General features: G+C 63.2%; 61 protein-coding genes and 2 riboswitches (2 of these 63 cut by a window edge). Of the genes, 26 read left to right on the forward strand and 35 right to left on the reverse strand.

Translation table 11 applies throughout. From position 1 onward, the window contains the following. The 10 genes from MCB86_RS11950 to mpl all read right to left on the reverse strand — a co-directional run. Positions 1 to 106: the 5' portion of a 2-dehydro-3-deoxygalactonokinase gene (locus MCB86_RS11950; RefSeq protein ID WP_239611080.1), read on the reverse strand. The gene continues 869 nt to the left of window position 1, outside the view; the window shows 106 of its 975 coding nt (coding positions 1-106); its start codon is at positions 104 to 106; the stop codon falls past the left edge of the window. A 39-nt stretch (positions 107 to 145) separates the two neighbouring features. Beyond that, positions 146 to 1,114, reverse strand: coding sequence for an L-arabinose ABC transporter permease AraH (gene araH / locus MCB86_RS11955; RefSeq protein ID WP_045160731.1), 969 nt, complete (start codon positions 1,112 to 1,114; stop codon positions 146 to 148). Between the two features lie 21 nt (positions 1,115 to 1,135). Further along, positions 1,136 to 2,650: an L-arabinose ABC transporter ATP-binding protein AraG gene (araG, locus tag MCB86_RS11960; RefSeq protein WP_045160730.1), complete on the reverse strand. Its 1,515-nt coding sequence runs from the start codon at positions 2,648 to 2,650 to the stop codon at positions 1,136 to 1,138. An 85-nt stretch (positions 2,651 to 2,735) separates the two neighbouring features. After that, positions 2,736 to 3,740: a substrate-binding domain-containing protein gene (locus MCB86_RS11965; RefSeq protein ID WP_045160729.1), complete on the reverse strand. Its 1,005-nt coding sequence runs from the start codon at positions 3,738 to 3,740 to the stop codon at positions 2,736 to 2,738. Between the two features lie 135 nt (positions 3,741 to 3,875). Next, positions 3,876 to 4,694 carry an SDR family oxidoreductase gene (locus tag MCB86_RS11970; protein ID WP_045160728.1) on the reverse strand — a complete coding sequence of 273 codons (819 nt, stop codon included), beginning with the start codon at positions 4,692 to 4,694 and terminating at the stop codon, positions 3,876 to 3,878. A 51-nt stretch (positions 4,695 to 4,745) separates the two neighbouring features. Further along, a complete protein-coding gene (locus tag MCB86_RS11975) occupies positions 4,746 to 5,624 on the reverse strand; it encodes an SMP-30/gluconolactonase/LRE family protein (protein ID WP_239611081.1) in 879 nt (292 codons plus the stop codon). Positions 5,625 to 5,648: 24 nt separating this feature from the next. Further along, on the reverse strand, positions 5,649 to 6,374 hold the full coding sequence (locus MCB86_RS11980) for a FadR/GntR family transcriptional regulator (RefSeq protein WP_239611082.1): 726 nt from the start codon (positions 6,372 to 6,374) through the stop codon (positions 5,649 to 5,651). A gap of 471 nt (positions 6,375 to 6,845) precedes the next feature. Continuing rightward, complete coding sequence (locus tag MCB86_RS11985) at positions 6,846 to 7,145, reverse strand: YceK/YidQ family lipoprotein (protein ID WP_045160725.1); 300 nt, start codon at positions 7,143 to 7,145, stop codon at positions 6,846 to 6,848. A 42-nt stretch (positions 7,146 to 7,187) separates the two neighbouring features. Further along, entirely contained in the window at positions 7,188 to 7,817 is a 630-nt protein-coding gene (gene ubiX, locus MCB86_RS11990) for a flavin prenyltransferase UbiX (RefSeq protein WP_045160724.1), read from the reverse strand. A gap of 148 nt (positions 7,818 to 7,965) precedes the next feature. Further along, positions 7,966 to 9,315: a UDP-N-acetylmuramate:L-alanyl-gamma-D-glutamyl-meso-diaminopimelate ligase gene (gene mpl / locus MCB86_RS11995; protein ID WP_168425102.1), complete on the reverse strand. Its 1,350-nt coding sequence runs from the start codon at positions 9,313 to 9,315 to the stop codon at positions 7,966 to 7,968. 206 nt (positions 9,316 to 9,521) lie between these two features. On the opposite strand from mpl, the gene MCB86_RS12000 reads away from it, so the two are divergent. The 4 genes from MCB86_RS12000 (at position 9,522) to eutC (ending at position 14,957) form a co-directional block, all read left to right on the forward strand. Then, positions 9,522 to 11,042 (forward strand): aldehyde dehydrogenase family protein, encoded by a 1,521-nt coding sequence (locus MCB86_RS12000; protein WP_045160722.1) that lies wholly within the window; start codon positions 9,522 to 9,524, stop codon positions 11,040 to 11,042. A gap of 163 nt (positions 11,043 to 11,205) precedes the next feature. Next, positions 11,206 to 12,657 (forward strand): ethanolamine permease, encoded by a 1,452-nt coding sequence (gene eat, locus MCB86_RS12005; protein WP_239611083.1) that lies wholly within the window; start codon positions 11,206 to 11,208, stop codon positions 12,655 to 12,657. Positions 12,658 to 12,682: 25 nt separating this feature from the next. Next, positions 12,683 to 14,077: an ethanolamine ammonia-lyase subunit EutB gene (locus tag MCB86_RS12010; RefSeq protein WP_239611084.1), complete on the forward strand. Its 1,395-nt coding sequence runs from the start codon at positions 12,683 to 12,685 to the stop codon at positions 14,075 to 14,077. A gap of 64 nt (positions 14,078 to 14,141) precedes the next feature. Then, positions 14,142 to 14,957 (forward strand): ethanolamine ammonia-lyase subunit EutC, encoded by an 816-nt coding sequence (eutC, locus tag MCB86_RS12015; RefSeq protein ID WP_239611085.1) that lies wholly within the window; start codon positions 14,142 to 14,144, stop codon positions 14,955 to 14,957. 110 nt (positions 14,958 to 15,067) lie between these two features. Here the strand turns inward: eutC and MCB86_RS12020 are convergent, their stop codons facing one another. Both MCB86_RS12020 and MCB86_RS12025 read right to left on the reverse strand, forming a co-directional pair. Further along, a complete protein-coding gene (locus MCB86_RS12020) occupies positions 15,068 to 15,490 on the reverse strand; it encodes a RidA family protein (RefSeq protein ID WP_239611086.1) in 423 nt (140 codons plus the stop codon). A gap of 18 nt (positions 15,491 to 15,508) precedes the next feature. Next, positions 15,509 to 16,030, reverse strand: coding sequence for a carboxymuconolactone decarboxylase family protein (locus tag MCB86_RS12025; RefSeq protein WP_045163727.1), 522 nt, complete (start codon positions 16,028 to 16,030; stop codon positions 15,509 to 15,511). 150 nt (positions 16,031 to 16,180) lie between these two features. Here MCB86_RS12025 and sigJ point away from each other — a divergent pair, with 150 nt between their 5' ends. The 3 genes from sigJ to ppa all read left to right on the forward strand — a co-directional run bounded on the left by sigJ (position 16,181) and on the right by ppa (position 18,612). Then, complete coding sequence (gene sigJ / locus MCB86_RS12030) at positions 16,181 to 17,071, forward strand: RNA polymerase sigma factor SigJ (RefSeq protein WP_239611087.1); 891 nt, start codon at positions 16,181 to 16,183, stop codon at positions 17,069 to 17,071. Between the two features lie 60 nt (positions 17,072 to 17,131). Then, positions 17,132 to 17,944: a M90 family metallopeptidase gene (locus MCB86_RS12035; protein ID WP_239611088.1), complete on the forward strand. Its 813-nt coding sequence runs from the start codon at positions 17,132 to 17,134 to the stop codon at positions 17,942 to 17,944. Between the two features lie 140 nt (positions 17,945 to 18,084). Continuing rightward, positions 18,085 to 18,612 (forward strand): inorganic diphosphatase, encoded by a 528-nt coding sequence (gene ppa, locus MCB86_RS12040; protein ID WP_045163730.1) that lies wholly within the window; start codon positions 18,085 to 18,087, stop codon positions 18,610 to 18,612. A gap of 215 nt (positions 18,613 to 18,827) precedes the next feature. Here ppa and MCB86_RS12045 read toward each other — a convergent pair whose 3' ends face one another. Together MCB86_RS12045 and MCB86_RS12050 are read right to left on the reverse strand one after the other, a co-directional pair. Beyond that, positions 18,828 to 19,346: a carboxymuconolactone decarboxylase family protein gene (locus MCB86_RS12045; protein ID WP_239611089.1), complete on the reverse strand. Its 519-nt coding sequence runs from the start codon at positions 19,344 to 19,346 to the stop codon at positions 18,828 to 18,830. Positions 19,347 to 19,636: 290 nt separating this feature from the next. Then, on the reverse strand, positions 19,637 to 20,524 hold the full coding sequence (locus MCB86_RS12050; protein WP_045163732.1) for a manganese catalase family protein: 888 nt from the start codon (positions 20,522 to 20,524) through the stop codon (positions 19,637 to 19,639). Between the two features lie 283 nt (positions 20,525 to 20,807). Here MCB86_RS12050 and MCB86_RS12055 point away from each other — a divergent pair, with 283 nt between their 5' ends. The 3 genes from MCB86_RS12055 (at position 20,808) to MCB86_RS12065 (ending at position 24,043) form a co-directional block, all read left to right on the forward strand. Next, entirely contained in the window at positions 20,808 to 21,329 is a 522-nt protein-coding gene (locus MCB86_RS12055) for an ATP-dependent zinc protease (protein ID WP_052679344.1), read from the forward strand. Between the two features lie 221 nt (positions 21,330 to 21,550). Beyond that, the gene (locus MCB86_RS12060) at positions 21,551 to 23,011 is read left to right on the forward strand and encodes a vitamin K epoxide reductase family protein (protein ID WP_239611090.1); all 1,461 of its coding nucleotides are present in this window, start codon (positions 21,551 to 21,553) and stop codon (positions 23,009 to 23,011) included. A 33-nt stretch (positions 23,012 to 23,044) separates the two neighbouring features. Then, the gene (locus MCB86_RS12065; protein ID WP_045163733.1) at positions 23,045 to 24,043 is read left to right on the forward strand and encodes an SDR family oxidoreductase; all 999 of its coding nucleotides are present in this window, start codon (positions 23,045 to 23,047) and stop codon (positions 24,041 to 24,043) included. 6 nt (positions 24,044 to 24,049) lie between these two features. Here the strand turns inward: MCB86_RS12065 and MCB86_RS12070 are convergent, their stop codons facing one another. Then, positions 24,050 to 24,679, reverse strand: a complete 630-nt coding sequence (locus tag MCB86_RS12070; RefSeq protein ID WP_239611091.1) for a cation diffusion facilitator family transporter — start codon at positions 24,677 to 24,679, stop codon at positions 24,050 to 24,052. An 82-nt stretch (positions 24,680 to 24,761) separates the two neighbouring features. On the opposite strand from MCB86_RS12070, the gene MCB86_RS12075 reads away from it, so the two are divergent. From MCB86_RS12075 to MCB86_RS12100, 6 genes are all read left to right on the forward strand, one after another. Then, complete coding sequence (locus MCB86_RS12075; RefSeq protein WP_239611092.1) at positions 24,762 to 25,187, forward strand: Cd(II)/Pb(II)-responsive transcriptional regulator; 426 nt, start codon at positions 24,762 to 24,764, stop codon at positions 25,185 to 25,187. Between the two features lie 141 nt (positions 25,188 to 25,328). Beyond that, entirely contained in the window at positions 25,329 to 26,099 is a 771-nt protein-coding gene (locus tag MCB86_RS12080; protein WP_239611093.1) for a sulfite exporter TauE/SafE family protein, read from the forward strand. A 92-nt stretch (positions 26,100 to 26,191) separates the two neighbouring features. Beyond that, complete coding sequence (locus MCB86_RS12085; RefSeq protein ID WP_021206714.1) at positions 26,192 to 26,434, forward strand: exodeoxyribonuclease VII small subunit; 243 nt, start codon at positions 26,192 to 26,194, stop codon at positions 26,432 to 26,434. Continuing rightward, positions 26,431 to 27,318: a farnesyl diphosphate synthase gene (locus MCB86_RS12090; RefSeq protein WP_239611094.1), complete on the forward strand. Its 888-nt coding sequence runs from the start codon at positions 26,431 to 26,433 to the stop codon at positions 27,316 to 27,318. Before MCB86_RS12085 ends, MCB86_RS12090 begins: the two co-directional genes overlap by 4 nt. A gap of 123 nt (positions 27,319 to 27,441) precedes the next feature. After that, positions 27,442 to 29,346 carry a 1-deoxy-D-xylulose-5-phosphate synthase gene (gene dxs / locus MCB86_RS12095; RefSeq protein ID WP_045163738.1) on the forward strand — a complete coding sequence of 635 codons (1,905 nt, stop codon included), beginning with the start codon at positions 27,442 to 27,444 and terminating at the stop codon, positions 29,344 to 29,346. A gap of 227 nt (positions 29,347 to 29,573) precedes the next feature. Next, positions 29,574 to 29,789, forward strand: a riboswitch (cobalamin riboswitch). A gap of 92 nt (positions 29,790 to 29,881) precedes the next feature. Beyond that, positions 29,882 to 31,747 (forward strand): TonB-dependent receptor, encoded by a 1,866-nt coding sequence (locus MCB86_RS12100; protein WP_239611095.1) that lies wholly within the window; start codon positions 29,882 to 29,884, stop codon positions 31,745 to 31,747. Positions 31,748 to 31,766: 19 nt separating this feature from the next. On the opposite strand, the gene MCB86_RS12105 is transcribed toward MCB86_RS12100, so the two are convergent. The 10 genes from MCB86_RS12105 to MCB86_RS12150 form a co-directional block, all read right to left on the reverse strand. Continuing rightward, positions 31,767 to 32,567: a cobalamin-binding protein gene (locus tag MCB86_RS12105; protein WP_045164352.1), complete on the reverse strand. Its 801-nt coding sequence runs from the start codon at positions 32,565 to 32,567 to the stop codon at positions 31,767 to 31,769. After that, entirely contained in the window at positions 32,567 to 32,926 is a 360-nt protein-coding gene (locus MCB86_RS12110) for a hypothetical protein (RefSeq protein WP_239611585.1), read from the reverse strand. Before MCB86_RS12110 ends, MCB86_RS12105 begins: the two co-directional genes overlap by 1 nt. 56 nt (positions 32,927 to 32,982) lie before the next feature. After that, entirely contained in the window at positions 32,983 to 33,600 is a 618-nt protein-coding gene (gene ribA, locus MCB86_RS12115) for a GTP cyclohydrolase II (protein ID WP_045163742.1), read from the reverse strand. Between the two features lie 119 nt (positions 33,601 to 33,719). Further along, complete coding sequence (locus MCB86_RS12120; RefSeq protein ID WP_239611096.1) at positions 33,720 to 34,367, reverse strand: TIGR02281 family clan AA aspartic protease; 648 nt, start codon at positions 34,365 to 34,367, stop codon at positions 33,720 to 33,722. An 87-nt stretch (positions 34,368 to 34,454) separates the two neighbouring features. Beyond that, positions 34,455 to 34,955, reverse strand: a complete 501-nt coding sequence (locus MCB86_RS12125) for a phosphatidylglycerophosphatase A (protein WP_196298700.1) — start codon at positions 34,953 to 34,955, stop codon at positions 34,455 to 34,457. 41 nt (positions 34,956 to 34,996) lie between these two features. Continuing rightward, entirely contained in the window at positions 34,997 to 35,959 is a 963-nt protein-coding gene (thiL, locus tag MCB86_RS12130; protein WP_239611097.1) for a thiamine-phosphate kinase, read from the reverse strand. Between the two features lie 9 nt (positions 35,960 to 35,968). Next, positions 35,969 to 36,454, reverse strand: coding sequence for a transcription antitermination factor NusB (gene nusB, locus MCB86_RS12135; protein ID WP_122163749.1), 486 nt, complete (start codon positions 36,452 to 36,454; stop codon positions 35,969 to 35,971). After that, positions 36,451 to 36,927: a 6,7-dimethyl-8-ribityllumazine synthase gene (gene ribE / locus MCB86_RS12140; protein WP_019340068.1), complete on the reverse strand. Its 477-nt coding sequence runs from the start codon at positions 36,925 to 36,927 to the stop codon at positions 36,451 to 36,453. Before ribE ends, nusB begins: the two co-directional genes overlap by 4 nt. Positions 36,928 to 37,123: 196 nt before the next feature. After that, a complete protein-coding gene (gene ribBA, locus MCB86_RS12145; RefSeq protein WP_045163746.1) occupies positions 37,124 to 38,203 on the reverse strand; it encodes a bifunctional 3,4-dihydroxy-2-butanone-4-phosphate synthase/GTP cyclohydrolase II in 1,080 nt (359 codons plus the stop codon). An 11-nt stretch (positions 38,204 to 38,214) separates the two neighbouring features. Then, on the reverse strand, positions 38,215 to 38,877 hold the full coding sequence (locus tag MCB86_RS12150) for a riboflavin synthase (protein WP_045163747.1): 663 nt from the start codon (positions 38,875 to 38,877) through the stop codon (positions 38,215 to 38,217). 117 nt (positions 38,878 to 38,994) lie between these two features. Further along, positions 38,995 to 39,154, reverse strand: a riboswitch (FMN riboswitch). Between the two features lie 353 nt (positions 39,155 to 39,507). Here MCB86_RS12150 and MCB86_RS12155 point away from each other — a divergent pair. Further along, positions 39,508 to 40,281 (forward strand): hypothetical protein, encoded by a 774-nt coding sequence (locus tag MCB86_RS12155; protein ID WP_239611098.1) that lies wholly within the window; start codon positions 39,508 to 39,510, stop codon positions 40,279 to 40,281. Between the two features lie 39 nt (positions 40,282 to 40,320). Here MCB86_RS12155 and ribD read toward each other — a convergent pair whose 3' ends face one another. Together ribD and nrdR are read right to left on the reverse strand one after the other, a co-directional pair. Then, the gene (gene ribD / locus MCB86_RS12160) at positions 40,321 to 41,430 is read right to left on the reverse strand and encodes a bifunctional diaminohydroxyphosphoribosylaminopyrimidine deaminase/5-amino-6-(5-phosphoribosylamino)uracil reductase RibD (RefSeq protein WP_239611099.1); all 1,110 of its coding nucleotides are present in this window, start codon (positions 41,428 to 41,430) and stop codon (positions 40,321 to 40,323) included. After that, entirely contained in the window at positions 41,427 to 41,891 is a 465-nt protein-coding gene (gene nrdR, locus MCB86_RS12165; protein ID WP_025243143.1) for a transcriptional regulator NrdR, read from the reverse strand. Before nrdR ends, ribD begins: the two co-directional genes overlap by 4 nt. 115 nt (positions 41,892 to 42,006) lie before the next feature. On the opposite strand from nrdR, the gene MCB86_RS12170 reads away from it, so the two are divergent. From MCB86_RS12170 to trxA, 4 genes are all read left to right on the forward strand, one after another. Continuing rightward, positions 42,007 to 42,435 (forward strand): YbaY family lipoprotein, encoded by a 429-nt coding sequence (locus MCB86_RS12170; protein ID WP_045163750.1) that lies wholly within the window; start codon positions 42,007 to 42,009, stop codon positions 42,433 to 42,435. Next, a complete protein-coding gene (locus MCB86_RS12175; protein WP_045163751.1) occupies positions 42,432 to 43,115 on the forward strand; it encodes a 50S ribosomal protein L11 methyltransferase in 684 nt (227 codons plus the stop codon). The genes MCB86_RS12170 and MCB86_RS12175 overlap by 4 nt, the downstream gene beginning before the upstream one ends. A gap of 64 nt (positions 43,116 to 43,179) precedes the next feature. Further along, complete coding sequence (gene thpR / locus MCB86_RS12180) at positions 43,180 to 43,710, forward strand: RNA 2',3'-cyclic phosphodiesterase (RefSeq protein WP_045163752.1); 531 nt, start codon at positions 43,180 to 43,182, stop codon at positions 43,708 to 43,710. Between the two features lie 91 nt (positions 43,711 to 43,801). Next, the gene (gene trxA / locus MCB86_RS12185) at positions 43,802 to 44,671 is read left to right on the forward strand and encodes a thioredoxin (RefSeq protein WP_239611100.1); all 870 of its coding nucleotides are present in this window, start codon (positions 43,802 to 43,804) and stop codon (positions 44,669 to 44,671) included. Positions 44,672 to 44,735: 64 nt separating this feature from the next. On the opposite strand, the gene MCB86_RS12190 is transcribed toward trxA, so the two are convergent. The 3 genes from MCB86_RS12190 to MCB86_RS12200 form a co-directional block, all read right to left on the reverse strand. Then, positions 44,736 to 45,329: an HAD family hydrolase gene (locus MCB86_RS12190; protein WP_045163754.1), complete on the reverse strand. Its 594-nt coding sequence runs from the start codon at positions 45,327 to 45,329 to the stop codon at positions 44,736 to 44,738. Further along, complete coding sequence (tesB, locus tag MCB86_RS12195; protein WP_045163755.1) at positions 45,326 to 46,195, reverse strand: acyl-CoA thioesterase II; 870 nt, start codon at positions 46,193 to 46,195, stop codon at positions 45,326 to 45,328. The genes MCB86_RS12190 and tesB overlap by 4 nt, the downstream gene beginning before the upstream one ends. Before the next feature lie 81 nt (positions 46,196 to 46,276). Beyond that, positions 46,277 to 46,840, reverse strand: coding sequence for a GNAT family N-acetyltransferase (locus MCB86_RS12200; RefSeq protein ID WP_239611101.1), 564 nt, complete (start codon positions 46,838 to 46,840; stop codon positions 46,277 to 46,279). Between the two features lie 77 nt (positions 46,841 to 46,917). Here MCB86_RS12200 and MCB86_RS12205 point away from each other — a divergent pair, with 77 nt between their 5' ends. Further along, positions 46,918 to 47,838 (forward strand): histone deacetylase, encoded by a 921-nt coding sequence (locus MCB86_RS12205; RefSeq protein ID WP_045163757.1) that lies wholly within the window; start codon positions 46,918 to 46,920, stop codon positions 47,836 to 47,838. A gap of 54 nt (positions 47,839 to 47,892) precedes the next feature. Next, entirely contained in the window at positions 47,893 to 49,143 is a 1,251-nt protein-coding gene (locus MCB86_RS12210; protein ID WP_239611102.1) for a TIGR03862 family flavoprotein, read from the forward strand. A gap of 53 nt (positions 49,144 to 49,196) precedes the next feature. Here MCB86_RS12210 and MCB86_RS12215 read toward each other — a convergent pair whose 3' ends face one another. The 4 genes from MCB86_RS12215 to MCB86_RS12230 all read right to left on the reverse strand — a co-directional run bounded on the left by MCB86_RS12215 (position 49,197) and on the right by MCB86_RS12230 (position 52,443). Then, positions 49,197 to 49,505 carry an AzlD domain-containing protein gene (locus tag MCB86_RS12215; RefSeq protein ID WP_045163759.1) on the reverse strand — a complete coding sequence of 103 codons (309 nt, stop codon included), beginning with the start codon at positions 49,503 to 49,505 and terminating at the stop codon, positions 49,197 to 49,199. Next, positions 49,502 to 50,209 carry an AzlC family ABC transporter permease gene (locus tag MCB86_RS12220; RefSeq protein ID WP_045163760.1) on the reverse strand — a complete coding sequence of 236 codons (708 nt, stop codon included), beginning with the start codon at positions 50,207 to 50,209 and terminating at the stop codon, positions 49,502 to 49,504. The genes MCB86_RS12215 and MCB86_RS12220 overlap by 4 nt, the downstream gene beginning before the upstream one ends. Positions 50,210 to 50,355: 146 nt before the next feature. After that, entirely contained in the window at positions 50,356 to 51,681 is a 1,326-nt protein-coding gene (locus MCB86_RS12225; RefSeq protein ID WP_239611103.1) for a DEAD/DEAH box helicase, read from the reverse strand. A gap of 234 nt (positions 51,682 to 51,915) precedes the next feature. Continuing rightward, positions 51,916 to 52,443, reverse strand: coding sequence for an NYN domain-containing protein (locus MCB86_RS12230; protein WP_196298702.1), 528 nt, complete (start codon positions 52,441 to 52,443; stop codon positions 51,916 to 51,918). Between the two features lie 62 nt (positions 52,444 to 52,505). Between MCB86_RS12230 and MCB86_RS12235 the strand changes: the two genes are divergently transcribed. Next, positions 52,506 to 53,186 carry a YciC family protein gene (locus tag MCB86_RS12235; protein WP_239611104.1) on the forward strand — a complete coding sequence of 227 codons (681 nt, stop codon included), beginning with the start codon at positions 52,506 to 52,508 and terminating at the stop codon, positions 53,184 to 53,186. A 69-nt stretch (positions 53,187 to 53,255) separates the two neighbouring features. Continuing rightward, complete coding sequence (locus tag MCB86_RS12240; protein ID WP_045163763.1) at positions 53,256 to 53,663, forward strand: VOC family protein; 408 nt, start codon at positions 53,256 to 53,258, stop codon at positions 53,661 to 53,663. A 23-nt stretch (positions 53,664 to 53,686) separates the two neighbouring features. Here MCB86_RS12240 and MCB86_RS12245 read toward each other — a convergent pair whose 3' ends face one another. Further along, on the reverse strand, positions 53,687 to 54,529 hold the full coding sequence (locus MCB86_RS12245) for an SDR family oxidoreductase (RefSeq protein WP_045163764.1): 843 nt from the start codon (positions 54,527 to 54,529) through the stop codon (positions 53,687 to 53,689). 221 nt (positions 54,530 to 54,750) lie between these two features. Here MCB86_RS12245 and MCB86_RS12250 point away from each other — a divergent pair, with 221 nt between their 5' ends. Beyond that, on the forward strand, positions 54,751 to 55,096 hold the 5' end (the start) of the coding sequence (locus tag MCB86_RS12250) for a transporter substrate-binding domain-containing protein (protein WP_080890659.1). The gene runs 380 nt beyond the window's last position; 346 of the gene's 726 nt are visible here — the first part of the coding sequence; the start codon lies at positions 54,751 to 54,753; its stop codon lies off the right edge, out of view.

Genomic DNA, 55,096 nt, shown 5'->3' on the forward strand with positions numbered 1-55,096 from the left:
CACCCAGTGGCAAGCCGCGCACTTCCAGCGTTTCGCCGGCCGCACCGAGCCGATAAGCGCGCAGCGAACTGGTGCCCCAATCCAGGGCGATCAGGTGTGTATCCACGGGATTTCTCCAGCGCGCCGACACGCGGCGCGATTGGGATCAGCGCTGCTTCAGCCGATCGATGATCACCGCCAGCAACAGAATCGTGCCGCGGATGACGTACTGGTAGAAGGTGTCGATATTCTTCAGGTTCATCGCGTTCTCGATAATCGCCAGAATCAGCACCCCGGCGATCACGTGGCGGATCATGCCGATGCCGCCGCTGAGCGAGACGCCCCCGAGTACGCAGGCTGAAATCACCGTCAGCTCGAAGCCCTGGCCGATCATCGGTTGCCCCGAGGTCATCCGCGACGCCAATACCACACCGGCCAGCGCGCCGATCAGGCCATGCACGGCAAAGATGATGATCTTGGTACGATCGACATGGACCCCAGCCAGCAGCGCCGCTTCCTGATTGCCGCCGATGGCCATGGTGTTGCGACCATAGGTGGTGTAGTTGAGCAGCCAACCGAAGAAGGCGAAGCAGACGACAGTGATCAGGATGGGCACCGGTACGCCGAACAGACTGCCATTGCCGAACAGGAAAAAGTCCTCCTGCATCACCCCCACGGCCTTGCCGTTGGAGAAGATATAGGCCAGCCCGCGCACGATCTGCATCGTCGCCAGCGTGGCGATCAAGGCATTGATGCGCAGCTTGGCGATCACGATGCCGTTGATCAGCCCGACCGCCAACCCCATCGCCAGCGCCGCCGAGACACCGAGGAACACACTCTCGGTATCGCGCATCACCACAGCCGCCACAACGCCGGCGCAGGCAATCACCGAGCCGACCGAGAGGTCGAAGTGCCCGGACGCCAGGCAGAACAGCATGGTGCAGGCGGCGATGCCCACGGTCGAGATCGCCAGCCCCAGGCCGCGCATGTTCAACGGCGAGAGAAAGTTATCGATGAAGATCGCCGACAACGCGAAGATGCCGAGCGCCGCCAACACCATGACCCAGTCGTCGAGGAAGCGGCGCATGTTGAGACCCTGCCGCGGCGCGGCCAGAGCGTTTTGTTGAGCAGACATAGAGCACCTCTTCATGGTTGTTCAGCCGCGCGAGCGCGGAAGTGCCAGTTGCAGCAGGCGGGATTCTTCAGCCTGGTCGCGGGTGACTTCACCGGTGATCGCGCCCTCGCTCATCACCAGGATGCGATCGGATATGCCGATGACTTCCATCAGGTCGCTGGAGACGACGATCACCGCGATACCGCTCGCCGCGAGGTCATGGATGATCTGGTAGATCTCGGCTTTGGCGCCGATGTCGATGCCGCGGGTGGGTTCGTCGAGCAGCAGCACCTTCATTGGCATCGACAGCCAGCGCCCGAGAATCACCTTCTGCTGGTTGCCGCCAGAGAGAAAAACGATCTGCTGGTCCGCCGACGGGGTCTTGATATTCAGGGCGCGGATCTGCCGGTCGGCGTTCTCGCGCTCCCAGCGGCCCTGCACCAGACAGCCGAGACGGGCGTTGCGGCCACGCGCACCGATGTTGATGTTCTCCGCCACGCTGCCCAGCGGCACGATGCCTTCCTTCTTGCGATCTTCGGGACAGAGCAGAATCCCCGAAGCGATGGCGTCGCGTGCCGACTTCAGTTGCAAGGGCTGGCCATCGAGCTGCACCGTACCGGCCTTGTGCGGGGCCAACCCGGCGAGAAGGCGCAGCAGTTCGGTACGCCCGGCACCGACCAGACCGAAGAAGCCGAGTACCTCGCCACGGCTGATCGAGAAACTCACCGGCTCCTGCAAACCGTGGCCGAGCAGCCCTTCGACGCGCAAGGCCTCGCCTTGCTGCTCGCGCGGGCGGTAGTTGTAGATGTCCTGGATATCGCGCCCGACCATGCAGGTCACCAGCGCGTCATGGGTCAGCTCGCTCATATCGTCGAAGGTGCAGACGAAGCGGCCGTCCTTGAACACCGTGACCGCGTCGCAGATACGGAAGATCTCTTCCATCCGGTGCGAGACGTAAAGCACCACTCGCCCCTCGTCCCGCAGCCGGCCGATGATCGTCATCAGCCGCTCGATTTCCCGCGCCGAGAGGCTGCTGGTCGGCTCGTCGAAGGCGATCACATGGGCGTTGCGCGACATCGCCTTGGCGATTTCCACCAGCTGACGCTGCCCCAGCGACAGGCTGCCCAGGCGTGCAGACGGATCGATCTCGTCAGCCAGTCCCTTGAGCAGTTCATGCGCCTGACGCAGCATCGCCCTCCGATTCACCAGCCCGAAGCGCGAAGGCATGTGCCCGAGCATCAGGTTTTCGGCCACGCTCATTTCCGGCACCAGATGCAGCTCCTGGTGGATCACCGCGACACCGCTGGCGATGCTTTCCCCGGCGGATCGAAATGCCAGTGTGCGCGCCCCGATCTGCAGATCACCGCTGCTCGGCTGATAGGCGCCGCCGAGAATTTTCAGCAGCGTCGACTTCCCGGCGCCGTTCTCACCCATCAGGGCGTGAACGGTGCCGGGCCGGGCTTCGAAGCTGATTTCCGACAGCGCACGCACGCCGGGGAAGTTCTTACCGATGCCGTTGAAACGCAGGCTGTCGCCCGAATTGACTTGTTGAAGCATGGAGCGTCTCCACCCTCGCCCGTTCGACTGGACGAGTTCGATACTGAAATCGACCTGAGATCAGGCCTCCCGCGAATGGACCGGCTTATTTCCAGAGACCGATCTTTTCCAGCTCTTCCTGGAAGTTCTCGCGGGTAATCAGGGTGACTTCGTCCATCGCGGTGTACTTGGGTGGTTCTTTGCCGGTGGTGACCCACTCGTACATCATCCGCGCGGTTTCATAGCCTTCGATGTGCGGGCTGGGCAGCATCGAGCCGTAGAAGCCACTGTTGTCCTTCTTCAGCTCACCGATGGCGTCGGTGCCGTTGATGCCGATGCCGATCACGTTCTCGGCGCTGAACCCCGCGCTTTCGGTGGCCCTTACGCCGCCCAGCACGGTGTTATCGTTCATGCCACCGATGATCAGGTGCTTCGCACCACGCGGCAGCTTCACCAGCGCCGAGGTCGTGGCGTTCATGCTGCCCGGCACGTCGAGGGTTTTCTGCGGGGTGTAGAAGATGTGGTCTTCGGGGAAGCCAGCCTTCTTCAACGCATCGACGGAACCGTCAGTACGCTTCTTGCCGGTGTCGAGTTCGTTGTAGGTGTTGATCACCGCATAAGTGTCGTTCCAGTCCCAGCCGCGCTTCTTGGCTTCTTCAGCCATGGCCGCGCCCTGCTTCTGGCCCACTTCAAAAGCGGCCATACCAAGATACGGCACCTCTTCCATGGGCTGGCCCTTGGCATCGACGAAGCGATCGTCGACAGCCATGACCTTGAGGTCGTTGAACTTGGATTTGGCAACGATGGCCGGGCCGAGCGCAACGTCGGGGGTGCAGATGACAAAGCCCTTAGCGCCATTGGCCGCCAGGCTGTCGATGGCGGCCAGCGTTTTCTCGCCATCCGGCACGGCGATTTTCAGCAGGGTGAACCCATGCTCCTTGGCGGCCTTCTCGGCGAAGGCCCACTCGGTCTGAAACCAGGGCTCTTCGGGTTGCTTGACCAGAAAGCCGATCTTGACCTCGTCTTCGGCCAGAGTCGCACCGGCGAAACTCATCGCGCCAACAGTCAGCGCGGCACAGCAAAGCGAACGGATTCCGAAAGACCGGAACATAGCTACCTCCATTGTTCTTATTGAATAGCTTTTTGTTGATTCGTCAGAGCTCATCCCCCTGACACGTCACCACCGGATGCCTTGCTGGCGGCTTGCCGCTGGGGGCACTGCCGGCCCCTTTGAAACGAACCCTTGTCAATCGTGGTAGAGCACCGAGCGTCCACCATCGATGGTGATGCAGGCGGCGTTGATGAAAGGCGCCTCGTCGGTGGCGAGGAACAGCGCGGTCATCGCCACCTCGATCGGCTGGCCGATGCGCCGCGGCGGATGCATGTCGAAGGCGCGCTGGCGCTCGGCGTGGGGGTCAGCGAAATCGTTCCAGTAATCGACGTTGAGCTGCGTCTCGATGTAGCCCGGCGCGATGGCGTTGACGCGGATGCCCTTGGGCGCATATTCGATGCCCAGTGCGCGAGTCAGCCCGAGCAGGCCGTGCTTGGCGACGGGGTATGGAAAGCAGCCGGGAATGATGTTGGTCGAGTGAACCGAGGCGATATTGATGATGTTGCCGATGCCGCGTTGCACCATATGTGGCAACGCCGCCTTGCAACCGAACCAGACGCCGTCCAGATCGATGGCGAAGCAACGCCGCCAGTCCTCTTCGGTCATTTCCAGCGGATCGCGAAATACGTTGACGCCTGCGCAATTGACCAGCACATCGACCTGGCCGTAGTGCTCGAGCGCCAGACCAACCAGCGCCTCCAGCTCCGCCGGCTGGGTGACGTCGGTCTTCAGGGCACGCACCTCACCGCCTCGCGCTCGCCAGCCAGCGGCGACCCGCTCGGCCTTCTCACCCTGGATATCACCGATCACGACCTTGGCCTGCTGCGCCTGGAAGCAGGCCACGATCGCCTCGCCGATGCCCTGAGCACCACCGGTGACGACCACGACCTTGCCTTTCAGGCGCTCGCCGCGTTGGGGTTCGGGTGTCGGTGGCAATGAAAGCGGTGAGGCCATGTGAACAACTCCTAAGCAGTTAAGTGGCCACAGTGCGGCCGGATAAACAGATCAACCGGCGAAACGTGTACAAGGCGTGCCGGTGATACCGACATCAGCCATCAGCACGGCGCCGTCCAGTTCAGTCGACGCCTCGCCCGTCCTGGCGGAGGTGACATACAAATGGGTCAGGTCGGGCCCGCCGAATACGCAGCTGGTGGGGTGACTGACGGGCAATTCGACGATGCGATCCAGGCAGCCATCCGGCGCGAAACGCAGCAGGCAATGACCACCCCAGCGTGCATTCCAGACGTAGCCCTCGGCATCCATGGCCGAGCCGTCGGGAACTCCACGCGGATGCGGGCCGGCCCAGGTGTCTCGGTCGATCAGCTGCCCGTCGTCAGCGACGCGGTGGCTGTACAGCGATTCGTCCAGCGTGTCGCCGCAGATGACGCGATCACCCGCCTCGTTCCACAGCAGCGTATTGACGATGCCCAGATCGCTGAGCAGCTGCGTGACCGAACCATCCGGATCGACTCGAAACAGACCACCGGAACGCCGGGTGATAGGCAGGTCGCCGCCATCCTCATCGATGTTGTTCTGCATGGTGCCGAGCCAGAGCCGCCCCTGGGCATCGCAGCGCGCTTCGTTGGCGCGGTTGCCGGGCGTACCGTCGGCGATGCAGAAGCGCTTGAGCGCAGACTCGTCGTCAGCGGCGTGGAGGTCGAGGCGGTAGACACCGCTGGCCAGCGTCACCAGCGCGTCGCCACGCCGGCAGGGAATGAACGTCGAGACCGGCTCGGCCAGCTGCCACTGGCGGTAGCCGTCCGGGCCCAGCCGGCAGACCAGTCGGCCGATGATATCGACCCAATAGAGCGTCTGCTGCCGGACATCCCAGAAAGGGCCCTCGGCCAGCAGGTAACGTTGTTGCGAGATGGGCAGCCATTGCATGGTCGCACTCCGCTTTCATTGTTTTTATGGCGCAGTCTGCTCGCCGCGTAATACGACCAGCTCGGGGTAATGACGTGAAATGGTCAGGGCCGCACGCTCGATCAGCGTCATGCACGCCCAGACCCCGCGCGCGCCATCGCGGCTGGCGATGGCGTCGGCAATTTCCTTGTGCAGCGGCAGGGTCAGGCCGAGTTCGTCAGGCACCGTCGATGACACTTCGAAGGACACCGCCAGCAAGGCGCCCAACGCGGGCACCATGCGTTCGATGAATTGATTGTGGCTGGCAGCAAGCACCGCCTCGTGGAAGAGCTTGTCGGCGCGGTTGTAGTCGTCCTTGTCGCCCAGGGAGGCGGCAAGCGACTGATAGGCAGCCTGGATTTCAGCAATCTGCTTCGGCGTCGCGCGTTCACATGCCCAGCGCACGGCGGTCGGTTCGATGGTTCGGCGCAGGTCGATCAGGTCCATCACGAAACTTTCCGGCAGGCCGTTCTCAGCCAACCAGCCTACGACCTGGACGTCGAACAGATTCCAGGAACGCACCGGCGTCACTCGTGTGCCCACCTTCGGCCCGACGTCGAGCATGCCCTTGGCCACCAGCGTCTTGATCGCCTCGCGGATCACGGTGCGGCTGACGCCCAGCTCTTCGCAGAGACCGGCTTCGACCTTGAGTGTCTCGCCAGGTTGAACCTTACCCGACGCGATCCAGGAACCCAGCCATTCCACCGTTGCGCTGTGATAGTTGTTCGACATGCGAGCCTCTGTGCGACTGCCCTTGGGTCTACTGAACCCTATCATCATATGATTGGCTGTCAAATGAAGTTGGCAACTCTCACATCGAAATCGCCCGAACGATTGAGCGGGCAAGCGGCCGGCGCCACGCCACGGAGTCAACCTGACGAAGCGACTACAGCTTTCATGGGCGGTTACAGGAAAGGCACCCTGTCGTGCCGAACGGCGGTTGTTGATTCCGCCAACCGTCGGATGACCCAGCAGGCCAGCCTTCTGATCATATGAATAGAGAATGTCGGGCGTCTGCGCGCCACGCTCGGGATTCGCGATCAGGCAACGCCTCATCGTCTTTCCTCGCTTTTATTGTTCTGGGTGCCGGCCACTCTAAGAAGCACCGCGAGCGCTGCCTAGTGACAGCTGCTGATCGTGCGATAACCAATACTTATCGGCAAACGAGCCTCGTCACGAGGGCAAGCGCATTGAACCGAGGGGTTAGAGACCGCCTTGTACGTTGATCCCCAGCCCAAGCGCGGCCGCGAGCGAGAGCGGCAGTAGCAGGGTGTCCAGCAAAACGCTGGCAGGCAGGTCGAGGGCCGCATATTTCGGCGCTTTGGCCCCGAAGCGGTCCAGCGGGCAGCAACCGCCGTTGAGGCTGTACCAGTCCAGCCGAGTGCCCGAATAGACGATGGGCGCGCCGGGCTTGGCGGCGTCGAGGGTGCGCACCGTGGCGCAACCGGAGAGCAGCAGGACGAGCGCCAGTGTGGCGCCGAGTCGTATGGCCGATCCCTTCATGTGCGCCTCCTCGGTGATTGTCGAACGCAGGCGCGGCTAGGATCAGTCGTCGCTGACGATATGGTGTTCGCCCCAGCGCGGCAACATGTCCTGCGGGATGTTGAGCAGGTTGAGGATACGCGCGACGACGAAATCGACCAGATCATCGAGGGTTTGCGGTTGATGATAGAAGCCCGGCGAGGCCGGCAGGATGACTGCGCCGAGATTGGACAGCTTGAGCATGTTCTCCAGATGGATGCTCGAATACGGCGCTTCACGCGGGACCAGGATCAGTTGGCGACGCTCTTTCAACGCAACGTCTGCCGCGCGCTCGATCAGATTGTTGCTGGCGCCGGTGGCGATGGCCGACAGGGTGCCAGTGGAGCAGGGCACTACCACCATCGCGGTCGGCGCGCCGGAGCCCGAAGCCGGGGGTGCCATCCAGTCTTCCTTGGCGAACACACGGATCTGCCCCGCCGCCGCGCCGGTGTATTCGGACAGGAACGACTGCATGGCCTGCGGCTTGGCCGGCAGCACAACATCGGTCTCAGTGGCCATCACCAGCTGCGCGGCCTTGGAGATCAGGAAGTGCACCTCGCGGTCTTCCTGAATCAGGCAGTCGAGCAGGCGCAGGCCGTACTGCGCGCCGGAGGCGCCGGTCATGGCCAGAGTGATGCGTTCCGGTCCGTTCATATATCTGTTCCCTTTGCCGCCTGGTCGTGTTCCGGTGGGCTGAAGCCCACCCTACCTGTCCTGCGCGTGGAAATGCCTTCGGCGATTTCCACCCTACCCACGGTCACCGTAGGGTGGAAAACCGCGAAGCGTTTTCCACCTTGAGCGATCAGCTCAAAGCGGCGGCCAGCTTGACGTGCAGCCCACCAAAACCGCCATTGCTCATCACCACCACCTGCGTACCCGGTTTGGCGTCGGCTTTCACCTTGGCGATGATCGCGTCCAGCGAATCGCAGACGGTCGTCTCGACCGGCGAGCCGGCCACGGTAGCGGCCAGATCCCAGCCGAGGTTCGGCGGCGCGTACCAGATCGCCCGATCGGCCAATACCACCGAATCGGCCAGGCCTTCGCGGTGAGCACCAAGCTTCATGGAGTTGGAACGCGGCTCGATCACGGCAATGATCGGCGTATCGCCCACCCGCTTGCGCAGGCCATCGAGGGTCGTGGCGATAGCGGTCGGGTGATGGGCGAAGTCATCGTAGATGGTCACGCCATTGACCTCGGCGACCTTTTCCATGCGCCGCTTGACGCTCAAGAACTCGCTCAGCGCCTCGGCGCCCTGCTTGGGCAATACGCCGACATGCCGGGCTGCTGCAAGTGTGGCCAAGGCATTGTTGACGTTGTGCTGACCGGTCAGCTCCCAGTCCACCACGCCCTGCACGGCACCGTCGAAGATGACCTCGAAACGCGAGCCGTCGGCGCTGAGCAGCTTGGCCTGCCATTGCCCACCTTCGCCGGTTGTCTGCACTGGCGTCCAGCACCCCATGCCGACCACCCGTTTTAGCGCTGCTTCTGACTCGGGATGAATGACCAGCCCTTCGCTCGGCACGGTTCGCACCAGATGGTGGAACTGCCTTTCGATCGCGGCGAGGTCCGGGAAAATATCGGCGTGGTCGAATTCCAGATTGTTGAGGATCGCCGTGCGCGGACGGTAATGGACGAACTTGCTGCGCTTGTCGAAGAAGGCACTGTCGTATTCATCCGCCTCGACCACGAAGAACGGGGTGCCGCCCAGCCGCGCCGAGATACCGAAGTTCTGCGGCACACCGCCGATGAGAAAGCCCGGGCTCATGCCGGCATGCTCCAGCACCCAGGCGAGCATGCTGCTGGTGGTGGTCTTGCCATGGGTGCCGGCAGCGGCCAATACCCAACGCCCCTGCAACACGTGATCGGCCAACCACTGCGGACCGGACACGTAGGGCAGCCCCTTGTTCAGCACGTACTCCACCGCTGGGTTGCCACGCGACAACGCATTGCCGATCACTACCAGATCCGGTGCCGGTTCGAGCTGGCTGGGCTCGTAGCCTTGGGTCAGCTCGATACCCTGGGCTTCCAGCTGGGTGCTCATCGGGGGATAGACGTTGGCGTCGGAGCCAGTGACGCGGTGGCCCAGTTCCTTGGCCAGCACCGCCAGCGAACCCATGAAGGTGCCGCAGATGCCGAGAATATGAATATGCATGAATGACCTCTGAAAAGCGCTACGCCAAACCCATGGGGCCAGGCGGCACAGCCGCGCTGTATCGGCGCCGAAAACTGCGGCGCAGATTAGCACAGCACCCGCCCGCGAAACCCCGCACCGCACGTCGCCTCGCCAACCGACGAACGGGCTTTGTTCTACGCTGAATCACAGTAGTCCCACACAATTACAAGTCCCGGAGACTCACCATGCGTTACGCCCATCCCGGCAGCGAAGGCGCTGTCGTTTCCTTCAAGTCCCGCTACGGCAACTTCATCGGCGGCGAGTTCGTCGAGCCGGTCAACGGCCAGTATTTCACCAACCTTTCCCCGGTCAACGGTCAACCCATCGCCGAATTCCCCCGTTCCGACGCGGCGGATATCGAAAAGGCCCTGGACGCCGCCCATGCCGCTGCCGATGCCTGGGGCAAAACCAGCGCGCAGGCGCGCTCGCTGGTCCTGCTGCAGATTGCCGATCGCATCGAGCAGAACCTCGAGATGCTCGCCATCACCGAAACCTGGGACAACGGCAAAGCCGTGCGCGAGACGTTGAACGCTGACATCCCGCTGGCCGCCGACCACTTCCGTTACTTCGCCGGGTGCATCCGCGCCCAGGAAGGCACCAGCGCCGAGATCGATGAAAACACCGCGTCCTATCATTTCCACGAGCCACTGGGCGTAGTCGGACAGATCATCCCGTGGAACTTCCCGATCCTGATGGCCGCCTGGAAGCTTGCGCCGGCTCTGGCGGCGGGCAATTGCGTGGTGCTGAAACCCGCTGAGCAGACGCCGCTGGGGATCGCCGTTTTGATGGAGGTGATCGGTGACCTGCTACCGCCGGGCGTGCTCAACGTCGTGCAAGGCTACGGCCGTGAAGCCGGCGAGGCCTTGGCCAGCAGCAAGCGCATCGCCAAGATCGCTTTCACCGGCTCGACCCCGGTGGGCTCGCACATCATGAAGCGCGCCGCCGAGAGCATCATCCCGAGCACCGTCGAGCTGGGTGGCAAAAGCCCGAACATCTACTTCGAAGACATCATGCAGGCCGAGCCGACCTTTATCGAGAAGGCCGCCGAAGGCCTGGTGCTGGGCTTCTTCAACCAGGGCGAAGTCTGCACCTGTCCGTCGCGGGCGCTGGTGCAGGAGTCGATCTACGGGCCGTTCATGGAAGCGGTGATGAAGAAGGTTTCGCAGATCAAGCGCGGCGATCCGCTGGACACCGACACCATGGTCGGCGCACAGGCCAGCCAGCAGCAGTTCGACAAGATCATGTCCTACCTGGAAATCGCCAAGCAAGAAGGGGCCGAAGTACTCACTGGCGGCGGTGTGGAGAAGCTCGAAGGCTCGCTCGCCACCGGTTATTACATCCAGCCGACGCTGCTCAAGGGCACGAACAAGATGCGTGTGTTCCAAGAGGAAATCTTCGGCCCGGTGATCGGCGTGACCACCTTCAAGGACGAAGCCGAAGCCCTGGCCATCGCCAACGACACCGAGTACGGCCTGGGTGCAGGCGTATGGACACGCGACATCAATCGCGCCTACCGCATGGGCCGGGCGATCAAGGCCGGCCGTGTCTGGACCAACTGCTACCACCTTTACCCGGCCCATGCGGCCTTCGGTGGCTACAAGAAGTCCGGCGTCGGTCGCGAGACGCACAAGATGATCCTCGACAGCTACCAGCAAACGAAGAATCTGCTGATCAGCTACGACATCAATCCTCTGGGGTTCTTCTAGCCCGTTCGCTGTAACGCTCCGACAAGGTGCCAGCCCGACGCCATGCGCGCCGGGCTGGTGCGGCGGTGCCTGCGATAAGGCGCAGCAGAGCGAAAGCATGCTGCAGGCACAGCGCTTGCTTTAACGATCCTGCCGTACCCGACCCCATCAGAGGATGATTCCCATGGCTCTCGAACACAGCAGTGCGACACCTCCAAATCACGCCATCGATTTCGAAACAGTTGGCAGCACCTATTTCAAGGAACGCGAACTGAAGAAAGGCGCCGCCGGTTGGGTGCTGCTGGTGGGCCTGGGCGTTGCTTACGTCATTTCCGGCGACTATGCCGGCTGGAACTTCGGGCTCGCCCAGGGTGGCTGGGGCGGGCTGTTCATCGCCACGCTGCTGATGGCGACCATGTACTTGTGCATGTGCTTTTCGCTGGCCGAGCTGTCTTCGATGATCCCCACTGCGGGCGGCGGCTATGGCTTCGCCCGTAGCGCCTTCGGCCCATTAGGCGGGTTTCTCACTGGCACGGCGATCCTCATCGAATACGCCATCGCGCCGGCGGCCATCGCCGTGTTTATCGGCGCTTACTGCGAGTCACTGTTCGGTATTGGTGGCTGGGCGATTTACCTCGCGTTCTACATTATCTTCATCGGCATCCACATATTTGGTGTCGGCGAGGCGTTGAAGCTGATGTTCATCATTACCGCGATCGCGGCGCTGGCACTGGGCGTGTTCATCGTCGCGATGGTGCCGCACTTCTCGGTGGACAAGCTGCTCGACATCGCGCCGACCAGCGCCGCTGGCGCCAGTAACTTCCTGCCCTATGGCTACGTGGGTATCTGGGCGGCGATTCCCTACGCGATCTGGTTCTTCCTCGCGGTCGAAGGCGTGCCGCTGGCCGCCGAGGAAACCAAGGATCCACAGCGCGATATGCCGCGCGGGCTGATCGGCGCCATGCTGATTCTGGTGGCCTTTGCCGGGCTGATCCTGCTGGTCGGCCCCGGTGGTGCGGGTTCCAGCACACTGGTCGAGTCCGGCAACCCGCTGGTCGAAGCGCTTACCATCGCCTATGGCTCGTCCACCTGGATGAGCGGCTTCGTCAATCTGGTCGGGCTGGCCGGGCTGATCGCCAGCTTCTTCTCGATCATCTACGCCTACTCGCGGCAGATCTTCGCGCTGTCGCGGGCCGGCTACCTGCCGCGCAAACTGTCGCTGACCAACAAGAACAAGGCGCCGGTCATGGCACTGGTTATTCCGGGCATCATCGGCTTCCTGCTCTCGCTGACCGGCCAGGGCGACCTGCTGATTCTCGTCGCGGTGTTCGGTGCGACCATCTCCTACGTGCTGATGATGGCCTCGCATATCGTCCTACGCATGCGTCGCCCGGATATGCATCGCCCGTACAAGACGCCCGGCGGTGTGCTGACCTCGGGCGTCGCGCTGGTGCTGGCCTGCATCGCGGTGGTGGCGGGCTTCCTGGTCGACCCGCGGGTGGTGATCGCCGCCGTGGTGATCTACGGGATCTTCATCGCCTACTTCGCCTTCTACAGCCGGCACCATCTGGTGGCTGGCACGCCGGAAGAAGAGTTCGCAGCGATCGAGAACGCCGAAGCGGCACTGCACAAATAAGGCATCGCACACACAAGGGGGCGACATGGCGGGATATGCGCATAGCGTAGGCGGCACCAACTGGCGCTTCGACAGCTTGCGCGAGGTGATGGCCAAAGCCAGCCCGGCGCGCTCCGGCGACTTCCTCGCCGAAGTCGCGGCGGGCAGCGACGCCGAGCGCGTCGCCGCACAGATGTGCCTGGCGCAGATCCCGCTCAAGCGCTTCCTCGACGAAGCGCTGATCCCTTACGAAACCGATGAAGTCACCCGCCTAATCATCGACAGTCACGACGCCAACGCCTTCGCCCCGGTCAGCCACCTGACCGTGGGCGATTTCCGCAACTGGTTGCTGGGTAACGACGCAGATGAAGCCTCGCTGAAGGCGCTGTCGCCGGGGCTGACGCCAGAAATGGTCACCGCGGTGTCGAAGATCATGCGCGTGCAGGACTTGATTCTGGTGGCGCAGAAGGTCCGGGTCGTCAGCCGATTCCGCAACACCATCGGCCTGCGCGGACGCATGTCTACCCGCCTGCAGCCCAACCACCCGACCGACGAGGCCGCCGGCATCGCCGCGAGCATCGTCGACGGCCTGCTCTACGGCAACGGCGACGCGGTGATCGGCATCAACCCCGCCACCGACAGCACCAGCGGCATCTGCGAACTGTTGAAGATGCTCGACGCCATCATCCAGCGCTACGAAATCCCGACTCAGGGCTGCATCCTCACCCACGTCACCACCTCCATCGAAGCGATCAACCGCGGTGCGCCGCTGGATCTGGTGTTCCAGTCCATCGCCGGCACCGAGGCGGCTAACAGCAGTTTCGGCATCAATCTGGCGGTACTACGGGAAGGCTACGAGGCCGGCCTGTCGCAGAAGCGCGGCACTGTGGGCGACAACCTGATGTACTTCGAAACCGGCCAGGGCAGCGCCTTGTCGGCCAACGCGCACCATGGCGTCGACCAGCAGACGTGCGAGGCGCGTGCCTATGCCGTGGCGCGCAAATTCAAGCCGCTGCTGGTCAATACCGTGGTCGGGTTCATCGGCCCGGAATATCTCTATAACGGCAAGCAGATCATCCGCGCCGGGCTGGAAGATCACTTCTGCGCCAAGCTGCTCGGCGTGCCCATGGGCTGCGACATTTGCTACACCAACCACGCCGAAGCCGATCAGGACGATATGGACGTGCTGCTGACCCTGCTCGGCACTGCCGGCATCAACTTCATCATGGGCATCCCCGGCTCGGACGACGTAATGCTCAACTACCAGACCACCTCCTTTCACGATGCCCTCTACCTGCGCCAGAGCCTAGGGCTCAGGCCGGCGCCAGAATTCGAAGAATGGCTGGCGAAAATGGACATCCTGCGCCAGGACGGCGGCCGCCTGCAGATGGGCAGCGAGCTTCCACCGGCCTTCCGACAGGCGCTGGAGCGCATGACATGAAGCCCCCGACGCGGCGCGTCCCCGCCCCCGCCCCCGCCCGTCGACCTGAACCAAGGAATGCCCCATGAGCCGGCAATCGCCAACGCCCACCGCCATCACCAATCCCTGGGCTCACCTGCGTCAGCTCACGCCCGCGCGGATCGCCCTGGGGCGTGCGGGCGTCAGTCTGCCCACCGACGCCCAGCTGGATTTCCAGTTCGCCCATGCCCAGGCGCGGGACGCCGTGCACCTCGCCCTGGACACCGAAGAGCTGGCGACGCAGCTGGAACGGCGCGGCCATCGCGTCCTGCAGCTGCACAGCGCCGCACCGGACCGCGACACCTATCTGCAGCGGCCAGATCTGGGGCGGCGATTGAGTGACGACTCGACCGAGCGGGTGAACGATCACGCGCAGCAACACGCGACGGGCTACGACCTGGCCATCGTCATCGCCGATGGCCTGTCGGCGCTGGCCGTGCAGCGTCACGCCCTGCCCTTGCTCCAGCGCATCGAGGAGCAGATCGAAAAGGACGGCTGGAGCCTCGCGCCGATCTGCCTGGTACAACAAAGCCGCGTCGCGCTCGGTGACGAAGTCGGCGAGCGGCTCAAGGCGAAAATGGTGGTGATGCTCGTGGGCGAACGCCCCGGCCTGAGCTCGCCGGACAGCCTCGGCCTGTACTTCACTTTCGCGCCGAAAGTCGGCCGCACCGATGCCGACCGCAACTGCATTTCCAACATCCGCCTGGAAGGCCTGAGCTACAACCTCGCCGCCCACAGGCTGATCCATCTGATGCGCGAAGCCTGCCGCCGCCAGCTCTCGGGCGTGACGCTCAAGGACGAAGCGGACGTGCTCAGCTTGGATGACGGCACGCCGAAAGCGGGCAACTTCCTGCTCGGTTAAGCCAAACGCAATTCGCCGAAGCTGCGGAAGCTGCGGCTGCACGTGGGGCGAGGCGGCAAAGCTGCCTCACCCACAACAGCGTCGGACCAGTGTCGCCCCCAAGTCAACGATCAGGTTTCCGTCAACGCCACCACCGCATCGATTTCGAACAGCATCCCGTCCAGTGCCAGCCGCGGCACCGGAATCAGCGTACAGGTCGGTTTCAGCTGCTCACCAAACAGCCGCGCCAACTCCTCGCCGAGGATGCCCAGGCGCTGCTCGTTGTGATCGACGATCAGTACCGTCAGCTTGACCACCTGCGATGGTCGCCCTCCGGCGGCCTCGATGGCGATCGAAAGATTGTCCATCGCTTGCCGCACCTGCTGCTGGAAATCGCTCGGCAGCCGACCGTCCGCCGTTTCGCCGCCCTGGCCAGCGATGAAGGCCAACCGCGTGCCAGCCGGCACGATGCCGACATGCGAGTAGCCATTCGGTGCCGGGTCGTACAGGCCGGGCGGATTGAGCATCGTCAGGGTATTTCGGGGTTCGCTCATGTTCGTCTCCATACAGGTTCAGGTACGTGGCGCCGGCCGTAGATCCTCGAAGCGTTGCAACGCCTGAGTGAAGCGAGGCTGCAGATCGCCGGTGCGATAGTCGTCGGGCTCGCGACCGAAGGCTACATTGAGGCGGTTCCAGCCGTTGATCGCAATGATGGCAAAGGTCAGCTGGGTAATGGCGCGTGGCGAATAGTGCTCGGCCAGGTCGCGATAGCAGCGATCCAGCGAGGCGCCATCAGGCAGTTCGGTCACCGCCTCGGTCCAGGCCAGAGCCGCTCGCTCGGCAGGGTTGTAGACAGCCGTCTCGCGCCAGGCGGGCAGCAGGTAGATGCGTGGCAGCGGCGTATCCATCGCCAGCAGGTCCTTGGTGTGCATGTCGAGACAATAGGCGCAGCCGTTGAGCTGCGAGGCGCGCAGATCGATGAGCATGCGCAGCTGCGGATCGATGTCGCTCTCATGCACATAGGCGCTGACGGCAGTCAGTGCCTGCATCGGCAACGCATCGACATGTTTCAGAAAATCCAGTCGTGGGGTCATGGCAAGATCGCTCCATAGGCAGTGTCGAAAATGACACTGCCAGGACGCATGCCTTTGTCGATGTGTGACAGCCCAGCCTCCAGCGGAGGCGCTGTCACAATCGACCGGGCTCATTCGTCCATGCTGGAGAGGAATGCCTGCGGAGCGAACGTGAACGACAAGATTGATTTCTATCAGGGGCTGAGGCCGAAGCTCTTCGGCCTCGCCTATCGGCTACTGGGCAGCCGCGTGGACGCCGAGGACCTGCTGCAGGACGCCTGGTTCAAGTGGAGCGAGGCCGACTGCACAACGATTCGCGATGCCGAAGCCTGGCTGGTCACGGTGGTGACGCGGCTGGGCATCGATCAGTTGCGCCAGCGCCGTGCTCGTCAGGAGGACTATTACGGTCCGTGGCTGCCGGAACCGCTGCTGGGGTTTACCGGCAACCGAGCCGAGCAGGCCATCGACCTGCGGGCCGACCTGTCCATGGCCTTCATGGTGGCGCTGGAGCGGCTGGCACCCGAAGAGCGCGCGGCGCTGCTGCTGCGCGAAGTATTCGATTGCAGCTACGAAGAGATCGCCGAGGTGTTGGGCAAGCGCGCCGCGGCAAGCCGGCAGATCGTCAGCCGTGCGCGCAAACGGGTACGTGAGGCCCAGCCGCGCTTCGTCGTGGACCCGCAGGCACACCGGCAATTGGTCGAGCGTTTCGCCGAGGCCTTGCTGGCGCCGGGCGGTGATGCTTTCGTCAATCTGCTGGCCGACGAGGTCAGCTGGTTGGCGGACGGCGGCGGTCAGGCCGCGGCGGCCTCGAAGGTCGTGCACGGCATACGGGCAGCGCATCGTCTGGCCATCGGCATTGCGCGCCGCGCCGCCGGGCAGTGGCGTGCCAGCGTCGAAACCATCAATGGCGAACCCGGTGTGGTGATCCGCAGCGGCGAGCGGATCCAGGCCGCCATGACGCTGGTCAGCGACGGCCAGCAGGTCGTGACTATCTATTCCGTGGTCAACCCCAACAAGCTCGGGCAGCTGGCGCGCGAGCCAGCGCAGCAGCTTCCCGCTTGATGGCTTGCCGCCAGCCCTCGCCAGGCTTAAGGTTTGTGCCCTCCCGGCTGGAACCTGCTCATGTGGTCTTTTCGCGACTGGCGCCGCAAGCGCATCCTCGCCCGTCTCGCCATCGAACCGGCGCTCTGGCAAAGCGTGCTCGACAGCCTGCCGATTCTCGATGGTCTCAGCGCCGAGGAAACCGAGCGCCTGTGTGAGCGAAGCCTGCTGTTTCTGCATGCCAAGCGCCTGACCGCGCTGCCCGGGGTCGAACTGCAGCTGGTTGATCGCCTGCGCCTGGCCGCACAAGCGGAGCTGCCTTTGCTGCATTTGGCCGATCTGGACTGGTATCAGGGCTTCCATGAAATCGTCATCTACCCCGACGACTTCCACAGCCCGCAGAAGCACCGCGACTCGTCCGGCGTGGTGCATGAATGGGACGGAGAACACAGCGGCGAAGCCTGGCTGCAGGGTCCGGTGATCCTGGCCTGGCCGGGCGTGCAGCAAAGCGGCGGCTGGGAAGGCTACAACCTGGTGATCCACGAACTGACGCACAAGCTCGACATGCTCAACGGCGACGCTAATGGCCTCCCCCCGCTGCACCGCAACATGCGCATCGACACTTGGGCAGCAGTGATGCAAAGCGCCTACGACTCGCTCAACGCCACGCTGGACGCCGATCCTCATGCCCACACGGCAATCGATCCGTACGCCGCGGAGAACCCGGCCGAGTTTTTCGCCGTCACCAGTGAGTATTTCTTCAGCGCACCAGACGTGCTGCACGAGACCTTTCCCGAGGTCTACCAACAGCTCGCCACGTTCTACCGCCAGGATCCACTGACGCGCCTGCAGAAGCTTCAGCATGGGCACCCGGCGTATGCGGAACCTCATTGACCTGGCATCGTCGAATGCGCGCATCACCGTGCTTGCAAAGGTCCACCTCGACCGGCATGGCAAAACGCCCGACAGTGCGCCTATAATCGCGCCCACTTTTTTCGCCCCAGGCCGCCTCGGCCGACCACGGAGCAATGTTCATGAGCTACAGCAAAGTCCCGGCCGGCAAAGACCTGCCAAACGACATCTACGTCGCCATCGAAATCCCGGCCAACCACGCGCCGATCAAATACGAAATCGATCACGACACCGACTGCCTGTTCGTTGACCGCTTCATGGCCACGCCGATGTTCTACCCGGCGAACTACGGCTTCATCCCGCATACCCTGGCTGACGACGGCGACCCGCTCGACGTACTGGTCGTGACCCCCTACCCGGTTGCCCCAGGCTCGGTCATCCGCTGCCGTCCGGTAGGCGTGCTGAACATGACCGACGAAGCCGGCGGCGACGCCAAGCTGATCGCCGTCCCGCACGACAAGCTGAGCCAGCTGTACGTGGACGTGAAGGAATACACCGACCTGCCGCCACTACTGATCGAGCAGATCAAGCACTTCTTCGAGAACTACAAGGATCTGGAGAAGGGCAAGTGGGTCAAGGTCGAAGGCTGGGAAGGCGCCGACGCCGCCCGTGCAGCAATCACCAAGGCTGTGGCGGCTTACCAAAAATAAGCCAATACCGCTAACGGAAAGCCGGCCACAAGCCGGCTTTTTTCATTTTCGGAGCGCCGTTTCAGACGTCTGCCGCGTCGGCTAACAGGGCCCCACTCAATCGCTCGCAGAAGCATGATCGAGCGTGGCGATTCAACCCCGGCACACCGAGCGTCACCGAAGCTGGGCCTGCCGAGGTTCGGCAAACCCAACTGGCGCGGCATAAAGCCTGCCACTCAGGCCGCAACGACTGGAAAGTCCACTTCGGTATCGGCCAGGTTGTTGAGGTAGTTGGTCAGCGTCAGCAGGCTGACATGGGCGACGACCTCGACGATACGGCGATCATCCAACCCGGCTGCTCGGGCGGCGGCGAGCTGTTCGTCGCTCACCAGGCCCCGGCTTTCGGTGATCTCGCGGGCCAGGACTGCCACGGCATCGAGCCGACCCTCTCGCGCCTGGCCGATGGCATTGTCGTCGAGCCCGGCCTTGCTGGCGAACAGGCTGTGCGCGGCGAGGCAGTAATCGCAGCTGTTCACCTGCGAGGTAGCCAGCGCGACGGTTTCACGCTCCCGGGCGGTCAAGCTGCCGCGCCCGAGCGCTTGCGACAACGCCAAGTAACCACCCAAGGCAGCCGGTGCGTGGGCCAGGGTGAGAAATGCGTTGGGAACGAAGCCCAGTGCTTTGCCGATGCCCTCCAGTGCGGGACGTACGGATTCGGCGGTTTGTTCGATAGTCAGTGCGTTAATGCGAGTCATGGCTGTCTCCTTGGTTAGTGATCGGTCTGTGTCAGACCGTGGAGACAGGATGTACCGACGCGCTGCCGCTTCGGCTGCTCATCGTCGAAACAATGCTGCAGATCGTCCAATCAGACTAAGGCTATGCATCGATCTAGAACATTTCTTCGTCATGGTCGAGAACCGACCCGAGGCCCGAGCCCGCCTCGGCGGGACGAAAGAAGTCGAAGCACGGCCTCAATGCCCCCAAGACACGACAGCGAAAAAGCAGCCGGTGCGATTGATATCAGCCGCACCGGCCGCCCGCGCCGTCAGGCCTTGCCTTTCGTTACCGCTTGGCCCGAGCCCAGGTCAGCTCCGGTCATGGGGTCGACGGAAACATCGGACTGGGTCCGTACCGCCATCTGTTGCACCACCTTCTGCTGAGCCTTGCTCAGATCGACCGAAGGCTTGCCATCACCACCGTCCACCGCCGGCTGCGGGCTCTCGACGAACTCCCACTCCGGCCCCTGATTCCAAGGCCCGCGCAGGTCGCCTTCGCCTTGCGACAGGTTGTAGTAGACGTTGGCAAATTGTGGCTCACCCGGCAGCTTGCCCTGAGGGAAGTTGGGTTGAATGGCGTGTAGCGCCTTCTCGAACGATTTCTGGTGCGCGATTTCCCGGGTCATGAGGAACTTCAGCGCATCCTTGATCCCAGGATCGTCGGTCACGTTGATCAAACGCTCGTAAACGATCTTGGCTCGCGCCTCGGCCGCGATGTTGGAGCGCAGGTCCGCCGTCGGCTCGCCGATGGTATCGATGTAAGCCGCCGTCCAGGGTATGCCACCGGAGTTGGTCAGCGCCGGCCCGCCGCCGTACAGCAACGAGGTGATGTGCGAATCGTTGCCGCCGCCCGTCAGTGAGCGATACAGATCCGCCTCTTTCTCGACGCCTTCGGCGAGCTCACCTTTGGCGCCCTTGTTGAGCATGCCGACGATGGAGCCGATCACTTCGAGGTGGCTCAACTCCTCGGTGGCGATATCCATCAGCATGTCCTTGCGACCTGGGTCGTCCTCGGATACGCCTTGGGTGAAATAGCGCATGGCGGCAGCGAGCTCGCCTTGCGGCCCGCCGAACTGCTCAAGCATCAGGTTGGCTAGCCCGGGATTCGGGCCGGCCACTCGCACGGTGTACTGAAGTCGTTTGTTGTGGACGAACATGGTTCACCTCTTAATTTTGGACTTTCCTAGTGACTGCCTCCTTCGCTCCGTTAATGGATCACCGCGATTCGAATGCAACAGCGATCGCAGGCGACCTTATGGGTGGAGTACAAGCTGCGACAGCCGTCCGATTGTTTTTTCCAATGAAGGCTATGCAGCGAGTCAATGGAGCGATGCGCCGCCGATGCTGTCCGCCCGCAAAGGTGTGCTTGCCTGTTTGTTGAACGTATCCAGGGCCATCGACTCTATCGTTTCCGTTGCCCCACTGACTTCGAGGTGAAAAATGCTCCGCTGGAAACGTCCCAGACAGGCCAAAGCGCTCGCATTGGCCGGGTTGCTATCCGCTTGTACCGCACAGGCTCTGGCAGATTCACCTCAGGTGCTCGGTTGGATCGAGAAAGGTCTGATCCTTCCGGAAGAAATTGCCGTGAAATTCAAGCTGGACAGCGGTGCGCTGACCTCCTCGATGCACGCCGAGAACATCGATCGATTCAAAAAGGACGGCGATGACTGGGTGCGTTTCACCCTTGAGCTTGAAGACGTCGATACCGACAAGAAAATCGAGAAACGCATAGAGCGCGAGGTGGTACGGGACATCAAGGTGCGCGGGGCTGGCGGCGCCGAAAAGCGGCCTGTGGTGCTGATGAAAGTGTGCCTGGGCAATCGGACCTACGAAGAACAGTTCTCGCTGAACGATCGCGACAAAATGAATTATCCGGTACTCATCGGCCGCCGCGCGCTGGAAGACATCGGGTTGGTGGATTCGTCCAAGACTTTCACTGTCGAGCCGGACTGCTCGGCATAAAAGCCGCGGCGCGAAGATTTCGTACGTAGCGCCTGCCGACGGAGCTGCAGGACAACCTCCGAGGCATGGGCCGTTTAACAGCTCGGTCAGCATTTATTTTTCTGCAACTCCTCCCCGCCTCCTCCGGTCCACTGACCAGCGGTTGATCGACAGCCGGCCGTGAATACCCGCGCCGGCCCGAACGCGACATGCAGCCATCGCTTCGACAAGAGGAGAGGTACATGGAGCATCAAGGCGAATATTTGCGGCAATCGGCCATGCCTTCGGACATGGGCATGGAAGACCACATGCAAATGATGGAGCGCCGCCGCCTCGCCACGCTGTGGTGCCACTTCGCTAACGCCCTGCTGGGCTTCTGGATCCTCAGCGCGCCCTTCATCTTCGGCTATTCGAACATTGCCAGCACGGATCTGGATCTCGCCCGCCTGGCCGCCGAGCGCGACGTGCCCGAGGTAGCGACCCGCGCGCTGTTGATGACTTGGAATGATGTGATCAGCGGCGTCCTGATCATTCTGTTCTCGGTCCTTTCGCTCAAGCGAATCGCCTGGGCGCAATGGGCCAACACGGCAATGGGCCTCTGGTTGATGTTCGCGCCGCTGCTGTTCTGGACCCCGTCGCCAGCCAGCTACGGCAATGCCCTGTTGGTCGGAGGACTGGTGATTGCCTTCTCGACGCTAGTGCCGATGATGCCCGGAATGAGCATGTCCGGAATGATGCAGAAGGCCGCGGTCCCGCCGGGCTGGGATTACAATCCCTCGACCTGGCTGCAGCGGTTGCCCATCGCGATCCTCGCGGTCATCGGCATTCTGTTGGCGCGCTATCTGGCGGCCTACCAACTCGGCCATACGGCGAATGCCTGGGATCCCTTTTTTGGCACTCAGCCCAACGGCACGGAAACCATCATAACCTCCGACATGTCCCGCGCCTGGCCTGTCTCCGACGCGGGAGTCGGCGTCATGGCCTACATGATCGAGCTGCTGATGGCGGTGATGGGCGACGCTCGTCGCTGGCGCACCATGCCCTGGATGGTCGCGGCATTCGGCATTGTGGTGGTGCCGCTTGGCGCGGTGAGCATCTTCTTCATCATTGCCCAGCCGATTTTCATCAATACATGGTGCACCCTGTGCCTGATCCAGGCGCTGGCCATGTTGGTGATGATGCCCTACGCGCTGGACGAACTGGTTGCCATGGGGCAGTTCCTCAAAGACGCGCGGCGCCGCGGCAAGCCTTTCTGGAAGACCTTCTTCCAAGGCGACGCCATGGAGGGCGCGCGTGAAGACAATACGCCAGAATTCGAGGGCGCCCTTTCAGCCATGATGCTCAAGGGGCTCCGCGGCGTGAATCTGCCATGGGGCCTGGCGCTGCTCTGTGTCCTCGGTGTCTGGCTGATGTGCACTCGCCTGATCTTCGGCACCGAAGGGGCGATGGCCAACAGCGACCACCTGATGGGCTCGCTGCTGATCACCGTCTCGGTGCTGGCGTTCGCCGAGGTGGCGCGGCCGCTGCGCTTTCTCAACCTGCCGATCGGTGCCTGGCTACTGGCCTCCCCCGCCTTGCTCGACGGCGCCGGGTTCGCCGCCACCCTGGGCAGCCTGATCGCCGGCGCGCTGGTGATCAGCCTGAGCCTGCCGCGTGGCCCGATCAATCATCGCTATGCCGGCTGGAACGCACTGTTGCGATAGTGCCAGCCAGCCTCTTAGAAAAGGAGTCCGGAGATGACCGACCGCGAACAGACCGCCGTGATTTGTGGCGGCACCGCCGGCGTGGGGCGGGCAACGGCGCACGCGCTGGCCCAGGCGGGTTACCGAGTCGCCGTGATCGCACGCGGCGAGCAGGGCTTGGCCGATACCCGCAGCGAGCTGGAAGCGTCCGGCGCAAAGGTTCTGGCGATCGCCGCGGATGTGGCTGACGCAGAAGCGATCGATCGTGCGGCCGAGCGGATCGAAAAAGAGCTGGGTCCGATCGAGATCTGGGTCAACGCGGCGATGGCGACGGTGTTCGGCCCGGTGAACAAGATCAGCGCGGCGGAATTCAAGCGTGTGACCGAGGTGACCTACCTGGGCTTCGTCCACGGCACGCTGGCGGCGCTGCGCTACATGGAGTCGCGCAACCGCGGCACCATCGTTCAGGTGGGCTCGGCATTGTCCTACCGGGCGATTCCATTGCAGTCGGCCTATTGCGCCGCTAAATTCGCGATTCGCGGTTTCACCGATTCGCTGCGTTGCGAACTGATCCATACCAACAGCCGGGTGCGGTTGACCATGGTTCAGTTGCCGGCACACAACACACCGCAGTTCGACTGGTCGCGCAACAAGATGCAGAAGCGGCCACAGCCGGTCCCGCCGATCCATACGCCAGAGGTCGCCGCACGCGCGATCGTCCGCGCGGCAACCGATGCGCCGCGCGAGCTATGGCTCGGCCGCGCCTCGTTCCAGGCGATCATCGGTAACATGTTCATGCCCGGCCTGCTCGACCGGATGATGGCCAAGCAAGCCTGGAGCGGACAGATGACCGACGAACCGGCCAGCGACGAGCAGCCGGACAATCTATTCCAGCCGGTGGAAGGCTTGCACCGCACCGAAGGCCGCTTCGGCGCTCAGGCCAAACACAAAGCGCTGGGCCTGAGTTCCGAGACGGTCGGCAAGCTGGCCGCGGCCGGACTGGCGGTGACGGGCATGATCGTCATCGCGGTCGTGGCGGCCATCGCCGGTTGACCCATTTCAGCCCTGATGCTGCGGCGTGCCCAGTTCCTGCCGCGCCTGGCGTACCACCGAGAAGCCCGCCGACAGTGCCAACCCAGCCATGATCAGCGCCACGATGAGGTCGGGCCAACCCGAACCCGTACCGAAAACGCCTGCCGCGGCGATCATCACCGCGATGTTGCCCAGCGCATCATTGCGGCTGCACAGCCAGACCGAGCGCATGTTCGAATCGCCCTCGCGAAACGCATAGAGCATTAGCGCCACAACAACGTTGGCAACCAGCGCCAGCGCGCCGATGACGCCCATGGTCAGCGGTTCCGGCACCACGCCGGCGTAGGCGGACCAGCCAGCGCGACCCAACACGAACACACCGAATGCCAGCATCGACAGGCCTTTGACCATGGCTGCACGCGAGCGCCAGACGAGCCCCATCGACAACACCACCAGGGTGATGCCGTAGTTGGCGGCGTCGCCGGCGAAGTCGATGGCGTCGGCCAGCAGCGAGACCGAGCCCGCCCGTAGACCGCTGACGATCTCCACGACGAACATCGCCAGATTGATTGCCAGCGCTATCCATAGTGCTTTGCGGAAACCGGGGCTCACCGCCGGGCTCGTGCCGCAGCCGGAATCACAGCATTTCGACGACATGGTTTGCCCTCCTCGTTTATATTCGAAACCTATTGCACACCCTGGAGCAGCTCCAGGGTCAAGTCTGAATACGGGAGCGATCATGCGTATAGGCCAATTGAGCGCAGCCGCGGGGGTGGATGTCGAGACGATCCGCTATTACGAAAAAATCGGAGTGATGCCCGCTCCGAAACGGGGCGCCAACGGCTATCGCGCCTACACGACAAAACAGCTGACGCAGCTGGTGTTCATTCGCCATTGCCGAGCGCTGGACATCGGCCTCGCCGAAATTCGGCGACTGCTTGCATTCTCCGACCACCCCGAGGCTGACTGCGGCGACATCAACCTGCTGATCGACGAACAACTCGAACGTGTCCGTGCGCGTCTGGATAGCCTTCACGGACTGGAGCGCCAGTTGCAGCAATTGCGCAGCTGCTGCAGCGGTAATCAACCGGCGGGCGACTGCGGGATCCTCAACGAGCTGGCCAGCGCCCGGATGGATGAAGGCCAACACCCGTCCGACCGCTAGAACCCTCCCTGCCGTCGATCACTCGCCCTTGCCGCCGGCGCGATATCGCATGGGTCCCCTCCGTCGTGGGTCCTGCGTGGATCCGCTTGGCGAGGCGAAGCGGCAGAGATAACCTGCGCCCTTTTGTCGCGAGCTCGCCCGATGCCCTTGTTCGACCTGTTGCTGCTGATTGCCGCCGGTTTCGCCGCCGGCGGAATGAACGCCCTCGCCGGCGGCGGCACCTTCTTCTCGTTCCCGGCGCTACTGGCCACCGGCTTGCCGCCGGTAACAGCCAATGCGACCAATGCCGTGGCGCTGTGGCCGGCCAGTCTCGCCGGTGCCTGGGCGGCACGCTCGGCATTACGACCGCTGGGTCGTTACCTGATCCCGCTGCTGCTGGCGGGACTGATCGGCGGCTTACTCGGTGGTCTGTTGCTGCTCGCCAGCGGCGACGACGTGTTCAGCCTGCTGATCCCTTGGTTATTGCTCGTCGCTACCGCCCTCTTCGCCGCTAGTCCCTGGCTGAGCCGCTGGCTGGCGGCACGCCGCAAGGACGACAGTGCAATACCGCCGCATGCGCCTGCATCATTGGCGGCACATGGATTGGTGTCCATCTACGGCGGCTATTTCGGCGCGGGCATGGGCATTCTGCAGCTGGCGGCCTTTTCCATCGAAGGCCACCAATTGGTTCGCGCCAACGCGCTGAAGAATCTGATCTCGGCGGTCATCTACAGCGTCGCCACGGCCACCTTCATCATTGCTGGACGGGTGAGCGGTTACGAACTGGCAATCCTGCTGATCGGTACCACGCTTGGAGGCTATACCGGCGGTGCGCTGAGCAAGAAGCTGCCAGCCACCTGGCTACGCGCCTTCGTCATTGGGGTCGGCAGTGCCATGACGCTGTATTATTTCCAGGCCACATATTGGCGTTGAGCGGCGCATAGCCCGGGCGGCTTATGGCTAATGCCGCCCAGCTCTGCTAGTGTCGCGCCCGTTTCAGAGCAGCCGCACAGACAGGTTCCGCCATGGCCCGCAAGAAAGTCGCCCTCGATTTCGAACAATCCCTCGCCGAGCTCCAGCAGTTGGTCGAGCGCCTGGAAAGCGGCGAGCTGTCGCTGGAGGATTCGCTGACCTGCTTCGAGCAAGGCATCGGCCTGACCCGTGACTGCCAGGCGGCGCTAAGCCAAGCTGAGCAGAAGGTACAGATCCTGCTCGAGCGTGACGGCAAACTGCAGGAAGCCCCCTTCGAGGTGGATCCCGACGCATGATCGGCGACTATCAGCAACGCTGCCAGAAGCGCGTCGACAGCTGCCTCGATACGCTTTTCACCCCGCCCCGCCACGAACTCGAACGCCTCTACCAGGCCATGCGCTACAGCGTCATGAACGGCGGTAAGCGCGTGCGCCCGCTGCTGGTCTATGCCGCCTGCGAGGCGCTCGAAGGGGACAGCGCGCAAGCCGATGGCGCCGCCTGCGCCGTCGAACTGATCCATGCCTATTCGCTGGTCCACGACGACCTGCCGGCCATGGACGATGATGACCTGCGTCGCGGCCAACCGACTACGCACAAGGCTTTCGACGAAGCCTGCGCGATCCTCGCCGGCGACGGCCTGCAAAGCCTGGCCTTCGAAGCACTGGCCACCGAAGCGCGCAACCCTGCGGATCCGGCGCTTCGCCTGGAAATGCTCGTCAGTCTCGCGCGCGCCGCAGGCCCGGGCGGCATGGTTGGCGGACAGGCCATCGACCTCGGCTCGGTTGGCGTCAAACTCGACCGCGACGCGTTGGAGCTGATGCACCGGCACAAGACCGGCGCCCTGATCGAAGCCAGCGTGCGTCTCGGCGCCTTGGCCAGCGGGCGAGCAGATGCCGAAAGGCTGGCCGCTCTGCAACGGTATGCACAGGCGATCGGCCTGGCCTTCCAGGTGCAGGACGACATCCTCGACGTGGAAAGCGACACCGCCACGCTCGGCAAGCATCAGGGTGCCGATATTGCGCGTGACAAGCCCACCTATCCGGCACTGCTAGGGATGGATGAGGCCAAGGCCTACGCGTTGGAGCTGCGAGATATGGCGCTCGAGGCCGTCGTCGCCTTCGGCACCGCCGCGGAGCCTTTGCGCCAGTTGGCCCGTTTCATTGTCGAACGTCGAAGCTGAATCCGCAGCTGCCAGGCCAGGCTGCTTACCCGAGCGGCGATGACCGTTGATGCCTGGATCATTCTTCTCGTAGTAACCATCAGGTAAACTGCGGCTCTTTTTTCAGCCAAAACGATTCGCCCGATGCCCAAGACGTTCCATGAGATTCCTCGGGTTCGCCCTACGACGCCCGTTCTTGACCGCGCGGCCACTCCCGAGCAGCTGCGCCGCCTGGGCGAAGCGGAACTCGAAGAACTCGCCAACGAACTGCGGCAGGAGCTGCTGTACAGCGTGGGCCGGACCGGCGGACACTTCGGTGCCGGGCTCGGTGTAATCGAGCTGACCATCGCGCTGCACTACGTCTACGACACGCCGGACGACCGTCTGGTGTGGGACGTCGGCCATCAGGCCTACCCGCACAAGATTCTCACCGGGCGCCGCGAGCGCATGGCCAGCCTGCGCCAAAAGGATGGCCTCGCCGCCTTCCCACGCCGTAGCGAGAGCGAATACGACACCTTCGGCGTCGGCCATTCCAGCACCTCCATCAGCGCCGCCCTGGGCATGGCCATCGCCGCGCGCCTGCAGGGCAAGAAGCGCAAGTCCATCGCGGTAATCGGCGACGGCGCACTCACCGCGGGCATGGCGTTCGAAGCGTTGAACCACGCGCCGGAAGTCGGCGCCGACATGCTGGTGGTGCTCAACGACAACGACATGTCGATTTCGCGCAACGTCGGCGGCCTGTCCAACTACCTGGCCAAGATCCTCTCCAGCCGTACCTACTCGAGCATGCGCGAGGGCAGCAAGAAGGTCCTCTCGCGCCTGCCGGGCGCCTGGGAAATCGCCCGCCGCACCGAGGAATACGCTAAGGGCATGCTGGTTCCCGGGACGCTGTTCGAAGAGCTGGGCTGGAATTACATCGGCCCCATTGACGGCCACGACCTGCCGACCTTGATCGCGACCCTGCGCAATATGCGCGACCTGGCCGGCCCCCAATTCCTGCATGTGGTGACCAAGAAAGGCAAAGGCTTCGCCCCGGCGGAAGTCGACCCCATCACCTGGCATGCGATCAGCAAACTGGAACCGGTCGGTGCACCTTCAGCCCCGAAGAAGCCCAGCGGCCCGAAGTATTCCAACGTCTTCGGCCAATGGCTGTGCGACATGGCCGCCGCCGATCCGCGTCTGACCGGGATCACCCCGGCGATGAAGGAAGGCTCCGATCTGATCGAGTTCAGTGAACGCTACCCGGATCGGTACTTTGACGTCGCCATCGCCGAGCAGCACGCGGTCACCCTAGCCGCCGGCATGGCCTGCGAGGGTGCCAAGCCGGTGGTGGCGATTTACTCGACCTTCCTCCAGCGCGCCTACGACCAACTGATCCATGACGTTGCGGTACAAAACCTCGACGTACTGTTCGCCATCGACCGCGCCGGCCTGGTCGGCGAAGACGGTCCGACCCATGCGGGCAGTTTCGATCTGTCCTATCTGCGCTGCATCCCCGGCATGTTGGTAATGACCCCCAGCGACGAGAACGAGATGCGCCGCATGCTTACCACCGGCTATCATTTCGAAGGTCCCGCGGCGGTACGTTACCCGCGCGGCACGGGCCCGAATGCAGCGATCGAGCCCGGACTCGAGCCGCTGGAAATCGGCAAGGGTGTGGTGCGTCGCCAAGGTGGCAACGGCGAAGGTCGCCGGGTCGCCTTGCTGGTCTTCGGTGTACAGCTGACTGAAGCGCTGCAGGTTGCGGAAGCGCTCGACGCCAGCGTCGTCGACATGCGTTTCGTCAAACCACTGGACGCAGCACTGGTACGGCAGATGGCCGACAGCCACGACCTGCTGGTGACCGTTGAGGAGAATTGTATCATGGGCGGGGCTGGCAGTGCCGTCGGCGAATTCCTCGCCGCCGAAAACCTGCAGAAGCCGATCCTCCATATGGGCCTGCCCGATTACTACGTCGAGCACGCCAAGCCCGCCGAGATGCTCAAGGAATGCGGCCTCGATGCCGTCGGCATCGAAGCGGCTATCCGCGCGCGACTGGCCCAGCTCTGAGGCTGCTTGAAGCGGCGCTGAGTTCGTCATCAGACGCCGCCTGAGGCCATCTGCGGCGTAGAGGACGTCTCGGCAATATGGCGAGGTGCGCACGAACTCGCCGTCGCGCCTGCCCAGCCCCTGCAAATACCTGATCGATCCACGGCAGCCGCCTTCTCGTTGCACAGGACGCGCTCGGCTACGAGTGCTTTGCTTGTATTTCTCGGGGACAGCCCTTATGGTTCCCGCGATTTCCAATCCGCCCAGGTGTGCGTGACCGCAAGGTCCGCATTAAACGGGAAGCCGGTGCGCTCACATGTGCAAGGCCGGCGCTGCCCCCGCAACGGTAATCGACCGTGATCCGCTGGATCACCGCCCGCTCAACCGCCACTGTGCATCGCATGGGAAGGCGAGCCGGGTGCGTGTCGAAAGCCCGGAGACCGGCCTGGCGGATTCGACTGGTGTTGCGGAGGGCAGCACCGTCAAGCGCGGCTGTCTATCCTTGCGCTTGTTCCTGCCCTCCTCAAAAGCGCTGATCTTTTGAGGATTGATTCTGATGAAACTGACCCGTCTTGCCTTGGCTGTGGCGCTGCTGCCCAATGCCCAAGTGCTTGCTGCCGACCTGACCCGTGACGATGCGTTGAAACTCGCCGATACAGTAGTTTCCGCGAATCGCGAACCGCAGCGTCGCAACCAGACCCCGGCCGCCACCACTGTATTCAACCGAGACGACATAGAACGGTTGCAAGTGCGTAGCGTTGCGGAACTGCTGGAGCGTGTGCCGGGCGTGAGCGTTGCCCGTACCGGCGGAGCGGGAAGCCTTACCAGCCTGTTCGTGCGCGGTACCGCCAGCACCCAGACTCTGGTTCTGGTAGATGGCCAGCGTATCGCCGCAGCCTCCAGCGGCACCAGCAGCCTCGAATTTCTAAGCCCCGATCAGATCGAACGGATCGAGGTCGTGCGCGGTCCGCGGTCTGCGCTGTATGGATCGGATGCCATCGGCGGAGTGGTACAGATCTTCACTCGCCAAGGCAGCGGTCAGGGGCTTGCGCCTGAGGTCCGCTTTGGGGCGGGAAGCAACAGCACCTTCGAACGCAGCCTGCGTCTTTCCGGGGGCAATGGCCAGACTCGCTTCAACTTGGGAGCCGCGCTGGATGAGACCCAAGGTATCGACGCGACGCGCGATAGCTTCCGCGCCAATGGCGATGACGACGCCTACCGCAATCGCTCGCTCAGCCTGAACCTTGCGCACCGCTTTAGTGATCGGCTTGAGGCGGGTGTCAACGCGCTGGACCAGCGAGGCGAACTTGAGTTTGACGACACGTTCGACGGCTTTCAGCCGACCGTGGATTTCCAGCTAAGCAGCATCTCCGGGTTCGTTAATGCCGAACTTAATGAGGTCTGGAATAGCCGTTTCGAAGTCGGACATAGCGAGGATAAGCGAGACACCGGAAACGACACCCCACTGGCTCCTGCCTATGTGTTCCACAGCTATTCGACTTATCGTGACTCGGCCAGCTGGGTAAACACGCTTCAGCTCGACCCAGCTCATCAGCTGTTGTTCGGTGCCGATTGGCATGAGGACCAACTGCACAGCTCGAGCGGCTTTGCCCAGGATTCACGTTGGAACCAGGCAGCGTTCATCCAGCACCGTTATACAGGCAACGCGTTCTCTACAGAGGTTGGCCTGCGCCACGACAAGAACGAGCAGTACGGCAGCGTGAACACTTGGAACGCGGCGGTTACCGTACCGCTGAATACCCGCAATGACGTGGTCGTTTCCTACAGCGAGGGCTTCCGCGCCCCGACATTCAACGAACTGTACGACTCTTGGTTCGGAAATCCGGACCTTACGCCCGAAAGATCTAAGAGCTACGAGCTTCAATGGCGCAACCGCTACAGCGACAGCGGCTCATTGGAATTGGCGCTTTACCGCACAAATATCGAGGATGCCATCGTATCGGACGCCAACTGGATCCCTCAGAATGTCCAGACCGCGCGGGTGAACGGCCTGGAGGCCACGATCCGGCAGGACCTGTTCGGCTGGCAGGCCAGCGTAGCGGCGGGCCTTATCGACCCGCGCGACCGAGATAGCGGCCACACCCTCGCCCGCCGCGCAAAGCGCACGCTGAGCCTAGACGTGGACCGCCAACTGGGAGAGCTCTCTGTAGGCGCCAGTTGGCGAGCACTTAGCGGTCGCTACGATGATTCCGATAATGACCTCGAGATGGGCGGATACGGCTTAGTCGGGTTACGTGGCAGCTGGGCTGCCAGCCAAGACATCAGGCTGGACGTAAAGTTGAACAACCTATTCGACAAGGATTATGCCGAGACGACCTATAGCACCGGCAACGGCCGATACGGATACAACACCGAAGGCCGCACTGCTCTGTTCGCCGTAACCTGGACGCCAACCCTATAAATTGAACCGCCCGAGCATTTCACGGTTCAGCCCGCCCCATCACTTCACAGAGCTTCCCGATCGCCCCAAGCATCTGGAAGCTTGGGCGTTCCAAGCCCTTATCAGGCACTTCCCACAGTTGCGCCTTGCGCACCGCCGTTAGCTGCGGCCAGGCTTTCCACTCGGAAAGCTGAGCGCCGCTACCGGCGAGGATCACCTCGGGATTTCGCGACAGCACGGACTCGATGCTGACCTGAGGGGCGGGCAGTTGCAGATCAGCGAACACGTTGCGACCGCCGCAGACCTCAATGGCATCGCTGATGATCTGTCGGCCACCGAGGGTGTACAGCGGGCGGTTCCAGATCTGATAGAACACCGTCAGCGGACGCTCGCGATGGTAACGTCGATGTAATCGATCCAGGCCCTGCTTGAACGCTCGCTCGAGCTCCCGACCCTGCACGTCTCGACCAATCCGCTCGCCAATCAGCGCGAACTGTTCGGACAACTCAGCCAGCGAGGTCGGCTGTGCAACCAGCACTGGGATGCCGAATTGCGTCAGCTGCTCACGTTGTGCCTGGCTGATGCTGTCCGGCCTGAGCAGCACCAGTGTCGGTTGCAGCGCCAGCAGGCTTTCCATTTCCAACTGACCGAGCCGCCCCACGGATGGCAAACCGGCCAGTGCAGCTGGCCGCTCGCCGCCGTCGAGCACACCGACCAGCAGATCGTCCGCATTCAGCTCCAGCATGATTTCGCTCAGCGAAGGCGCCAGGCTGACCACCCGCTCCGTTGCTGCAAGCAAAGGCGAGGTCGACAGCGCAACGGCCAGCAGTAGCGCACGCATCATTGCAGCTGACGCGGAATGCGGTAGAGCAACAGCAGCACCAGACTGCCCGAGACCAGCAGCCCTTGTGCGACGGGCTCGAGGCCGAGCGGCGCACCGATGGCGGCGAGCCACGCCGGTAGCGCGGCGGTCCGCAACGCCCGCAGCCGGACGGCGCGTAACGCCGCCCACGCGGATGCTTCGGCATCACTACCCAGATCTTTTTCAGTAGCAATCAGGGCGTGCTTGTAGGCCGTAAAACGGGGCAGATTGAGAAACAGCGTGGCGAGGCCGACGAGGAACAACGGCAGGGCGAGCGGCTCGCCGAAGCGGCCCGCCAGTTGGGGAAGCTGGCTGCTGATGAGCACGGGTACGACCATGAAAAGCAGATACCGCCAGCCTTCGAGCGCCAACTGGCGGCGGGTCGCCGTGCGGTTCACGACTGCTCGGCTTCGCCCTGGTGAATTTCGCCGAGCATGTGGCCAAGCTTACCGGCCTTGGTGGCGAGGTACTTGCGGTTGTGCGGATTGTGCGCGATCTGCAGCGGCATGCGTTCGGCGATGCGAATACCGAAGCCCTGTAGCGCTTTGACCTTGCGCGGGTTGTTGGTCATCAGCTTGATCTCAGCGATGCCCAAGTGCTCGAGCATGGGCAGGCAGATCGCATAGTCGCGCATGTCGGGAGCAAAGCCGAGGCGCTCATTGGCCTCGACGGTATCGGCGCCGCCATCCTGCAGTTCGTAGGCGCGGATCTTGTTCAGCAGCCCGATGCCGCGACCTTCTTGACGAAGGTAGAGCAGCGCGCCGCGACCCTCTTCGGAAATCGCGCGCAGTGCGGCTTCCAGCTGGAAACCACAATCGCAGCGCAAACTGAAAAGGGCATCGCCCGTCAGGCATTCGGAATGCAGACGACCCAATACGGGCCTGCCATCTGCAACATCGCCCAGCGTCAGTACGACATGTTCCTTGCCAGTGTCCTGATCGAGAAAACCATGCATGGTGAACACACCGAACGGCGTCGGCAGTTTGGAAGCGGCGACGAACACGACAGACACCGGAGAAACTCCAGAAGGCAGAAAAGCGGATATTGTAACAGCAGTCCTGCGACAAGCTGTATCGGAAGATGCCGCGGGCGCGGACCGATACGGCTTGGGTTTGGGAAGAAGGCGCCGGCTCAGATTTTTGATTCGAGCTTCAGGACACCCTGATCTTCCCGCCAGCTGACGCGGCTGAGAAAACTCATGCCCAACAGGGCATCCGAAGGTGACCCGCCCTCCACCACTACGGCCTCTACACCGAGCACATCGATGGCACCCACCTTGACGTTGTTGAGATGCACTCGCCAAGCCTTGGCCGTGCCGCCAGCGGTGCTGACCACGATCGGCTTGCCGTCGACGCGATAATCGATTCCCAGACGTCGCGCCTGGATCTCGTTTATCGCGACAGAGGTAGCCCCCGTATCGACGAGAAACTGCACCGACTGGCCATTGATGGAACCGGCCACCCAGTAGTGACCGCCCTGCCCCCGTGCGATGCTCAGTTGCCGGCGATCAGGCTCAGCGAACCCGACGCTCAGTTCGCGACTCAGCGTATAGCGCCGCTCGATGCCATCGACCCGCAGCACCGCGCCTTTGGAATCAGCACTAATCACCTCGACACCGCCCGGCCCCACCTGACCGACGCGCACCAGTTTGCGCTGGCCATCGACATTCACCACCGCGGCACCGGGAAACAGACCGACCACCTGCACCAGCGGCGCCGCTGCGATGACAAAGGATACAAACGACAGAGAGGCCGCGAATAGCAGGATTACGGATCGCATCAGTAGCGGCTTCCTTGAAACGGGATAGCTCGACATTCTTCCATGAGTATCAGGGTCGATACAGCGATCAGCCGCACAGCCCGGACTTCAACCCAGCCCCAGCACCGCCAGGTGCATCAGAGCGCAGGCGGCAAAGCCGGCAAGGATATCGTCGAGCATGATCCCCAGCCCACCGTGCACATGGCGGTCCACCCAACTGATCGGCCATGGTTTGAAGATGTCGAGCACCCGGAACACCACGAACCCGAGCAGCAGCCAGTACCAGCCCGCAGGCACCAGCCAGAAGGTGATCCAGATGCCGGCGAACTCGTCCCAGACGATGCCTTCATGGTCATGTACGCCCAGATCCTGGGCGACCTTGCCGCACAGCCAGATCCCGAACAGCATGCTGGCGACGATCACCAGCCCGTAGCCCCAGCCCGGAAGGGCCTGCCACAGCGGCACGAACGCCAGCGCGAGGAGCGATCCCCAGGTCCCGGGAGCTTTCGGCAACGTCCCGGAGCCGAAACCGAAGGCCAGGTTGTGCCAAGGGTTGCTCCATACTGATACGGGCACCGCTTCGACGGCAGGCTGCAGGGAATCGGTCAAACGGCTGTCCTCTCTTATTCTGGCGGCGCTATCCAGCCCGCTCAGCCACTGAAATGGTTGTAGCCCTGACTGACCAGCGTGATCGCCTGGCCGCGGGCGTTCAGCAACCGCACGCCCGCCCCGACTGCCACATGGCCGATCACATGAACCGGCCAGCCATCGTCCTGCAAGGCCGCCAACTCGTCGGCTGGCAAGGTAAACGCCAGCACGTAATCGTCGCCGCCACTCAGGCCGTATTGCAGGGCCTGATCAGAGCCTGCGAAGCGCACTAGCGCGTCCGTCAAGGGTAGCTTCATCTGTTCGATGCACAACAGGACGCCGGACGCAGCGGCGATGTGCCCACAGTCGGCCAGCAGTCCATCGGAGATATCCAGCGCCGCGCTCGCCTTGCCGCGTAGCGCCTGTCCCAGCGCCAGCTGCGGTTGTGGCAACCAGTAATGTCTAAGCAACGCCGCCGCGTCAGCCGTCCCCTGCTCGCGCTCACCCAGCACGATAGGCAGCGCACCGGCCGCATTGCCAAGCGCGCCGCCGACGCACAGCAGATCGCCCGGCTGCGCGCCACTGCGCAGCAATCCCTGACCCGCCGGCACCCGACCGAACACCGTCAGCGTCATGCTCAGCGGGCCGCGCGTGGTGTCGCCACCAATCAGACGCATCGCGCAGCCCGCCGCCATCGTGTCGAGGCCACGGGCGAATTCGGCTAGCCAGTTGGAATCAGCATCGGGAAGGGTCAGCGCCAGCGTGAAACCGATCGGTGTCGCACCCATTCCCGCCAGATCACTGGTGGAAACCGCCAGTGCACGCTGGCCGAGCAGGTAAGGATCACAAGGATCGGGGAAATGGATGCCGGCGACCAGCGTGTCGCTGGATACCGCTAACTGTTCGCCTGCCGGCAATGCCAGCAAGGCGCAGTCATCGCCGATGCCCAACACGACATCGCCGCCGGCCCTGGCACAAGCGGCAGCGGCGAAGTAATGGCGGATCAGCTCGAACTCACCCATCAAGACGCAAACTCAGCGCTTGTGAGCGCCAACCTCGGCACTGCGCAGGCTGGGTGCCAGCTTGTCCAGCACGCCGTTGACGAACTTGTGCCCGTCGGTGGCACCGAACACCTTGGCCAACTCGATGCCTTCGTTGATCACCACCCGATACGGCACATCGATGCGATGCATCAGCTCGTAGGTGGACAGGCGCAGAACGGCCAGTTCCACCGGGTCGAGTTCTTCGAGCGGACGATCGAGGTGAGGCACGATGGCGCCGTCGACTTCGGTCTTGGCGCGCGCCACGCCGGTCAGCAGCTCATGGAAGTAGTTGCCGTCGACGCCGGAGAAATCGTTGTCGACGCGAAACTGCGCCTCGATTTCGTTGAGGCTCTGACCCGCCATGTGCCACTGATAAAGCGCCTGCATCGCCAGGCTGCGCGCCACACGGCGCGTTGCGATCTTGCCCTTGGCCTTGGGCTGCGGGGCGTCCTGGCTGTCGTCGTGATTAAGGCTCACTTGGCCTCCAGCTGCGCCAGCAGACTCACCATTTCCAGAGCGGAAAGTGCGGCTTCGGCACCCTTGTTGCCAGCCTTGGTGCCGGAGCGCTCGATAGCCTGTTCGATAGAATCGACGGTCAGTACGCCGAAGGCGACCGGCACGCCGAACTCCATGGAGACCTGCGACAGGCCTTTGGTGCACTCACCAGCGACGTATTCGAAATGTGGGGTGCCGCCGCGAATGACCGCGCCGAGGGCGATGATCGCGTCGTACTCGCCCTGCTGGGCAACTTTCTGCGCGACCAGGGGAATCTCGAAGGCGCCCGGTGCACGGATGATGGTGATGGCGTCTTCTGCGATGCCGTGGCGCACCAGCGCATCGACGGCGCCGCTCACCAGGCTCTCGACAACGAAGCTGTTGAAGCGGCCAACGACCAGGGCGAACTTGCCCTGCGGGGCGATGAAGGTACCTTCGATGGTCTTCAGTGTCATGGAAACAATCTCATATAGCGTTAAAGAGCTTGTGGGCTTTCAGGCAGCCCGGCGGGGCAGCGCGTAGCGAGCGCAGAGCAGACAAGGCGAAAACAGGCGAGGCGGCGATGCTTTTTATCTCTGTAGCACTGTTGTAAATGAGCAAGCCGAGCCTGTTTTCAACGCAGTATGTCCAAGCGCAGTAGCGCGGCAGCCCTCACTCAGCGGGCAGGTATTCTACAACTTCCAGGTCGAACCCGGATATCGCATTGAATTTCATCGGCGAACTCATCAGGCGCATCTTGCGCACCCCCAGGTCGCGAAGGATCTGCGAGCCCGCGCCGACCGTGCTGTAGGTCGCCGGCGTCGGCAACTGCTGGCGGCTCAGCTGAGCCAGCAGATGCGGCCCGGTCAGCGGGTTGCCCAGCAGCAGCACCACCCCACTACCGGCCTTGGCCACTTCGCTCATCGCGGCGCGCAGGCTCCAGCGCCCCGGCACGGTCACCAGTAGTAGGTCGCGCAGCGGCTCCATGTTGTGCACGCGCACCAGCGTGGGGTTTTCCGGCGATATCTCACCACGGGTCAGCGCCATGTGCACAGTGTCTTCGACACCGTCGCGGTAGGTCACCAGGGTGAACTGGCCCAGCTCGGTTTCCAGCGGCTGTTCGGAGACGCGCTCGACGGTGCGCTCGTGGATCATCCGGTAATGGATCAGGTCGGCGATGGTGCCGATCTTCAGGCCATGCTGCTCGGCGAACAGTTCCAGTTCCGGACGACGCGCCATGGTGCCGTCGTCATTCATGATTTCGCAAATCACCCCCGAAGGCTCGAAACCGGCCATGCGCGCCAGATCGCAGGCTGCTTCGGTGTGTCCCGCGCGCGCCAGGACACCGCCCGGTTGCGCCATCAACGGGAAGATATGGCCGGGGCTGACGATATCTTCGGCTACTGCGTTCTTCGCCACAGCGGCCTGTACGGTGCGCGCGCGGTCGGCGGCGGAGATACCGGTGGTGACGCCCTCGGCCGCCTCGATCGACACGGTGAATTTGGTGCCGAAGCCCGAACCATTGCGCGGCGCCATCAGCGGCAGTTGCAGGGTCTCGCAGCGCTCACGGGTCATCGGCATGCAAATCAGGCCGCGGGCGAAACGGGCCATGAAGTTGATGTGCTCGGCGGTCACGCATTCGGAGGCGACGATGATGTCGCCCTCGTTCTCGCGGTCCTCGTCATCCATAAGGATGACCATCTTGCCGGCGCGGATGTCTTCGATCAGTTCTTCAGCGGTATTCAGAGCCATGGGGCCGATCCTTATTTATGCAGGTAGCCGTGTTCGGCCAGAAAGCTTTCCGTCAGGCCCGACGCATTGGGCTCGGCCGCCTTGTCGCCCAGCAGCAAGCGTTCCAGGTAACGGGCCAGCAGATCCACTTCCAGGTTCACCTGCCGCCCGGGGCGATAGTCGACCATGATGGTTTCAGTCAGGGTATGCGGGACGATGGTGAGTTCGAATTCCGCGCCGCTCACGGCATTGACCGTAAGGCTGGTCCCGTCGACCGTGATCGAGCCCTTGAGCGCGATGTACTTAGCCAGCTCACGCGGCGCGCGGATGCGAAACTGCACAGCGCGAGCATTTTCCTCGCGTGCCACCACCTCGCCGACACCGTCGACGTGACCGCTGACCAGATGCCCGCCGAGACGGCTGGTCGGTGTCAGTGCTTTCTCGAGATTGACTCGGCTGCCAGCCTTGAGATCGACGAAGGCCGTGCGGGCCAACGTTTCGCGGCTGACATCGGCCCAGAAGCCATCGCCCGGCAGCTCGACGGCAGTCAGGCAGACGCCATTGACCGCGATACTGTCGCCGAGCTTGACGTCCGACAGGTCCAACTTGCCGGTTTCGACCAACACCCGAACGTCACCGCCTTTTGGCGTCATGGCGCGGATGGTGCCGATGGATTCGATTATTCCAGTGAACATGCGGCCTCCCGCGGAAGGCTGTTGAAACGATGCATTTGACCAACTCCTGTTTTGGAAAAAACAGGGCTGCAGATCGATAGGGAGTAGACGCACGCACGGAAGGCGCCCGTCGAGGCATCCCGCTCTCTCTTCATCCGGACTATACCGTCGGCCCCGGAATCGCACCGGATCTGCTGACCTTGCCAAAGACAAGCGCTCGCGGGCTAGCGATCGTTGGCCGAACCAACCGCATCGCATTACCGCCGGTGGGGAATCGCACCCCGCCCTGAGAACGTGGGCCGTTTTATGGCCCGGCGCAGTTTTTACCACAGATGCGCCCGCTCTGCAGCCGGCAAACGACTGCGGCGCAACGAAAAGTAGTCTCCGAGCGAGCCATCGCAGCGGCGTGCCCTGACACCTTTTTAACCGCACGGTGAAACTCCCGTTTCGCTTGTTTGTCCATAGGCATCGCTGCGCCTCTACGGCAGAACACCGTCCAAGGAGATGGCAGAAAAGACGATCAGGATGGAACGTCGCTCCAGCATTACGCGTACCGATACGCCGAGCCAGGGTCAGTTCGTACCTGACGGCCCCGGCAGATCAGGTCGCGATAAGGAACACGCTCCGGTCCCTTTATTCAGGTGCCGAGAGATGGATATATCAGGGCTTGCCTCTTTGGAAGAGTCGGCGGCGCAATGGGCGGCCGAGATCGATTCCAACGGCTTCACGGTGCTGCAAAATTACCTTTCGCTCGAACTGCTCGAGCAAGGCCGCGACTTCATCGAGCAACAGGCGGCGAGCCATGGTGGCGAATACTTCGCCATCCATGGCATTGAAGCGTTGGGCGGCAGTATCGTCGCGGCGCTGGCGCTTTCCGCGCCATTCAAGGAGATGCTGACAGGCCTGTACCGGCTCCAGACCGGCCGGGATCCAGCCGCAATGGAACAGATCTTCCCGGTGGTCCGCTGCCTGCAAGGCCGCAGCGGTCTCAAGCAGTCGCATTTCTACCATTTCGATGCCACGGCGGTTACGGCCCTGCTCCCCCTGTTCATCCCGACCGAGGGCGAGCATTGTGGCGATCTGATCATCTTTCCCAACCTTCGGCCGGTGCGCTTCAATGCCCTGCGCAACGTGATCGAGAAGGCGCTGCTGCATAACTCGGTCAGCAAGAAGCTGGTGGCGTTCGCGGTCAGGCGCGGTTGGTTGCGGCCGATCCGACTAAAGCTGGTGCCGGGCAACCTCTACCTGTTCTGGGGATACCGCAGCCTGCACGCCAACGATCAATGCGACCCCACCATGCTGCGCGCCACTGCGCTGTTCCACTTCGGCAATCCACATCACGACAGCCGGCTCGCACGGCGGTTATTGGGCTCCAACAAGCGCCGCGCAAGCCTGGACCACAATGGCTTGAAGCCGGTGAGTTAAGGAACATGCCGCCAGGCCGGTCCTAGCCCCGATGCAGGATCAGCCAGACGGACGGGCAATGATCCGCCAGTCATCGCCGATCGCGCGGATATCGATGATCCTGAGTTCGCGCGCTTCGCTCATGCGATCCAACGGCAGCTCCAGCAGCGGACGGGCCGAGGAACCGAGAAATTTGGCGGCAACGAAGATCTGGTATTCGTCGATCAAGCTTCGCGTGGCAAAGGCTCCGACGAGCCGAGGACCGGCTTCGAGCAACACTTCGTTGGCGCCGCGGCTGGCGAGTTCGCGCAACAGGCCGTGCAGATCGACCTGCCCGTCGCCATTCGTCAGTTCCACTACCTCATGGCCAGCGGCGCGGTGCAGCACGGCGCGTCCGATCGCCGCCGTAGCCACCAATGCCGGCCCAGCCTGAAAGAAAGGCGCATCCAGCGGCACCCGCAGCTGACCATCGATCAGCACCCGCAGCGGCGGGCGCTGCATGGCCAGCGCGCTCAGTTCGTCATCCAGCCCAAGCTCGGCGGTACGCACCGTCAGCCGTGCATTGTCCATCAGCACGGTATCGGCGCCGGTCAGTACCACGCTGGACTGCCCACGCAGCCGCTGCACCTCGGCACGGGCCGCAGGGCCGGTGATCCACTGGCTTTCGCCACTGGCCATGGCCGTGCGGCCATCCAGGCTCATCGCCAGTTTCGCGCGCAGATAGGGCAGGCCGGTTTCCATACGCTTGATGAAGCCGACGTTGAGGGCCCGCGCCTCGCTCTCCAGCACTCCGCTGGCGACCTCGACACCGACGCTGCGCAGACGCTCGAGCCCACGCCCGGCGACCTGGGGATTAGGGTCCTGCATCGCCGCCACGACACGGCTGACACCGGCCTTGACCAGGGCCTCGGCGCAAGGGGGCGTGCGCCCGTGATGGCTGCAGGGTTCGAGCGTAACGTAGGCGGTGGCGCCGCGGGCACGCTCGCCAGCCTGGCGCAAGGCATGCACCTCGGCATGCGGCTCGCCGGCTCGCACATGCCAGCCCTCGCCGATCAGTTCATTGTTCTTGACGATTACGCAGCCGACACGTGGATTGGGATGCGTCGAATACAACCCTTTGCGCGCCAACTGCAGGGCGCGGGCCATCCAGGCGTGATCGGCGGCAGTCATTCTTTCGCGGGTTCGCGAGACAGGCGTTCGATTTCCTCGCGGAATTCGTTGAGGTCCTGGAAGCGGCGGTAGACCGAAGCGAAGCGGATATAGGCAACCTCGTCGAGCTTCTGCAGCTCGACCATCACCAGCTCACCGAGCACCCGCGACTTGATTTCCCGCTCGCCAGTGGCCCGCAGGCGATGCTTGATATGGGCGATGGCCTCTTCCAGGCGTTCGACACTCACCGGGCGCTTTTCCAGCGCGCGCTGCATGCCGGCACGCAGCTTTTCCTCGTCGAACGGCTGGCGGCTGCCGTCCTGCTTGATCAGCCGCGGCATGACCAGCTCGGCGGTTTCGAAGGTGGTGAAACGTTCGCCGCAGGCGAGGCACTCGCGGCGGCGGCGCACCTGATCGCCCTCGGCCACAAGGCGCGAATCGATGACTTTGGTGTCATGTGCACCACAGAAGGGACAATGCATGGTTTAGAGCTGTCAGACGTCGGGAGAGCCATGGTAGCGCATCCCGTCGGCAAGACAAATCGAGCGGATTGTTGCTATACAGGCGCGCATTTATCGCCAGACTTCGGAGCCGTCCGTGCCGTTACGTCCTTTTGTTCTGCCCGTTTTACTGCTGGTGTTGGTGGGTTGTTCGAGCCAGCAATCCCAGCGCCCCTCGGCACCCGTCACCTTCGAGGATCCGCCCGCGGCCGTGACACCGTTGCACGAACTGCATGGCAGTCTGATCGGCGTCCCAGCTGACAGCGAAGTCGAGCTGGCGCTGTTGGAAGTCAACCGTCGCGACCAGCCCGATCGTTTGTTGAGTAGCGTGCAACTCAAAGGCCGTGGCAATGAACTGCCGTTCATCCTCAAATTCAACGCCGAAAAGTTTCCTCTGGATCAGCAAGTCGAGCTGCGCGGCCGGGCGACCCGCTCCGGGCAACTGATCATGCGCCTTCCGGCGGTGCGCATCAGCAGCCCGGCCAGCCAATCGCTGGGCCCGCTGCGATTGGTTCCGGCGCCTTGAGACCGCCAGCTGCACTACAGGCGGCGCTGGCCGACCTGCTTGGCGACGCTCGCCTGAGCATCGAGACGCTGCCCGATACCGACATTCGCTTGTGGCTGATCGATGCGGCAAACATGGACCGTGCCTTCAGCCCGGAGGAAACCCGACGGATTCTCGAAGAACCGCCCTATTGGTGCTTCTGCTGGGCCAGCGGCTTGGTGTTGGCACGCTGGCTCGCCACGCATCCGGAATGGGTGCGCGGAAAGCGGGTACTGGATTTCGGCTCGGGTTCGGGCGTCGCCGCGATCGCCGCGGCCAAAGCCGGCGCATTGGAAGTGGTGGCCTGCGACCTCGACCCGATCGCATTGACCGCCTGCCGCGCCAACGCGGAGCTCAACGGTGTGCAGCTCGGTTATTCGGAAGACTTCTTCGCCGAGACCGATCGCTACGACCTGATCATCGTCGCCGATGTGCTCTACGACCGCGCCAATCTGCCGCTGCTCGATCAATTCCTCAGCCGTGGCCGCCAGGCGCTGGTCGCCGATTCGCGGGTGCGCGATTTTCAGCATGCGTTGTATGGTCGTCTGGCCATTCTGGATGCCTGCACCTGGCCGGATCTGGCCGAGCCGGCGGAGTTCCGTCGGGTCAGTCTCTACCACGCCAGTCGCCACGTCGAGGCTGAATCCCTGGGTGCCGGCTGAGGTCTATCGCAGATAGCTGGCGTAGCGTCGCTGCAGCATGAGCCGAGCCCCAGAGGAGGCCATCATGTCCACCGAGAAACCCCTGCGTCTGTTTTTCGCCCTGTCCTGCCCGCCTCCGTTGGCGGAAGCCATCTGTAGCTGGCGCGACAGCCAGAACCTAGGCGGTCGCCCCGTGGCGCAGGCCAACCTGCACCTCACGCTGGCGTTTCTGGGTGGCCAGCCGACGGCGAAGCTGGAGGGGCTGAAGCAGCTCGGAGACCACCTGCGCGCTGACGCCTTCACGCTGCGGCTGGATCAGCTGCAGACGATCGGCCACGGCTTCGCCTGCCTGATTCCCAGCCAGGTCCCGCCACCATTGAGCCAACTGGTCGAACAGTTGCATGCCGGCCTGTCCACCCACGGCTTCGCTCTCGACTCGCGGCCGTTTCTGCCGCACATGACACTGTCGCGCGAAGCCCAGGCGCAGCCAGACGGCGCACCGCCCACATTCAAATGGCAGGTGGAGCGCTTCGGCCTCTTCCTGTCGGAAAACACCGGGAACGGTGTGCGCTACCGCGAGCTGGAGAACTGGCCGTTGAAGGCGCCAAGCGGCTGAACCGTGACGCGTGCGCCACTTGCTTCCGCTTCGGCGCGCCCCCACTTAACATGCACGCCTCATTTCGCATGCGCCCATTTCGAGAACTCCGATGAGCCAGACTCCCTACATCTTCGACGTCAGCAACGCCAACTTCGAGCAGCTGGTGCTGGAAAACTCCTTCCACAAGCCGGTGCTGGTGGACTTCTGGGCCGAGTGGTGCGCGCCATGCAAGGCGCTGATGCCGCTGTTGGCGAAGATCACCGAGGAATACCAGGGAGAGCTGTTGCTGGCGAAGGTCAACTGCGACATCGAACAGGACGTCGTGGCCCGTTTCGGCGTGCGCAGCCTGCCTACCGTGGTGCTGTTCAAGGACGGCCAGCCGGTCGATGGTTTCGCCGGAGCCCAACCGGAATCGGCAATTCGCGCCATGCTCGAACCGCACGTACCCGCACCCGCCGCTCCTGAGACCGACCTGCTGGAAACCGCCCAGGCGCTGTTCGCCGAAGGGCGCATTGGCGAGGCGGAAAACCTGCTCAAGCAGTTGCTGGTCGAAGACAACGAGAACGCCGCAGGCCTGATCCTCTATACCCGCTGCCTGGCCGAACGCGGCGAACTGGCCGAGGCCGAAACGGCGCTCGGCGCCGTCAAAGGTGACTCCCACAAGCAAGCGCTGGCTGGCGCCCGCGCGCAGCTGACCTTCTTGCGTCAGGCCAATGACCTGCCAGAAGTCGCCGATCTCAAGAGCCGTCTTGCACAAAACGCCGACGACGATGAAGCGGCTTATCAATTGGCCATTCAACAACTGGCGCGGCAGCAACACGACGCGGCACTGGATGGTCTGCTGAGGCTGTTCGTGCGCAACCGCGGCTACGCCGAAGGCCTGCCACACAAGACGCTGCTGCAGGTATTCGACCTGCTGGGCAGCGACCATCCGCTGGTTACCACCTATCGGCGCAAGCTGTACCAAGCGCTGTACTGAGCCGAAAAAGGCCTCCGATCGGAGGCCTTTTGGAGCAACTTTTCGTCTCGCCGGACCATCATCATCAGCTCGCCAGCATCTCGTGCAACCGTAGACAATCGCGCACATACAGATCGGTCAGTTCCGGCCATGGATTGACCGGCACATTGACCAGCACGCCATGCGCGCCAGCCGCCTTGGCGCATTCCAGGTCGAAGCGATAGTCGCCCACCATCACCAGTTCCCGCGGGTCGACGCCCCACTTGTTCGCCAGGTGCAGCAGGCCGCCGGGATCGGGCTTGGGCGGCGCTTCATCGCGGCCGAGGATATCTTCGCTGGCGAAATACTCGCCCAGTCCCACCGCCTGTAAGGTCACCAGTGCCAGTTCGTGGGCATTGCGGGTCAGCACGCCGAGCCGGCAACCCCTGTTACTGAGTGCACGCAACAGCTCGCGAGCGCCCGTCGCCGGCGTGGCCGCGTAGGCTAACTCACGTTCGTGCTCCAACAGCCAGGCGCGCTTGTTGGCGGCTTCGTCGGCCGGCAGCGCGGCGAGGTGGTGAAGGATGTCGTCGTCCTCCGGAATGTCCAGCGCACGCTTGATCGCCGGGAAGTCATGCACGGCGATCGTCAGCGTACCGTCCATGTCGAATACCCAGTGGCGTGCGTCGGCCAGCCTCACTTCCAGTCCTCACGCACCCGCACCAGCCCTTCCTGCGCCACCGAAGCGACCAGCTCGCCGGCGCGATTGAAGATGCTGCCGCGGGCGAAACCGCGGGCATTTCCAGCCCAGGGGCTATCCATGGAGTACAGCAGCCATTCGTCCGCGCGTACCTCGCGATGGAACCAGATGGCGTGATCCAGGCTCGCCAATTGGATGAATTTGCTCCAGGAGCTGACACCATGGGGTTGCAAGGCGGTGCCGATGAAGCTGAAGTCCGAGGCATAGGCGACCAAATATTTGTGCAACGCCGGGTTATCCGGTAGCGAACCGTCGGCACGGAACCAGATATGCCGGATCGGTTCGATCGGCTGTGGGTTGATCGGGTCCTGCAGGGTCACCGGGCGAATCTCGATCGGCTTGGGTCGGCGCAACTTCTCCGCGACCCGCTCCGGAACCAACGGCGTCAGTTTGTGCATCAGCTCCCACTCGCTGGCGAGATTTTCCGGCCCGACCACATCGGGCATCTTCAGTTGATGTTCGTAACCGGTCTCGTCCGCCTGGAACGAAGCGCTGCAGGTGAAGATGGTCTGGCCTTTCTGGATCGCACTGACGCGCCGGGTGCTGAAACTACCGCCATCACGCACCCGATCGACGTCATAGACCACCGGCTGGTGGGAATCACCGGGGCGTAGGAAGTAGCCGTGCATGGAATGCACATGGCGCTCCGATGCCACGGTCTGGCTGGCTGCGGACAACGCCTGACCGACCACCTGGCCGCCGAACAACTGCGGAAATCCCAAGTCCTGACTGGCGCCACGGAACAGGTTTTCCTCGATTCGTTCCAGCGACAGCAGGCTGACGAGCGTGTCTAGGGTGTCGGTCATGGCGGTGTTCCTATGGATATGCGGGCACGGGGCAAGCGCGCAATGTTACGTATTTCACCGGATTCGCTCCAGCAATTGGGCTTATCGTCGGGCATCGGCCCAATTTTCCCGCGTGATTCGATACAACACGTGATCACGCAGCGGATGGCCTTCGGGGATGTCTGGATGCTCGAAGTCATGCTGCGCTTCGTGCTGCATGCCCAGTACGCTCATCAACTGCCTGGACGGTTCATTGTTCGCGGCGGTGTATGCCACCACGTCCGACAGTTGCAGGCGGTCGAAGGCGCAGGTCAGGGCCGCTTGCGCCGCCTCCCGGGCCAGCCCTTGTCGCCATTGGTCGGGGACGAGTCGCCAAGCTATTTCCACGGCCGGGCAAAATGGCAGCTTTAGGCGGCTCCAGGCCAGCCCGGTCAAGCCGATGAAGCATCCGTCGTCCTTGCGTTCCAGCGCCCAGACGCCGAAACCGTGCCGGGCGAAGTGCATCCGCCAGCGCGCCAGCGCCGCGGCGCAGTCATCACGCGAAAGCAACGCCGGGAAATAGCGCATCACCAGCGGGTCGGCGCACATCGCCGCGAGTGATTCGAGATCGTCGTCATGCCAGCGACGCAGCCGCAGGCGTGGGGAGTCCAGTTCAATACGCGTCATCGCTTCTTCCGTGCTGTTCCTTGAGGGGCCGGCTGCCGAATCGGCATACTTTCGGCTGACCATTCGAGCGTCGATCGATGTTCCTACCGCTGATATTTCATGAGGATTACAGCCCGCCGCTGCCACCAGGGCATCGCTTCCCCATGGAGAAATTCCGACTGCTGCGCGATCACCTGGTCGCCAGCGGTCTGACCACAGACGAGGCGCTATTGCGTCCCGAACTCTGCCCGACCGATCTGCTCACACTGGCTCACGATCGAGCTTACGTCGCGCGCTACTGCAGCGGCGACATGAGCCGTGATGAATTGCGCCGCCTGGGCCTGCCCTGGAGCCCACCGTTGGCGCAGCGTACCCTTCGCGCGGTCGGCGGATCGCTGCTTGCCGCAGAGCTGGCTTTGCAACACGGGCTGGCCTGTCATCTGGCGGGCGGCACCCACCATGCCCATCACGATCATGCCTCCGGCTTCTGCATATTCAACGATCTGGCGGTGATCGCCCTTTCGCTACTGGAGCGCGGCCGCGTCGGCCGCGTGCTGATCTTCGACTGCGACGTCCACCAGGGCGACGGCACCGCGCGGATACTCGAGCATACCGCCGACGCGGTGACAGTATCGCTGCATTGCGAGAAGAACTTTCCGACACGCAAGGCCCGCAGCGACTGGGATATCGGGCTGCCGCCAGGCCTTGGCGACACGCAATATCTCAAAGCGGTCGACGACGCGCTCAACTATCTGTTACCGCTGTATCAGCCAGATCTGGTGATCTACGACGCCGGCGTCGATGTTCATCGCGACGATGCGCTGGGCTTGCTCAACCTCACTGATGAAGGGCTGGCGATGCGAGACAGCGCGGTGATAGAGCATTGCCTGGGCCGGGACATTCCGGTGGTTGGAGTGATCGGTGGCGGCTACGACAAGGACCGGGCGCTGTTAGCCCGTCGTCATGCGCAGCTGCATTTCAGCGCCGCCGAGGCCTGGCGGCGTCACGGACTGAGTTGAGAGCGTGGCGTGAATCCGGCACAGAAATGGCCCGCGGCCAGGTCAGCCGCTACAATGCCCGCCCCGCAACTGCCGGCTGCAACCATGCCTCTTGAACCTCGCGTTGCCATCATCGGCGGCGGTCCCGCCGGACTGATGGCCGCCGAAGTGTTGAGTCAGGCCGGCGTCGCGGTCGACCTGTACGACGCCATGCCCTCGGTCGGCCGCAAGTTTCTGCTAGCCGGCGTCGGCGGGATGAACATTACCCATTCCGAAGCCTTAGAGCCTTTCGTCGCTCGCTACCGCGAACGCGCGCCGGAGCTGCGCGTCCTGCTTGAGGCCTTTCCCCCCGATGCGCTGCGCGAATGGATTCACGGGCTGGGGATCGACACCTTCATTGGCAGTTCGGGGCGCGTATTTCCATCGGACATGAAGGCCGCCCCGCTGCTGCGCGCCTGGCTGCGGCGTCTACGCGACGCCGGCGTGCGAATCCATACACGTCACCGCTGGCTGGGCTGGCACGCCGACGGCAGCCTCCGGCTGCACGGCCCGGAGGGTGACCTGAGCGTCAGCGCCGATGCGGTCTTGCTGGCTCTGGGCGGTGGCAGTTGGGCGCGACTGGGCTCCGATGGTGCCTGGGTGCCGCTGCTGCACGATCGTGGTATCGACGTCGCGCCCCTGCGTCCGGCCAACTGCGGTTTCGAGGTGGCCGGCTGGAGCCAGCACCTGCAGGAAAAATTCGCCGGCGCGCCGCTGAAGACGGTCAGCCTCGGGCTGCCCGATGGCGTGCGGCGCAAGGGCGAGTTCGTTCTCACCGCCACGGGTATCGAAGGCAGCCTGGTCTATGCGCTGTCTGCCGAGATCCGTCAGGCCATCGAGCGGAATGGCCAGGCCACCGTATTGCTGGACCTGCTGCCCGATCATCAGCTGGAAAGAATTGCTCAGGCGCTGGCCAAGCCCCAAGGCTCGCAATCCATGGCCAAGCATCTCAAACGTCAGCTGGGCCTCGATGGCGTCAAGGCCGGCCTGCTGCGTGAGCTGACCCGCGCCGAGACCTTTCAGGACACCCGTGCGCTCGCCGCGGCGATAAAATCGTTACCGATCACGCTGCTGCGGCCGCGACCATTGGACGAAGCCATCAGCAGCGCCGGTGGCGTTCCGTTCGAAGTGCTGGACGATGGCCTGATGCTGCGCCAGTTGCCCGGCGTGTTCTGCGCCGGCGAAATGGTCGACTGGGAGGCTCCGACCGGGGGTTATCTGCTGACAGCCTGCTTTGCCAGCGGCCGTGCGGCGGCAGCAGGCATGCTTCGCTGGCTACAGGGCTGACATCCGCCTGATACAGAACCGCAAGCCGCAACGTTCAGCGATCGAGCCGATATTCATAGATGCCTGAACAGCGCCACGCTGATCACCCCGGCCGCGATCGCAGGCAACGGTTTCTTGACCAACAGCATCGTCACCGCTGTGACCAGAAAAGCCAGCCGCGCGCCGTTGTCCCCATTGACGGCCATGGGTGTCAGCAACGCCACCAGCACCGAGCCAGACATGGCGCTGATGAATTGTTCGGTTCTGTGGCTGATGGGCACGAACGACATGACAAACACACCGCCCCAGCGAGTCACCAAGGTCACCACGGCCATGATCAGGATGATGATCAACGCGCCGGACTCCGCCGTCTCTATCATCATTTCTTTTCCATCCACAGCGCGCCCAATATCCCGCCAGCCAGCGCGCCAGCAACCACGTGGCTATTGGCGGGCAGGTACCAGTACGCCAACATCGATGCGCATCCAGCCACTATCCAGATAACGGTCATGCGCAGGTTTTTCTTCCCGCCGACGACCATCGCCAGAAGAAAACACCCCATGACCATGTCCAGCCCCCAACTGACCGGATCGTGGATGGCGCTGCCGAAATACAGTCCCAGCCAGGTACCCAGTACCCAGAACGTCCAGAGCGCAAGACCGCCGCCGAACAGAATACCCAAGCCCGGCTTCCCTCGACTGAAGGCTTGCATGGACATGGCCCAGTTGGCATCCGAAACCACGAACATCACGGCGTAACGCTTCAGTGGCGGCAGATGGCGCAGCCAGGGGTACAGGGTCGCTCCCATCAACAGATGCCGAGCGTTGACGGCGAAGACGGTCACCATCAGCGGGACGATCGGAACATGGGTTCCCCAGAGTTCCAGCGACGCGAACTGCGAAGCGCCGGCAAACACCAGGCTGCTCATGATGATGATGGAATAATCATCGAGCCCCGCCTGCGTTGCAGCCAGACCGAAGGCCAACCCGAATACGATGACAAACAGTGAAATTGGCGTCAGCTGCTTGAACCCGGCCCACACATCATGACGACTGAGCTCTTGAAGTTCTGCATCGGTATTTGTCAAAACGCACCTCTCTTGTCCGTTTCATTGCGGCATTGCAGGCGGCTCGATGACTGGAGCTTCCCGCTAGCGCGTCATCGAGCGAATGACCGAATCGCAGACGCCGCGGCAGCAAAGCCCGCGCATGCCGCCAGTGAATCGCACGAAGGCTAGCGCTTCTTTGCCGGCTTCGCCCCGCCCAGGCTCGGCACCTTGCGGATCGGCTTGACGTTGGGCTTCTCGCTTTCGTCGAACCAGTTGCCCAGATGAATGCGGCCTTTGCCGGTGGCGGTCTTGGGCTTCTTCGGTTTCTTCGGCTTCTTGATGATCTGGCCACCGGGTTGGGTGGTCGGCACGCGGTGATCGGGAACGAAGCCCGGCTCGTCATGGCGCGGCAGTACCTGGCCGATCAGCGTCTCGATGGCTGCCAGTTGGTCGACTTCATCCGCAGCCACCAGCGAGACCGCCTCGCCGGTGGCACCAGCGCGTCCGGTACGGCCGATACGGTGTACATAGTCTTCGGCGATGATCGGCAGGTCGAAGTTGACCACCTGCGGCAGGTCATGGATATCCAGTCCACGCGCGGCCACGTCGGTGGCTACCAGCACCTGCACCTCGCCCGCCTTGAAGCGCTCCAGTGCGCGCAGTCGCGAGGCCTGTGGCTTGTCGCCGTGGATCGCGTCGCTGGATATGCCGGCGGCCTGAAGTTCGTCGACCAGCTGATCGACGCCTTTGCGCGTCTTGACGAAGACCAGCGCCTGGCCCCATCGCCGGTCCGCCAGCAGATGCAGGAACAGCTCGGACTTGCGTTTCTTGTCCACCGGCACCAGCCATTGCTTGACTGTCTTGGCGGCGGCGTTGCGTGGGTTGACCTCGATCGACAGGGGGTCGCGCAGCAGCTTCTGCGCCATCTGCCGAATCGCGTCGGAGAAGGTCGCGGAGAACATCAAGGTCTGGCGCTTCTTCGGCAGCGCGCTGAACAGCGCGTCCAATTCCTCCGAGAAGCCGAGGTCGAGCATACGGTCGGCCTCGTCCAGCACCAGGGTCTGCACCTGGCCGAACTTAACCGCGTTCTGGCGATAAAGGTCGAGCAACCGGCCCGGCGTCGCCACCAGCACGTCGATGCCTTTGCGCAGAGCCATCATCTGCGGGTTGAGGCTGACCCCGCCGTAAACCGCATAGCTGCGCAGCGGCAAGTTCTGGCCGTAGGCGCGGAAGCTCTCATGCACCTGCTCAGCCAGCTCACGGGTGGGCACCAGAACCAAGGCGCGAATCGAGTTGCTCGCCACTTGCGGTCCTTCATGCAGCAACCGTTGCAGCAGCGGCAGGGCGAAACCGGCGGTCTTGCCGGTGCCGGTCTGCGCCGCGGCCATCAGGTCACGGCCTTTGAGCACGGCCGGAATGGCCTTGGCCTGAATCGGCGTCGGCTGGGTGTAGTCGAGGGATTCGAGAGTGCGCAGCAGCGGATCGATCAGGCCCAGGGAGGCGAAGGTCATGGCGAAAACCGGGAGTACGAAAACGAGGTGCGCAGTTTACTCGGAATGGAAGCTGGAAGCTGGAAGCTGGAAGCTGGAAGCCAAGCGTAGGGTGGATGTCGCTTCCTACATCCACCGCAACACTGCTCGCCGGGTCGGCAAAGCGTGACTGACCGAGAGCCGCTTCGGGTAAGACCGGCGAATGTAGCACCGGAGACAGTGTCGCTTTCGGTTCCATACCGCTAACCGCCACCTCTAACGTAACAGCAGCTTGCCTTCGATAGGCACGTAACGGCTGGCGGCACGAATCAGCGAGTTGGCCGTCAGACCGGGCGCACCATAGACCGTTGCCTCGGCGCCACCGGCGCGCACGCGATCGAGCAGCAGGTCGAAGTCACCATCGCCGGAGGCCAGCACCACCTCGTCGACATGCCCGGCGGTGTCCAGCACATCGATAGTGATTCCGACGTCCCAGTCGCCCTTGGCGGAGCCATCGCTGCGCTGGATATAGGGTTTGAGCCTCACTGTGAAACCCAGGTTGCGCAGGATCTGCTGGAACTGCTGTTGCTTGGAATCGCCCCGATCGATGGCATAGGCGTAGGCCTCGACGATCTCGCCACGGGCGCTGACCTCCGCCCACAGCGCAGCGTAGTTGAAGTGGCAGCCGTGAGCCTGGCGCACCGTGTAGTAGAGGTTCTGTACATCGGCAAACAGGGCGATCTTCTTCACGCGGCGACCCGAACGGTGGAAGGGTTGATCAGTATGGACGGCAATGTCGCGCATGTCGCCGCCCGCCTCCTTGGGCTAAAGTGCGCGCCTGTTTCTCCGAGAGTATCCCGACCGCGATGAATGTCCTGTCCATCCTCCGTGATGCCTGGTTCTTCTACTCCCGTAACCTGGCGTCCATCGCGCGGCTCTGCCTGCCGCTGATCGTGCTGGAAAGTTGCACCCGCCTGGCCGTCGAACATCTGCTCGGCAAGAATGTCCTTCCAGCGCAGGAATTGCTGGTCGGCATGGTTTTCTACCCGCTTTATATCGGCGCGCTGATCCTGTTTCTCGATGCCCGCAGCCGGGGTCATCACCCGCCGCTACGCGAGGTGGTAGCGCGAGCGCTGCCGTTATGGCCGCCGATGGCGGTGCTGGCCGGGCTGGGCACCCTGCTGATCATGCTCGGCGCGTCGCTATTCGTCCTGCCCGGGATCTGGGTGATGGTCAAGATCGCCTTTGCCGAATACTTGCTGGTGCTGCGTGGCCTGAGCCCGCTCGCGGCACTGAAGGAGAGCTTCCGGCAGACCCGCGATCACTTTTTCCTGGTGCTCGGCTGCATCCTCGCCGTGCTGCTGCCGCTGTGGCTGCTGGAAGCCTGGCTCGCCGCACAGTTTTGGGCCAGCGAGACGTCACCCAGCCTGCTGGCCGTGCTGGTCGACAGCGCCGTCGGGCTGGTGCAACTGCTGGCGACCGTGGTGCTGTTCCGCTGCTTCATGCTCTGCAGCGAGCCGGCCATCGGCCTTGATGAAAGAAATTGACCATCAGGGCGGCGCATGGCGATCCGCCGGGCTAGGCTTGGTGGCTCCATCCATACCGAGCGCTTCGCCATGGCCGACCAAAACCCCAGCATCCTGTCCCACGTCTCCCTCGGCAGCAATCGATTCGAGCAAGCTGCAAACTTCTATGACCAGGTCCTCGCGACCCTGGGCTGCAAGCGCATCATGGCCCATCCAGGCGCGATCGCCTGGGGCCGCGAATATCCGGAGTTCTGGCTGCAAACGCCGATAAACGGCCAAGCGGCCACCGTTGGCAACGGCACGCATATCGGCTTCTTCGCCGCAAGCAAGGCGTCGGTCGATGCCTTTCATCGCGCCGCCCTGGACGCCGGTGCAACGGACGAAGGCGCACCGGGGCCACGGGAAGAGTATGGCGAGCCCTACTACGGCTGCTTCGTGCGCGACCTCGACGGCCACAAGGTCGAGGCCGCCTTCTGGGACACGGCGTTGATGCAGTGACTGCACGGCAACACCTTGGTCGCCTAGCCGGTGCCGGTTGACGCCCGGGCACCGGCCAGCCGCGGCAGCAGCAAGTGCTCGAACAACCGCGGGAAGCAGCGCGCCACCAGCCGCGCGCGCCAGTCCAGATTGGACAACACCAGCAGCCGGCGCCGTCTCAGCGCTCCTTGATAGATCGACTCGGCGACATCCTGCGGCGATGCCACGCGCCCCACGGTCAGTACCGGCTGCGGTGCGGTGGATCCGTCGCCGACCAGCACGTTCTTGCGCAGATCGGTCGCGGTGTAACCGGGGCACACCAGCATCACGTTGACGCCGGTCTCGCTCAACTCACTGCGCAGGGTTTCGAACAGCCCATGCAGTGCGTGCTTGCTGGCGTTGTAGGCGCCTCGATCGGGTACCGGCGCGTACTGCGAAAGCGAGCTGAGCACGATGATCTGACCATCGCGCGCGATCAGGCTCGGCAGCGCGGCCTGGGTGCAATGCAGCGCACCATAGAAATTGACCGCCATGATCCGCTCGAACACCGCCAGGCTGGTTTCGGCGACGCGGCTGCGGTGAGTAATACCCGCATTGTTGACCAGCACGTCGATGCCGCCAAAGCGTTCCACCACCAGCGTAACGGCCTGCTGCACCGCCTTCGCATCCGAAACATCACAGCGCAGGCCAAGGGCATCGGCGTTGTGGTGATCGACCAGATGCTGAACCAGACCATCGATCGCATTCTGATCGAGATCGAAGATCACCACCCGCGCACCGGCCTGTGCCATCCGTTCGGTCAGAGCGCGACCTATCCCCGCGCAGCCCCCGGTGATCAGCACCACCTTGCGATCGAATACCTTGCTGGCGAAAACCTTGCGATACATGAACCACTCCACCTGAGCCTGATCGAGCACCAGAACCTGTCGGCCATGGCGCCATTCATGCTTTGAGCATAGTCGGCCCGTCGCCGAACCGCGGCTGCGCGAATGAGCGACACCGGGCGACTCGCGCCGCCGTGCCATTCTGGACAGTGAAGCCACTGGCCGCCATGCTTGGACGGTGCAACCACAAGGGGCAGTGAATTACCTTGAAGCCTTTACTTTGGATGTCTTTTGCGGCAGCTCTGACAGGTCCTTGCTTCGCCGAGTCCGGGCCTGAATCGTCACGAACCCTGACCGTTGGTTACTACGACTTTCCGCCGGCCATCTACACCGATGCGCAGGGTCGGCCGCAGGGGCCAGTGGTGAGCCTGGCGCGCAAGGTGCTCGAGCACGCCGGCTATCAGCCTAGATTTCGCGGGCTGCCCAGCGCACGCCTGTATGCGGCCCTGAAGGACGGCACCATCGATATCTGGCCCGGCGCGCCAGGCAAACCGGAGCTGCTGGCCGATACGCTAGAAGGGCGTGAAACCCTCGCGCAGATCAGTCTCAATCTCTACTATCGGGCCGACA

This window comes from Pseudomonas sp. KSR10 (genome assembly GCF_022355455.1).
Lineage (GTDB): Bacteria > Pseudomonadota > Gammaproteobacteria > Pseudomonadales > Pseudomonadaceae > Stutzerimonas > Stutzerimonas stutzeri_E.

Coding starts and splice junctions, on each gene's coding strand:
- araH (WP_045160731.1), bottom strand. CDS start 1,114: ATGTCTGCTCAACAAAACGCTCTGGCCGCGCCGCGGCAGGGTCTCAAC.
- araG (WP_045160730.1), bottom strand. CDS start 2,650: ATGCTTCAACAAGTCAATTCGGGCGACAGCCTGCGTTTCAACGGCATC.
- MCB86_RS11965 (WP_045160729.1), bottom strand. CDS start 3,740: ATGTTCCGGTCTTTCGGAATCCGTTCGCTTTGCTGTGCCGCGCTGACT.
- MCB86_RS11970 (WP_045160728.1), bottom strand. CDS start 4,694: ATGGCCTCACCGCTTTCATTGCCACCGACACCCGAACCCCAACGCGGC.
- MCB86_RS11975 (WP_239611081.1), bottom strand. CDS start 5,624: ATGCAATGGCTGCCCATCTCGCAACAACGTTACCTGCTGGCCGAGGGC.
- MCB86_RS11980 (WP_239611082.1), bottom strand. CDS start 6,374: ATGTCGAACAACTATCACAGCGCAACGGTGGAATGGCTGGGTTCCTGG.
- MCB86_RS11985 (WP_045160725.1), bottom strand. CDS start 7,145: ATGAAGGGATCGGCCATACGACTCGGCGCCACACTGGCGCTCGTCCTG.
- ubiX (WP_045160724.1), bottom strand. CDS start 7,817: ATGAACGGACCGGAACGCATCACTCTGGCCATGACCGGCGCCTCCGGC.
- mpl (WP_168425102.1), bottom strand. CDS start 9,315: ATGCATATTCATATTCTCGGCATCTGCGGCACCTTCATGGGTTCGCTG.
- MCB86_RS12000 (WP_045160722.1), top strand. CDS start 9,522: ATGCGTTACGCCCATCCCGGCAGCGAAGGCGCTGTCGTTTCCTTCAAG.
- eat (WP_239611083.1), top strand. CDS start 11,206: ATGGCTCTCGAACACAGCAGTGCGACACCTCCAAATCACGCCATCGAT.
- MCB86_RS12010 (WP_239611084.1), top strand. CDS start 12,683: ATGGCGGGATATGCGCATAGCGTAGGCGGCACCAACTGGCGCTTCGAC.
- eutC (WP_239611085.1), top strand. CDS start 14,142: ATGAGCCGGCAATCGCCAACGCCCACCGCCATCACCAATCCCTGGGCT.
- MCB86_RS12020 (WP_239611086.1), bottom strand. CDS start 15,490: ATGAGCGAACCCCGAAATACCCTGACGATGCTCAATCCGCCCGGCCTG.
- MCB86_RS12025 (WP_045163727.1), bottom strand. CDS start 16,030: ATGACCCCACGACTGGATTTTCTGAAACATGTCGATGCGTTGCCGATG.
- MCB86_RS12035 (WP_239611088.1), top strand. CDS start 17,132: ATGTGGTCTTTTCGCGACTGGCGCCGCAAGCGCATCCTCGCCCGTCTC.
- ppa (WP_045163730.1), top strand. CDS start 18,085: ATGAGCTACAGCAAAGTCCCGGCCGGCAAAGACCTGCCAAACGACATC.
- MCB86_RS12045 (WP_239611089.1), bottom strand. CDS start 19,346: ATGACTCGCATTAACGCACTGACTATCGAACAAACCGCCGAATCCGTA.
- MCB86_RS12050 (WP_045163732.1), bottom strand. CDS start 20,524: ATGTTCGTCCACAACAAACGACTTCAGTACACCGTGCGAGTGGCCGGC.
- MCB86_RS12055 (WP_052679344.1), top strand. CDS start 20,808: ATGCTCCGCTGGAAACGTCCCAGACAGGCCAAAGCGCTCGCATTGGCC.
- MCB86_RS12060 (WP_239611090.1), top strand. CDS start 21,551: ATGGAGCATCAAGGCGAATATTTGCGGCAATCGGCCATGCCTTCGGAC.
- MCB86_RS12065 (WP_045163733.1), top strand. CDS start 23,045: ATGACCGACCGCGAACAGACCGCCGTGATTTGTGGCGGCACCGCCGGC.
- MCB86_RS12070 (WP_239611091.1), bottom strand. CDS start 24,679: ATGTCGTCGAAATGCTGTGATTCCGGCTGCGGCACGAGCCCGGCGGTG.
- MCB86_RS12075 (WP_239611092.1), top strand. CDS start 24,762: ATGCGTATAGGCCAATTGAGCGCAGCCGCGGGGGTGGATGTCGAGACG.
- MCB86_RS12080 (WP_239611093.1), top strand. CDS start 25,329: ATGCCCTTGTTCGACCTGTTGCTGCTGATTGCCGCCGGTTTCGCCGCC.
- MCB86_RS12085 (WP_021206714.1), top strand. CDS start 26,192: ATGGCCCGCAAGAAAGTCGCCCTCGATTTCGAACAATCCCTCGCCGAG.
- MCB86_RS12090 (WP_239611094.1), top strand. CDS start 26,431: ATGATCGGCGACTATCAGCAACGCTGCCAGAAGCGCGTCGACAGCTGC.
- dxs (WP_045163738.1), top strand. CDS start 27,442: ATGCCCAAGACGTTCCATGAGATTCCTCGGGTTCGCCCTACGACGCCC.
- MCB86_RS12100 (WP_239611095.1), top strand. CDS start 29,882: ATGAAACTGACCCGTCTTGCCTTGGCTGTGGCGCTGCTGCCCAATGCC.
- MCB86_RS12105 (WP_045164352.1), bottom strand. CDS start 32,567: ATGCGTGCGCTACTGCTGGCCGTTGCGCTGTCGACCTCGCCTTTGCTT.
- MCB86_RS12110 (WP_239611585.1), bottom strand. CDS start 32,926: ATGGTCGTACCCGTGCTCATCAGCAGCCAGCTTCCCCAACTGGCGGGC.
- MCB86_RS12120 (WP_239611096.1), bottom strand. CDS start 34,367: ATGCGATCCGTAATCCTGCTATTCGCGGCCTCTCTGTCGTTTGTATCC.
- ribE (WP_019340068.1), bottom strand. CDS start 36,927: ATGACACTGAAGACCATCGAAGGTACCTTCATCGCCCCGCAGGGCAAG.
- ribBA (WP_045163746.1), bottom strand. CDS start 38,203: ATGGCTCTGAATACCGCTGAAGAACTGATCGAAGACATCCGCGCCGGC.
- MCB86_RS12150 (WP_045163747.1), bottom strand. CDS start 38,877: ATGTTCACTGGAATAATCGAATCCATCGGCACCATCCGCGCCATGACG.
- MCB86_RS12155 (WP_239611098.1), top strand. CDS start 39,508: ATGGATATATCAGGGCTTGCCTCTTTGGAAGAGTCGGCGGCGCAATGG.
- ribD (WP_239611099.1), bottom strand. CDS start 41,430: ATGACTGCCGCCGATCACGCCTGGATGGCCCGCGCCCTGCAGTTGGCG.
- nrdR (WP_025243143.1), bottom strand. CDS start 41,891: ATGCATTGTCCCTTCTGTGGTGCACATGACACCAAAGTCATCGATTCG.
- thpR (WP_045163752.1), top strand. CDS start 43,180: ATGTCCACCGAGAAACCCCTGCGTCTGTTTTTCGCCCTGTCCTGCCCG.
- trxA (WP_239611100.1), top strand. CDS start 43,802: ATGAGCCAGACTCCCTACATCTTCGACGTCAGCAACGCCAACTTCGAG.
- tesB (WP_045163755.1), bottom strand. CDS start 46,195: ATGACCGACACCCTAGACACGCTCGTCAGCCTGCTGTCGCTGGAACGA.
- MCB86_RS12200 (WP_239611101.1), bottom strand. CDS start 46,840: ATGACGCGTATTGAACTGGACTCCCCACGCCTGCGGCTGCGTCGCTGG.
- MCB86_RS12205 (WP_045163757.1), top strand. CDS start 46,918: ATGTTCCTACCGCTGATATTTCATGAGGATTACAGCCCGCCGCTGCCA.
- MCB86_RS12210 (WP_239611102.1), top strand. CDS start 47,893: ATGCCCGCCCCGCAACTGCCGGCTGCAACCATGCCTCTTGAACCTCGC.
- MCB86_RS12215 (WP_045163759.1), bottom strand. CDS start 49,505: ATGATGATAGAGACGGCGGAGTCCGGCGCGTTGATCATCATCCTGATC.
- MCB86_RS12225 (WP_239611103.1), bottom strand. CDS start 51,681: ATGACCTTCGCCTCCCTGGGCCTGATCGATCCGCTGCTGCGCACTCTC.
- MCB86_RS12230 (WP_196298702.1), bottom strand. CDS start 52,443: ATGCGCGACATTGCCGTCCATACTGATCAACCCTTCCACCGTTCGGGT.
- MCB86_RS12235 (WP_239611104.1), top strand. CDS start 52,506: ATGAATGTCCTGTCCATCCTCCGTGATGCCTGGTTCTTCTACTCCCGT.
- MCB86_RS12240 (WP_045163763.1), top strand. CDS start 53,256: ATGGCCGACCAAAACCCCAGCATCCTGTCCCACGTCTCCCTCGGCAGC.
- MCB86_RS12245 (WP_045163764.1), bottom strand. CDS start 54,529: ATGTATCGCAAGGTTTTCGCCAGCAAGGTATTCGATCGCAAGGTGGTG.